Genomic DNA, 56,402 nt, shown 5'->3' with positions numbered 1-56,402 from the left:
ACCAGGGCCGAGCAGACCTGTTCCAGCCCGCCGTAACCGGGCGGCGGCAGCTCGTACCAGGGTGGAACGATCATCGCGATGCGCAGCCGGCGTTCCGGTTGCGCCCGCTCGGACGGGTTCGTGGTCACGGAGGGGTCCTCCCCTCGGGGCCGGCCGGTCGGGTGGTCGTCACCGACTCCGCCGTCCGGCGTCCCGGATCGACGTGGAACCTTGCTTCTGCCATCGATCGGGCTGGGCCGACCCCGCTCGGGTCGGGAGCCGGCCGACCCGGCTCGGGTCGCGAGGAGGCCGCCACGGGTCAGGTCGCGAGGCGGAGCCGCATCTCGACCTCGCCCACCCCGGGCGCGGCCCAGGCCACCCGTTCCGCCTCCTCCCGCTCCAGCCACGAGCGCACCTCGCCGGTGAGCACCACGGTCCCCTCGTCGACATCGATCTCGATCAGGTCGGCGCCGATGTCGATCCGGCGGGCGAGGGCGGTCCGGATGTCCCGCTTGACGTCCTGCTCGCTGAGGTCGCCGGTCGGCTGTACGGCGATCAGGTTCGTCACCCCGCGTACCCCGGTCAGCCGGCGTACGGCCCGTTCGGCGGCGCGCTTCTGGTAGCCCCGCTCGACCTCGCCGCGCAGCGTCAGCCAACCGTTGGCGGCGGTCACCTGGATCCGGCCGACCGGCACGAAGGCGTCCCACTCCAGGGCCCGGCTCGCCGCGGTCGCGATGTCGGTGTCGGTGCGTTCGGCCGTGCCCGACAGACGTACCTCGATGTCGTTGGCGACGGCCCGGTTGCCCCGGATCCGGTGCGCGATCCGCTCCGCGGCCCACTTCTTCGCGTAGCTGTCCACCCAGCCGGTCAGGGTCACGATGCCGCTGGAGACCGAGACACCCACCTCGCTGGCCCGGACCCGGGCGTCCCAGGCCAGCTCGGCCAGCACGTCACGCTGGATGTCGGTGTCGCTGCGCGCCATGGTCGCGGTGCTCATCGCCGCCCCTCCCCCGGTCGTCCGGGTCGTCGACGTCGAGACCCGAGGTGCCTGCCAGACCAACCCCGATATTCGCCCTGGTCCGGGTGAGCCGGGCTCACCCCGACCAGGTGAAGCGGGAAAGGGGCGGTGACGGGAAGGAGCTGCGGGGCGCCTGGAGAAAGGGGAGCGGCGGGCGACCTGACCAACCCCCTTGGTCACGTCGCCCGCCGCTCTGGGGAGAAGGCTTTACTCCCGTGCGAAAGGTCTATCCCGAAGCGTACGTCGCTCTCTTCCTACGACGTTTCGGCGAGCGTCACGGTTGCGGTCTTTTCGACTCCGTTTCGGGTGTACGTCACCTGCACCTGGTCACCCACCTTGCCGGCCTGTACCGCACTGACCAGATCGTCGGCGTCGCCGATCTTCCGGTCGCCGAACTGGGTCACCACGTCACCCTGCTGGAGGCCGGCCTTGGCCGCCGGGCTGTTCGGCACGACACCGCTGACCAGCGCCCCGCCGTTCTCCGCCGGCGTGACCTGGACGCCGAGGGACGGGTGGCTGACCTTCTCGCCGCGCTGGAGCGCCTCGGCGACCGCCTTGGCCTTGTTGCTCGGGATGGCGAAGCCGACGCCGATGTTGCCGCTGCCCTGGCCGGCGGTGAGGATCGCGGTGTTGATGCCGATCACCTCCGCCTTGGTGTTGACCAGCGCGCCGCCGGAGTTGCCCGGGTTGATCGGGGCGTCGGTCTGGAGCAGGCCGGAGATCGAACTGACCGCGCCCTGCTGCGGCTGCTCGAACGGGTTCTGCTGCTCGCCCTCGCCACCGGCCCGGATGGTCCGGTCCCGGGCGCTGATGATGCCGGCGGTCACCGAGCCCTGTAGGCCGAGCGGGCTGCCCAGCGCCAGGACCTGGTCGCCGACCTGCATCGCGTCGCTGTCGCCGAGCTTCGCGACGGTCAGTCCGGAGACCCCCTCGGCCTTCACCACGGCCAGGTCGGTCTTCGGGTCGGTGCCGATCACGTCCGCGTCGGCGTTCTTGCCGTCGGCGAAGAAGACCTTGACGGTGCCGCCGTTGGCGCTGGCCACCACGTGGTTGTTGGTGAGCACGAAGCCGTCGGCGCTGATCACCACGCCGGAGCCCTCGCTGCTGCCCGTGCTGATCGACACCACGCTGTCCTGCACCTGGGCGGCGATCTTCGGCAGGTCGGCCGAGTTGATCACCGGTGCCGCCGAGTAGGTCCGGTTGGTCACCGTCGGCCCGTCGTCCAGAGCCGTCGCGATGGCCCCACCGGCGAGACCGGAGCCGACCATCAGGGCCAGCGCGGCCACGCCGACCGCCACGGCCCGGCCGACCCGGCCGGGACCGGAGCGACCCGGTGCCGGAGTGCCCGGGGTGGCCCAGGGCGGCACCGGGCCGCCGTGCTGCGGCGGCTGCGGGGCACCGGGGTGCCCCGGTGCCCAGGGCGAGTGGTGCTGGCCGCCGGTCGGCGCCTGCCACGGGCTGGCACCGGCCTGCGCCGGAGCATCACCGGGGCGCCCGGTGGGCGGGAGACTGTACGGCTGGCCGGAGGCGGGCGCCGTGCCGTAGGAGCCGGCGCCGTACGGCTGGCCGGAGGCGGGCGCGGCGGCGTAGGGGTTGCCGCCGTAGGAGTGTCCGGAGGCGGGCGCGCCGCCGTAGGGCTGGCCCGGGGCCGGCGCACCCGCGTACGGCTGGCCGGAGGCGGGCACCCCGCTGTACGGCTGCTCGGCGGTCTGCCCCGTCGCCGGGTATCCCCCGGCGTTGTACCGCTCGACACTCGGCGCTGCGGCGGTCGACGGCTCGGCGCGCTCGGTCGGGGTGCCGTCGGAGGTACCGGTGGCGGCGAAGCTGGCGGTCGGGTCGCCGGAGCCGGCGGGGGTTGCGGGGGTTGCGGCCGGGGCGGCCGGGTCGGCGGTCGAGGCGCCGGCGTCGGACTGCCCGCGGTCGTCGCGCGGCAGCTCGGCGGTGGGATGCGAGTGCTCGCGGTCGGCGGTCACCGGCCGCCGCTGCGGGTCGGTCTCGAAGTCGCTCATGGCTTTACCTTGCCCCCTCGCTCTGCGACGTACCTTGAACCTGCCTGAATATTGGCTGGGAATTACTCTACGTCGATTGATTCGGAGATCTCCGGCTCCTCGGAGGTCTCCGGCGCGCGCGGCAGCCGGACCCGGAAGGTCGCACCGCCACCCGGGGTGTCAACCACCTCGACGCTGCCGTTATGCCCCGCCACCAGGGCCGCGACGATGGCCAGCCCGAGCCCGGTGCTGACCCCGCCACCCGCCGCACGGGTCCGCGCGGCGTCCGCCCGGTAGAAGCGCTCGAAGACCCGCTCGGCCTGCTCGGCCGAGAGCCCCGGCCCGGTGTCGGCGACCTCGATCACCGCGTCGTCCCGTTCGGCTCGCAGCCGCAGCGTCACCGCCGCCTCCGGCGGGGTGTGGGTGAGCGCGTTGGTCATCAGGTTCCCGAGCACCTGCCGCAGCCGGGCGTCGTCGCCGAGCACCACCAGCGAACCGGCCCCGGGCTCGATCTCCAGGCTGATCGGGCGGTCCGGTGCGACCACCTTGGCGGCCTGCACCGCGTCGCTGGCCAGCACCGGCAGCTCCACCGGGGCCAGGGTGAACGGCCGTTCCCGGTCGAGCCGGGCCAGCAGCAGCAGGTCCTCGACGAGCAGGCCCATCCGGGCCGCCTCGTCCTCGATCCGGCGGATCAGCCGGGCGGTGTCCTCGGGCGAGCCGGTGACACCCTGCCGGTACAGCTCGGCGAAGCCCCGGATGGTGGTCAGCGGGGTACGCAGTTCGTGCGAGGCGTCCGCGATGAACTGCCGCATCCGCTCCTCCGAGCGCAGCGCCCGGGACTCCGACGCCTGGGCGGCGAGGGCGGCGTTGCGGGCCGCGGTCGCCGCGCTGCGGGCGTTCACCTCGGCCGCCCGGGCCGCCGACTCCGACGCGGCCCGGGCGGTGAAGGCCATCTCGATCTGGCTGAGCATCGTGTTCAGCGCCCGGGACAGCCGGCCGAGTTCGGTTTTCGCCTCGACCTCACCGGGCTCCGGATCGGGTACCCGTCTGGAGAGGTCTCCGCCGGCGATGGCCGCCGTGGTCCGCTCGATCTCCACGAGCGGTTTCAGACTGGTACGCACGATCGCCGCCCCGGCCGCGGCGAGCGTGATCAACACCGAGCCGCCGACGAGTACGTCGATCCAGATCAGTTCCTTGACCGCCAGGTCGACGTCGGTCAGGTGCTGCCCGACCGCCAGGAAGGTGCCGTTCGGCCACTGCACGACCAGCATCCGCCAGCGGAACCGGTGGTCGGTCGAGGAGACGGTGAAGAAGTCCTTGCCGGCGTGCCGCTCGTACCAGTCGGGGTCGCTGAGCGCGCCGGGCAGGTTGGTCGGGTCGAGCGTCCGGTCGTAGAGCGGCTGGAAGAAGCCGGCCTCCCGGTCGGCCCGGACGATCAGATAGTCGGTCGGCAGGGCGCTGCGGCCGGCCGCTATCGCCTCGTAGAGCTGCTCGACCTGCGCCGCGTTCGCGTCACGGGCGAAGCTCGCCAGTTCCTTGTCGATCCGGCCGACCAGATAGCTGCGCAGGAAGAAGGCGGTCATCACGCTGATCACCACCAGCGCGGCGGCGACCAGGACGAGTACGGCGGCGACGAGCTTGACCCGCAGCGGCGTGGCGCGGAGCCGCCCCTTCAGCGGCAGGGCGACATTCACGCCGCCGGCTTGCGGAGCACGTATCCCACCCCGCGCAGCGTGTGGATCAGTCGGGGCTGGGTGGTGTCGATCTTGCGCCGTAGGTAGGAGATGTAGGACTCCACGATGTTGTCGTCGCCCCGGAAGTCGTAGTTCCAGACGTGGTCCAGGATCTGCGCCTTGGAGAGCACCCGGTTGGCGTTGAGCATCAGGTAGCGCAGCAGCTTGAACTCGGTCGGCGAGAGCTGCACCCGCCTGCCGGCCCGGTGCACCTCGTGGGTCTCCTCGTCCAGTTCCAGGTCGGCGAAGGTGAGCCGGGACGGCGCGTGTTCGCCGGTGGCCGTACGCCGCAGCACCGCGCGGATCCGGGCGGTCAGCTCCTCCAGGCTGAACGGCTTGGTGACGTAGTCGTCGCCGCCCAGGGTCAGCCCACGGATCTTGTCGTCGGTCGCGTCCCGGGCGGTGAGGAAGACAACCGGGGTACGGGTGCCGCCCTCGCGGAGCAGCCGGATCACCTCGAAGCCGTCGAGATCGGGCAGCATGACGTCGAGCACGACCAGGTCGGGTCGCCGCTCCTTCGCCGCGCTGACCGCCGCGCTCCCACTGGTGGCGGTGGCCACGTCGAAGCCGGCGAATCGCAGGCTGGCGGAGAGCAGCTCGAGAATGTTCGGGTCGTCCTCGACGACCAGTAGCCGGGCCTCGCTCTGCGTTGTCGCTGCCATCTCGCCATCATCCGCGCCTCCCCTGCGGCTCGGCTGAGCATCCCCTGAAAACTTTCTGAGAGCCGGCCCAGAGATCATCGAGCGGCCTCGGGAGATCAGCGGAGCAGCCGGCGAAGGCCGTCCAGCGCACCGTGCAGCAGCCGGGCCGCCGTACGCAACTGAGGCTCGGTGAACCGGCCGCTGCGGGCCAGCGCCCGCACCTCGGTGACGAAGAGCAGCAGCTGCCGGTCGAACTCGGCGGCCGGGTCGTCCCCCTGCGCCGCCGACCAGCCCTGCTCCACCCGCTCACCGGCACGCGGCCCGGCCGACCAGCCGGGACCGCCCGAGCCGGAACCCGCCGCCGGGCCGGAGAACCCCGCACCCGGGTACGCCGGGCCGGGCGGGGAGCCCCGGCGGGACTCCCGGGCCGCGGCCCGCAGCTCCTGTTTCAGGTCACGCACCGAGCCGCGTACCTCGGAACGGATCTCACCGGCCAGTTTCGCCAGGTCGGAGACGGAGGCGCGGATCTCCGACTCCAGGCTCGCCACCTCGTCGGCCCGCTGCCGCAGCTCGGCCCGGCCCGCCTCGGTGATCCGGTAGACCTTCCGGCCGCCGACGGCGTCGTGCGTGACCAGTCCCTCCGCCTCCAGCCGGGCCAGCCGGGGATAGATCGTGCCGGCGCTCGGCGCGTACAGGCCGAGGAAGCGCTCCTCCAGCAGCCGGATGAGTTCGTAGCCGTGTCTCGGCCCGTCGTCCAGGAGCTTGAGCAGATAGAGCCGGAGCCGGCCGTGGCCGAACACCGTCGTCATCTCGTCCTCACTCCGCCGACCGTCGGGCCAGCAGCACGATGCTTCCGGACATGGTGGTGGCGCGGAGACTACCTCCCCCGGCGCCGAGCGTTCCCCGGCGGTCGCTCGACCAGCTCGGCGCGGGGCCCGCCGCGAGCTGCGGGAAGTCCGTGGTGATCTGGCCCGAGGTGGTGTGCAGGTGCACGTCGAGGTCGCTCTCCTCGGGCACCCGTACGGTCACGCTGCCCGAGGTCGCGCCGAGCTGGATCTCGCTCCCGCCCGGGTCGCCGAGGTCACAGGTGATCGCCCCGGAGACCGTACTGGCCCGGACCCGTTCGGCGGTCCCGTCGGCCAGGATCAGCTCGCCGGAGACCGTCTCCATGGTCAGGTCACCGGCGACGCCGAGCGCCTCCACCGGCCCGGAGACCAGCCGCGCCTTGGTCCGACCGGCGAGCCCCATCAGGGTCACCTGGCCGGCGGTCACCTCCACCTCGGTCGCCTCGACCAGTCCGGACGCGACCACCGCGCCCTCGTACAGCCGCAGGTCCACCCGCACCCGGGCCGGTACCCCGATCGAGATCTCGGGTCCGCCGCCCAGCCCGAACCAGCGCAGCAGCAGTGTCCAACTCCCGAACGTCCGGTGCCGGACGGTCAACCGGCCGTCGTGGTGCTCGACGACCAGCGGACGCCGGTCGGTCCGGGTGACCTCGATCCGGGCCGGGCCGTCGGTGCCGACCACGTTGACCCGGCCGGAGTTGAGCCGGACGACGAGCTGGTCGACCGGCTCGGTGAGGGTCAGCCGGCGCGGCCCGTCCACGGTCCAGCTCGGCATGGCGACTCCCCTGGTGCTGGGGCCGGTCCGGCCGGCGGGCGCGGCACGAACGGCGGGCGGGCGTGCTGCCACGATAACGCGATACATCGCGTTTCCGGAACGTCCCTCCGACCGGTCGGCGATGCCGTCAGGCAGCCAGCTCCAGCGCCGCCCCGCCGGCCGGACCCCGCACCGGGGCGGGCGCACCGGCCGCCCGTACCGCCGCCTCGGCGGCCGTGGCGAGCCGGCGACGGTCCGCCGGACGGTCCAGGCCGGGCTGGTCGACCACGGTCAGGGTCACCACCAGACCGCGCAGCGCCAGCACCCGGCGTACCGAGGTGTAGAGGCTCTCCTCGGCCAGGAAGGCCGCGGCGGTGGTGTCGGCGGCCCGGACCGCACCGGTCGTCGGGTCGGTGAACTCGACGCGGTAGCCGAGGTGCACCGGCACCACCGGGGCCGCCGCGTCGACGGCGGCCTGGAACATCGCCGGACGGAACCGGACCGCCCAGCCACAGTCGCCGGCCGCCGGGGGCAGGCCGCACCAGGTCGTACCCTCCGGAAAGACCGCCACCACCCCGCCGGCCCGGAGCACCTCCGCCACCTCGGCCACGGTTCCGGGCAGGGTGCGCGGCCGGGTCCGGTCGATGAAGACGGTGCCGCCGAGCGCCGCCAGCGGCCCGATCAGCGGCCAGCTCCGCACCTCGTGCTTGGCCAGCAGCCGGGCCGGGGTCACCGCGAGGACGGTGACGACGTCCAGCCAGGAGACGTGGTTGGCCACCAGCAGGGCCCGGCGCAGCGGCGGCCGGCCCCGCACGACGAGCCGGATCCCGGCGGCCCGCAACACGCCGCGCGCCCAGGCCCGCCCGGCGACCTGGCGGCCGGCGCGGGAGAGCACCGGCAGCAGCGGCAGCAGCAGCCCGCCGAAGAGCAGGGCGCCGACCAGCGCCACCAGTCGACCCAGTTGGCGGGCCGCGGAGACCCCCGGCGTCCGGGCGGGGTCGGGCAGGCAGGCCGGCCCGCAGTCCGAGTGCGGCCGCCAGAGCGACCCGCCGGGTCGCGCCGAACCGGCCGGGACCGGGCGGCTCCGGGTCTTCACCGGTCCGGGCCGAGGAAGTGCCGGCGGTACCGGTCGGGCATCCGGTCCATCGAGAGCAGTACGTAGAAGTCCGCCACGTCGAACTCCGGGTCGTACGCCGGTTCTCCGCAGACCCAGGCGCCCAGCCGCAGGTAGCCGCGGAGCAGCGGCGGCATCGCCACCCGGCCACCGGCGGCGGCCGGCGCCCCGGTCGGCACCGGTGACCGCCCGGCCGCCAGCGCCGCCGCGCCGGTCGGTTCGGCCAGCCAGGGCCGGTGTGGCCGGACCCGCATCGGCGGCGGCGAGAGGTGCCGGCGCCGCACCTCCGACCAGACCCCGGCGGCCGTCGCCCCGGCGTCGTCCAGCGGGACCGAGGTGCAGCCGGCGAGCCAGCGCAGGCCGCGCAGGTGCAGATAGCGGGCGATACCCGCCCACATGAGGTTGATCACGGCGCCGTTCCGGTGCGCCGGGTCGACGCAGGACCGGCCGATCTCGACCACCTCGTCGCGGAGCGGCGCGAGCGGGGAGAGATCGAACTCACCCTCGGCGTACCGTCGGCCGGCCCGGGCGGCGCGGTCCGGCGGCAACATCCGGTAGGTGCCGACCACCGCCCCCGACTCGTCCTCGCGGACGACGAGGTGCTCGCAGTACGGGTCGAACTCGTCGACGTCGAGTCCGGCCACCGGTGAGTGGAGCGTGGCGCCGAACTCTTCGACGAAGACGGCGTGCCGCAGGCGCTGTGCGGCGGCTACCTGCGCCGCGCCCTCGGCGAGCAGCAGGGTGTATCCGCTGGTCCCGGTCTGTGCCGGGGTGGTGAGCAGAACGGCCATGCTTTCTGTGTAGGCCCCCGGGCTGCCCTGGACGTGTCGACCGACGGCCGATGGTGTGTCGATCCGGTGAACGGGATGTGGTATGACCCGGGCAGTCTCGCGCGCCGCCCCCCGGCAGCTCGTCCGAGCTGGTAAATTTCGCCCCTCCTCCCCAGATGCCGCGCGGCTCGTGCTGTAGGAGGACGGGCTCCTGCCCAGGTATGACGACCGGTTACGCAATCATCCCGATTGACCGCGCGGCCCACAATGTCGACGCTGGGTGACGGCGCGGCCGGTACGGCTGCGCTCACGGAGGGGAGAGAGATGTCCGACGGGCGACAGAGCCCAACGGCCGGAGGTGGCCAGATAGTGGTCTCCGGTCTTACGAAGGTCTATCGCAATGTCCGGGCGGTCGACAACCTGTCGTTCACCGTCGAGCCCGGCCGGGTGACCGGCTTCCTGGGGCCGAACGGTGCCGGCAAGACGACGACGCTGCGGATGCTGCTCAACCTTGTCGCGCCGACGGCGGGCACCGCGACGATCGGCGGTACCCGCTACGCCGACCTGTCGCAGCCGATCCGGCACGTCGGCGCGGTGCTGGAGGCGTCCAGCGCGCACAAGGGCCGTACCGGGATCAACCACCTGCGGGTGACCTGTGCGGCTGCCGGGCTGCCGAAGCAGCGGGCCGACGAGGCGCTGGCGCTGGTGGGGCTCACCCCGGCGGCCAAGCGGAAGTTCAAGGGTTACTCGCTCGGCATGAAGCAGCGGCTCGGCATCGCCGCCGCGATGCTCGGCGACCCCCGGGTGCTGATCCTCGACGAGCCGGCCAACGGTCTCGACCCGGAGGGCATCCGGTGGATGCGCGGCTTCCTCAAGGCGCTCGCCGCCGAGGGGCGTACGGTGCTGGTCTCCAGCCACCTGCTCTCCGAGATGCAGCTGCTCGCCGACGACGTGGTGATCATCGCGGCCGGCAAGCTGGTCCGGCAGGGCCGGGTCGACGAGGTGGTCGGCTCGATGGCGCAGACCGGCAGGGTCCGGGTCCGGACCCCGCAGGGTGACGAGCTGACCGCGGCGCTGGCCGCCGACGGTGTCCGGGTGACCCGGGACGAGGACGGCGCGCTGCTGGTCGAGGGGGCGGACGCTCCGGCGGTGGGCCGGGCCGCGCTGGCGGCAAAGGTCGAGCTGCACGAGCTGACCACCGAGCGCCCCGACCTCGAAGGGGTCTTCCTGGAGCTGACGGCCGGAAAGGCGGGGATCCGATGAACCTGGTCCGGTCCGAGCTGCTGAAGATCCGTACGACGAACACCTGGTGGGTCTTCGGGCTCATCACGCTGCCCCTCTGGGCGCTGACCCTGATGATCAACTACTTCCAGTCGCAGGCGCTGCTCGATCCGGCCGGCGTCGGGGTGCCGGAGGCCGACGCGCAGAACGCGCAGTTCCAGGCGGCCGGCGAGCACGTCAACGTCGCGGCGAACCTCTACACCAACGGCCAGTTCTTCGGCGTGCTGATCGTGATGCTGCTGGGCGTGATGGTGGTGACGAACGAGTTCTTCCACCAGACCGCCACGACCACCTTCCTGACCACGCCGCACCGTACCGCCGTGGTGGTGGCGAAGCTGGTCGCCGCCGGCATCCTCGGGTTGATCTTCTGGGTGGTCACCACCGGGCTCAACCTGATCTTCACTCCGCTGATCCTGAACAGCCTGGACGTGTCGAGCCAGCTCGGCAAGGGCGCGATCTGGCAGGCGATCGGCCTGAACGGGCTGGCGTACCTGCTCTGGGCCGTCTTCGGGATCGGGTTCGGGGTGCTGATCCGCAGCCAGATCGGTGCCACCGTCACGGCGCTGCTGGTCTACCTCGCCGGCTACATCGGGGCGATCATCGTGCTGTCGATCCTGGCCGACCGGTTCGGCGACTGGATCAACAACCTTCAGTTGATCGTCCCGTCGCTCGCCTCCCAGTTGATGGCGACCGGCACCGACCTGCCGGGCAGCCCGCCACGGTGGGCCGGGGCGGCGGTCATGATCGCGTACGCGGTGGTGACCGGCACGATCGGCACGCTGATCATGCGCAAGCGGGACGTCTCCTGACCCCTGGGACAGGAGTCATCGGGTCGTCGGAGCCCGGTCGGGGTCAGTGCCCCGGCCGGGCTTCGGCGTTACTCCGACGGCCGACAACTCGCAAAACCTGTGAAACGCGACACGGGCCCGATGCGACAATGCTGTCGGTTACCGCACGGCGTAGCCTTGGACCCGTCTTTCGACGCAGCCCCCCGGACCGGTGGGCAGGAGACCGCGTGACACACAACCCGCGTGAAAGAGGCGATTACCGGCCGTGTCGACCCAGCAGACTTCGCAGGAAAATCCACTGGCGGGGTTCGGCCCCAATGAGTGGATCGTCGAGGAAATGTACCAGCGCTACCTCGCCGACCCCGCCAGCGTCGATCCAGCCTGGCACGACTTCTTCGCCGACTACCGACCCGCCGCCGCGCAGTCCGGCCCGGACGGCGACACCGACGACGCCAAGGTGAGCGGCGGGAAGGGCGGCTCCGGCACGGCCGTCGAGAAGCCTCCCGCGACCGCGCGCACCTCCGCCAGGACCGAGGCCGCGCCGGCCACCCCGGCCAGCAGCCCGGCGCCGGCCAAGCGCGCCACCCCGGCACCGGACGGCAAGGCCGCCGCCGCGCCGAAGCCGGCCGCGAGCGCGCCGAAGGCCGCCGCGCCGAGCACCGCCGGCAAGGCCGCCGCACCGGGTACCGCCGGCAAGGCCGCCGCGGCCAAGCCCGCCGGCAGCCAGACCACCCCGCTGCGCGGTGTGGCCGCCCGGATCGTGCAGAACATGGACGCCTCGCTGTCGGTGCCGACCGCGACCAGCGTCCGCGCGGTACCGGCGAAGCTGCTGGTCGACAACCGCATCGTGATCAACAACCACCTCGCCCGGGGCCGGGGCGGCAAGGTCAGTTTCACCCACCTGATCGGGTGGGCGCTGATCAAGGCGCTCGCCGAGCACCCGGAGATGAACAACTCCTTCACCGAGGTCGACGGCAAGCCGGCGCTGGTCAAGCCGGAGCACGTCAACCTGGGCATCGCGATCGACCTGGCCAGGCCGGACGGCTCGCGCACCCTGGTGGTGCCGTCGATCAAGGCCGGCGAGCAGATGGACTTCCGGCAGTTCTGGCAGGCGTACGAGGACATCGTCCGGCGGGCCCGGCGCAACGAGCTGACCATGGAGGACCACGGCGGTACGACGATCTCGCTGACCAACCCGGGCGGGATCGGCACCGTGCACTCCCAGCCGAGGCTGATGGCCGGCCAGGGCACCATCATCGGGGTCGGCGCGATGGAGTACCCGGCGCCGTACCAGGGGATGTCCGAGGAGACCCTCGCCGAGCTGGCGGTCAGCAAGATCATCACGCTGACCAGCACCTACGACCACCGGATCATCCAGGGCGCGCAGTCCGGCGAGTTCCTCAAGACCATCCACGAGCTGGTCCTCGGCGAGCACGGCTTCTACGACGAGATCTTCACCTCGCTGCGCATCCCCTACGAGCCGGTGCGCTGGATGCGGGACGTGGCGGTCAGCTCCGAGGGGCAGATCGACAAGACCGCCCGGGTGATCGAGATCATCCACGCCTACCGGGTCCGTGGACACCTGATGGCGGACACCGATCCGCTGGAGTTCAAGATCCGTAAGCACCCGGACCTCGACGTACTCCAGCACGGCCTGACCCTGTGGGACCTGGACCGCACCTTCCCGGTCGGCGGCTTCGCCGGCAAGCAGAAGATGAAGCTGCGCGAGGTCCTCGGGGTGCTCCGGGACTCGTACTGCCGCCGCGTCGGCGTGGAGTACATGCACATCCAGGATCCGGAGGAGCGGCGCTGGATCCAGGAGCGGATAGAGCGCAAGTACACCAAGCCGGCGCCGGACGAGCAGAAGCACGTACTCAACCGGCTCAACGCGGCCGAGGCGTTCGAGACCTTCCTCCAGACCAAGTACGTCGGCCAGAAGCGCTTCTCGCTGGAGGGCGGCGAGTCGCTGATCCCGCTGCTCGGCGAGGTGCTGGAGTCGGCCGCCGAGAACGACCTGGACGAGGTCGTGATCGGGATGGCCCACCGGGGCCGGCTGAACGTGCTGGCCAACATCGTCGGCAAGCCGTACGAGAAGATCTTCTCGGAGTTCGAGGGGCACCTCGACCCGCGTTCGACGCAGGGCTCCGGCGACGTGAAATACCACCTGGGCCAGGCCGGCAAGTTCACCACGCCGGACGGCGAGCACTCGATCAAGGTGTCGGTGACCGCCAACCCGTCGCACCTGGAGGCGGTCGACCCGGTGCTGGAGGGGATCGTCCGGGCCAAGCAGGACCGGATCGACCTCAAGCTGGAGGGCTACACCGTGCTGCCGGTGGCGGTGCACGGCGATGCCGCCTTCGCCGGCCAGGGCGTGGTGGCCGAGACGCTCAACCTGTCACAGCTGCGCGGCTACCGCACCGGCGGCACCGTGCACGTGGTGGTGAACAACCAGGTCGGCTTCACCACCGCCCCGGAATACTCGCGCTCCAGCCTCTACAGCACCGACGTGGCCCGGATGATCCAGGCGCCGATCTTCCACGTGAACGGCGACGACCCGGAGGCCGTGGTCCGGGTGGCCCGGCTGGCCTTCGAATACCGGCAGGCGTTCAACAAGGACGTCGTGATCGACATGGTCTGCTACCGGCGGCGCGGGCACAACGAGGGCGACGACCCGGCGATGTCCAACCCGCTGATGTACAAGATCATTGACTCGAAGCGGTCGGTCCGGAAGCTCTACACCGAGGAGCTGATCGGGCGCGGCGACATCACCGTGGAGGACGCGGAGGAACTGCTGCGCGACTTCCAGGCCCAGTTGGAGCGGGTCTTCAAGGCCACCCGGGACGCCGCCTCGTCGGCCCGGCAGGCCGCCCGGCCGCGCCGGCAGCCGGAGCCCGAGCCGCAGGTGGAGACCGCCACCACCGTCGCCGCGCTCCGCGCGGTCGGCACCGCGCACACCTCGCTGCCCGACGGCTTCACCCCGCACAAGCGGATCCAGCAGTTGCTGGACCGGCGGGCCAAGATGACCGAGGCCGGCAACATCGACTGGGGCCTCGGCGAGATCATCGCCTTCGGCACGCTGCTTCAGGACGGCGTCACGGTCCGGCTCGCCGGCCAGGACTCCCGGCGCGGCACCTTCGTGCAGCGGCACGCCGTGATCGTCGACTCCCGGACCGGGGCCGAGCACACCCCGCTGGCCACCCTGGCCGGCGACCGGGCCCGGTTCTTCGTGCACGACTCGCTGCTCAGCGAGTACGCGGCGATGGGCTTCGAGTACGGCTACTCGGTGGAGAACACCGAGGCGCTGGTGCTCTGGGAGGCGCAGTTCGGCGACTTCGCCAACGGCGCGCAGACCGTGGTCGACGAGTTCATCTCGTCCGGCGAGGTGAAGTGGGCCCAGCAGTCGGCGGTGACCCTGCTGCTGCCGCACGGGCACGAGGGGCAGGGCCCGGACCACACCTCCGGCCGGCCGGAGCGCTTCCTCCAGCTCTGCGCCGAGGACAACATGCGGATCGCCATCCCGAGCACCCCGGCGAACTACTTCCACCTGCTCCGCCGGCAGGCGCTCTCGCCGAAGCGCAAGCCGCTGGTGGTCTTCACCCCGAAGTCCCTGCTCCGGCACAAGCTCTGCGTCTCCAGTGTCGAGGACTTCACCACCGGCACCTTCCAGCCGGTGCTGACCGACAGCTCGGGCGTGGCGCCGGAGGCGGTCAAGCGGGTGCTGCTCTGCTCCGGCAAGGTCTACTACGACCTGCTCCAGGCCCGTACCGACCGGGGCATCACCGACACCGCGATCGTCCGGATGGAGCAGCTCTATCCGCTGCCGATCGAGGAGGTCCGGGCCGCGCTGGCGCAGTACCCGAACGCCGAGGACTTCGCCTGGGTCCAGGAGGAGCCGGCCAACCAGGGCGCCTGGTCGTTCGTCGCGCTCAACCTGCTGGAGCACCTGGAGGGGGTACGCCTGCGCCGGATTTCCCGGCCGGCGGCGGCCGCCCCGGCGGTCGGCTCGGCGAAGATGCACGACGCCGAGCAGTCGGCGCTGATCGAGGCGGCTCTGCCCCGCCCCTGAGGTAGGCGAGGAGGGGCCCCTTCATACGGAAAGCGATATGAGGGGGCTCCTCCCTCCAGCACCGTCGAGAGAGGACGTCGTGTACTTCACCGACCGAGGCATCGAGGAGCTCGTCGAGCGCCGGGGCACCGAGACGGTCACCCTGGAGTGGCTGGGCGCGCGGCTGCGCGACTTCGTCGACCTGAACCCGGAGTTCGAGACGCCGGTCGAGCGGTTCGCCACCTGGCTGGCCCGACTCGACGACGAAGACGACCTCTGACGGCCCCTACGATGCTCCCACCGGGCGGTGGCAGCCCCAGCGGGCAGCTCGGCAGCGGGCGGCTCAGCCGAGCGCGAGCCAGCCGACCAGCGCGGCCACCACGACGACCGCGACCGCGATCCCGGCGATCAACGGCAGCCTGGACGGCGGTTCGGCGGTCGCCGATTCGGGAGAGTGCACGAAGGCCCGGAACGCCTCGGTGTTGCCGCTGGGGTCGGGGTGCTGATCAGCCATGCCGAGCACGATAGCGAACCGGGGCACGGTCAGGCTTGCCCTACCCTCACCGCCCGGTCGCCCCTACCCCGGACCAGGGTGCTCGCCGGATCGAGCCTGACCGTTCCGGCTCATAGCGTCGGGTCATGACCACGTCGACGCTTCTGCCGCCGCCGGACACCGGCTCCGACGCCGGCCCCGCGGCCTCCCGCAACCGCAACCTGGCCGCGAGAATCGCCGGCTGGAGCGCCCGGCACCGGGGCATCGCCGTCCTCGGTTGGCTACTCTTCGTCGTCGCGGCGACCGCGCTCAGCGCCGTCGTCGGCACGGTCGAGGCCAGGAACAGCGAGTCCGGGCACGGCGACTCCCGTCGGGCGGACGAGATCGTCGCCGCCGCCGGCTTCCCCGACCGGGCCGCCGAGATGGTACTGGTCGAGAGCGACGACCTGGTCGCGGAGGATCCCGCCTTCCGGGCGGCCGTCACCGACACGGTCGCGGCCGTCGAGCGTACCGGCCAGGTGCTGGACGTCCGGTCCGACGCGGTCTCCGGCGACCGGCACGCCGTACTCGTCACCTTCGCCCTGACCGGCCCGGCCGAGGGCGCCGCCGACCGGGTCGGACCGGTACGCGACGCTGTCGCCGCCGTGCAACGCGACCATCCCGAGCTGTACGTGGCGCAGACCGGCGGAGCCAGCATCGGCGAGGCGATCGGCAGGACCCTGGACGCGGACATGCACCGGCTGTCGATGCTCTCCATCCCAGTGACGCTGGGCATCCTGATCGTGGCGTTCGGGGCACTGCTCGCCGCCGTACTGCCGATGGGGCTGGCCCTGACCGCGTTCCTGGGCTCGCTCGGGCTGCTCGCCGCGGCCAGCCGGCTCGCCCCGGCGGTGGACACCACCATGCACCTGATGCTGCTGATGGGGCTCGCGGTCGGGGTGGACTACTGCCTGTTCTACCTGCGCCGGGAGCGGGAGGAGCGGGCCCGGGGCGCCACTGCCGAACGGGCGCTGGAGATCGCCGCCGCCACCTCCGGCCGGTCGGTGCTGATCTCGGCGCTGACCGTGATCATCGCGATGTCCGGGATGTTCCTGACCCAGGACACCACCTTCATCAGCCTGGCCACCGGCACGATCCTGGTGGTCGCCACCGCCGCCGTCGGGGCGCTCACCGTGTTGCCGGCGGTGCTGAGCAAGCTCGGCGACCGGATCGACCTGGGCCGGGTGCCGGGGCTCTACCGCCGCCGGTCGAGCGGCCGGTTCTGGCGCACCACGATGAACGTGGTGCTGCGCCGGCCCGGCATCTCCGCCGCACTGGCCGCCGTCGCCCTGCTGACCCTGGCCGTGCCGCTGCTCGGGATGCGGACCGCCGAGGAGGACATCACCGCGCTGAAGAACCCGGCCCCGGCGCTGAGCGCCTTCCTGCGGGTCAAGGCCGCCTTCCCCGGCGGGGCCGAGCCGGCGGTGGTGGCGATCCGGGCGGACGACGTGACCACGCCGGCCCTGACCGCCGCGATCGACGACCTGAAGAGCCGGGCGCTGGCCACCGGCCAACTGCACGAGCCGGTCACCGTCGAGGTCAACCCGGACCGGACCGTCGCGGTGGTCAAGGTGGGACTCTCCGGCTCCGGCGTCGACGCCGTCTCCGAGCAGGCGGTACGCACCCTGCGCGAACAGGTCGTCCCACGCACCGTGCAAGGGGTGGACGGTGCCGAGGTACTCGTGACCGGGCTGGCCGCCGACTCGGTCGACTTCAACGCGGCGCTGGGCCGCAGCGTGCCGCTGGTCTTCGGCTTCGTGCTGGGGCTGGCGTTCCTGCTGATGCTGGTGTCGTTCCGGTCGCTGGTGGTGGCGGTGACCGCGATCGTGCTCAACCTGCTCTCGGTGGCCGCCGCGTACGGGCTGCTGGTGCTGGTCTTCCAGCACGGCTGGGGCGAGGCGCTGCTCGGCTTCGAGTCGGTCGGCTCGATCACCAACTGGGTACCGCTGTTCCTCTTCGTGATCCTGTTCGGGTTGTCGATGGACTACCACGTCTTCGTGCTCAGCCGGATCCGCGAGGGGCACGACCGGGGCTGGCCGAACAAGCTGGCGATCTCCCGGGGCATCCGGGGTACCGCCGGGGTGATCACCAGCGCCGCCGTGGTGATGGTCGCGGTCTTCGCCCTCTTCACCACCGGCACGGTGGTGTCGATGAAGGAACTCGGCTTCGGGCTGGCGATCGCGGTGCTGATCGACGCGACCATCGTCCGGGCCGTACTCCTGCCCTCGGTGATGGTGCTGCTCGGGGAGCGGAACTGGTATCTGCCCCGGTGGCTGGGCTGGCTGCCCCGGCTCGCGCCCGACGAGGTGCCGTCGGGCGGGCTGCCGCAGGGCGTGCCCACCGGGGTCGGGGCGTCGGTGCGCTGAGCCGACCGGGCCGGGGGGACGGTTGCCGGGCAACGGCGGATCGGGGGCGGACGGCGGGACAAACCGTCCGGGTGGCCGCCGTACGAGGACCGGAAAGCTGGCCTCGTACGGCGTTCCGCCGTCTAGCGTCGATGCTGTGCGCGTGAACCCCAGGGTCTCGGGGCTCTTCGTCCTGTTACTGCCCATCGCGCTCACCGCCAGCGGGTGGGTGGTCGCCGCTCCGGCTCCCGCGGCCTCGCCCGGTTCAGCCCCGGATCGGACGTACGCGGTCGGCGTGCGTACGCTCGATCTCGGTCGCGGCACCGCCCGCCCGCTCCGGGTCACCATCTGGTATCCGGCCCGGGACGACCGGCCGCAGCGCTCCGCCGCCGGGCCGGGCACGCCCCGCCGGGACGCCCCGGTCGCGGCCGGCCGGTTCCCGATCGTGCTCTTCAGCCACGGCCTGCACAGCCTGCCGGAGCTGCACGCCCCGCTGACCACCCGGTGGGCCTCGGCCGGTTTCGTGGTCGCCGCGCCGGCCTATCCGCACACGAAGCGGGCGGCGCGGCGCTTCGACCGTGGCGACATCCGCCGCCAGCCCGGTGACGCCTGGCGGGTGATCCAGCACCTCAGCCGGCTGGACCAGGGCTCCGACGACCGGTTCGCCGGGCATCTGGCGGTGACCCGAATCGGCGCGGTGGGGCACTCCGCCGGTGGCTACACCACCGCCGGGCTCTTCGCGCCGGGGCATTCGGCGTGGCTGCGCGGCGGGATCGTGATCGGTGGCGCCGGGATGCCCGGAGCGACCTTCGGCGGGCCGCCGGCGCCGCTGCTATTCGTGCACGGTGACGCGGACCGGGTCGTACCGCTGGCCCGTGCTCGGGACGCCTTCCGCCGGGCGCCCTGGCCGAAGGCTTTCCTGACGGTACGCGGCCAGGGGCACGGCGAGTACCTCATCCCGGGCCGGCGCGGCTTCGCCCAGGTCCTGGCCGCGACGACCGAGTTCCTGCGCTGGACGCTCTACGGCGACGCCCGGGCCCGGCGCGACCTTCCGGCCGGTGCCGCCGATCCCGGCAGCACCGTCTTCGCCGACGGCCTCGACTGAGGGTTTCCGACCCGGTGGTCGACGGCACCGGTGGTCGACGGCACCCGGTGGTCGGCAGCCGTGCCGGCGTCGGCCGAGGCCGGGCCGGTCGCCCGGTGAGCGGGGCAGAATCGATGTCATGCCCCGACATCCCCTGCGTGCCACGCTCGCCGTCGTCGCGACCGTCACCACGGCGCTGGCGGTGACCCTGACCGGTTGCTCCCGGTCCGGCCGGCCGGTCGCCGAGCCGTCCGCCCCGACGGCCTCCCCGACTCCGGGCGTCACCGCGTCCGCCGGTCCGCCCCCGGCCGGGGTGGCACCGAGCCGCCGGTTCGCGGTCGGCGTCCGGGAGCTGGGCTACCGGCGGGGCGCCGACCGCCGGCTGCCGGTCACCGTCTGGTATCCGGCCGAGGGGGCGTCGGGCGGCTCCCCGGACCGGAACGCCCGGGTCGCCGACGGACGCTTTCCGGTGGTGCTGTTCAGCCACGGCCTGACCGGTCGGCCGTCGGACTACCGGACCCTGCTGGTGCGCTGGGCGGCGGCGGGCTTCGTGGTGGTGGCGCCGACCTACCCGTACACGAGCCGGGGCGCCGCCGAACTCCAGGTGCTCGACGTGGTCAACCAGCCGGCCGACGCGTCGTACGTGCTGACCCGGGTGCTGGCGCTGGACGGCGAGACCGGCGACCCGCTGCGCGGCCATCTCGCCGTCGACCGGGTGGCGGCGGCCGGGCACTCGGCGGGCGGGGTCACCACGATCGGGCTCTTCACGGCGGGACGGGACGACCGGCTCGACGCCGGCATCGTGCTCGCCGGTACCGCCCTCGGGGTCGGCACCGCGTTCAGCGGGGCGGCCGCGCCGCAGCTCTTCGTGCACGGCGAGCGCGACGACGTGGTGTCGTACCGGGCCGGCCGGGCGGCGTACGACCGGGTCCCCTGGCCCAGGGCGATGCTGACGCTGCCGGACGGCGACCACGTCGGCGCGCTGCTCGGCAGCGACGAGCCGGCCCTCGACGTGGTCGCCGGCACGACCGTGGAGTTCCTCCGCTGGACCCTCTACGGCGACGCCCGGGCGCTGCGCCGGCTGCCGGCCGAGGCGACCCGGGGCGGGCTGGCCACCCTCGACAACCGGCTCTGAGGTCGCTCGCCCGGCATGCCCCTGCCGTTCGGGCGGAGACGGCCGGGCGCGGCCGGTCCTGGCCCGACCGGCCGCGCCCGCGAGGGGTGGACTAACCCACCACCGGCTTCCGGTTGTCCGCGTAGAGGTTGGTCGCCCGGTCCCAACTGATCCCGCGCTGGTCAGGTCGGGCTATCACGCCATATCTGTGGTTTCGCCCGAAGACATTGCCGGTGAGCCGGATGTTGGCCGCATTCAGATCGGTGCGCACCCCGATCGAATAGTTGCCGCCGTTGCAGTAATTGCCCTCGAAGACCAGATTCGAGACGATCGGCCCGGTGGTCGATCCGATCATGAGACAGGCGTTGAACGGATCTCTGGTCACCGGGTTGTACGCATCCAGCGTGTTGCCCCGGACCACGATATTCGAGGCGCCGGTGGTCTGGAGCGTGTCGTTGTGCGAGCCCGGTCCCCGGGTCAGATGGTGGATCCAGGAATCCTCGACCACCACGTCACTGCCGAGTCGGGGCCCGTCGATGACGTTGCTGATGTCGACCCGGCGCAGCGTGTATTCGCCGCAGCAGACCGCCGCCGAGTTCTTTCCCTTCCCGTTGATCTCGACATCCTCCACCAGCAGGTTCACCGCGTCGATGGTACGAATCGAATAGATGCCGTCGCAGGTGATCCGGGACTTGCGGATCACGACGTTCTTGGCGGTGACGGTGACGCAGCCGGTGATGTTCAGCCCGCTGAGCACCTGGCCGTCCTGGGTCACCTTGATCGATCCGGAGGCCCGCAGTGTCGTACCGGCCGGCACGCCGGTGTTGTCGGGGCCGGGGAAGGAGGAGGGTGCCCGGCTGGCCGGCGCCCTGGTCACGGTCGCCGAGGCGGCTCCGTCCGACCCGTCCGGAGAGTCCTCGGGAGCCGGCGTGCTGGGCTCGGCGGTCGGCTCCGGCGTGGCGGCGGAGGGGAGGTCACCGGCGGCCACCGGCTTACCGTTCCAGGTCGACATGATGATCGTCGCGGGGGCCTCCGGCGAGTGCATGAAACCGTTCCTGCATCCGGAGACGCGCACCTTGCGGGCCGTGTAGTTGCCGAAGACGAGACCATTCGTGTCGGGGTCGGTGCACTGGATCCTGGTGTTCTCGATCAGCGCTCCGGAGAAGCCTTCGAAAATCCGTACGGCGTGCGCTCCGCCGTACTTGATCGTGCTGTTCCTGATCGTGACGTCGTCCGCCTTGATGTGCACGTACCCATCGATCTTGCGGCCGTCGAGCACCGTCCCGTTCCGGGTAATGGTCATCGAACCGTCGCCACTGCTGGCGACGGCCACGCCGATCCCGGCGAGAATGATCCCGAGCGTCGCCGAACCCACCACCAGGGATCGGGGCGTACGCCAGCCGCGCACCAGGGCACGACGAGATGGGGGTCGTTGCCGATTATGCTGACCCGCCACAGAGAAACTCATCAAGATCCGACTCCTTCGCCGTACAGATTCGTCCGCGATCAGAGGGGCGGAACGGGACGACTGTACCCGCCGACCCCAAGCCGACGGAGACGCGAAGGAAATGGCGAAAACCCAACCTTTATTTTTCCTAAAGTCAGCCTTTACTCCGACTTTCCGGGGCATTGCGACCGACTTATCCTGCCCGGCTGTCCGTTTTGGTGCCAGGCAAAACGTCCGGATTTTCAAATACTGTCACCGCGCGTGTTCGGGGCGTGAGCACCCCTGCACCCGCTCCTGACCGGGCCGGAGAACGGCTCCGGCTACCCGCCGTGCTCCACTACCACCTTGCCGAAGGCGTCCCCGGAGAGCAGTCGGGCGAAGGCCGTACGCACCTCCGAGAACGGGTACGTCCCGTCGACCACCGGCCGGATCCCCCGCTGCACCAGCAGGCCGAGCAGTTCGGCCAACTCGGCCGGGGTACCCATGGTCGAGCCGAGGATCTCCAACTGCATCGCGAAGACCCGGCGAAGGTTCACCGGCGGCTCGTGGCCGGCGGTGGCACCGGAGACGACGATCCGGGCGCCCGGGGCGGCCGACTTCAGCGAGTGGTCGAAGGTGGCGGCGCCGACCGTCTCGATCACCACGTCGACCCGCTCCGGCAACCGGGCCCCCGGCTCCACCGCCGTCGCGCCCAGCGCGGCGATCCGCTCCCGCTTGCCCGGGTCGCGGCTGGTCGCGTACACCCGCTTGCCGAGCGCCACCGCGAGCATCACGGCGGCGGTCGCGACGCCGCCGCCGGCCCCCTGCACCAGCACCGACTCCCCGGCGTCCACCCGGCCCCGGGTGGTGAGCATCCGGTACGCGGTCAGCCAGGCCGTCGGCAGGCAGGCCGCCTCGGCGAAGGAGAGCCCGGACGGCTTGGGTACCAGGTTGGCGCGGGGCACCGCGACCCGGTCGGCGAGCGTGCCGGGATGCCGCTCGGAGAGCAGCGAGAGCCCACGGGGATCGCCCGGATCGGGGATCACCGGATACAGCACCACCTCGTTGCCGTCCGGGTCGACACCCGAGGCGTCACAGCCGAGGACCATCGGCAGCCGGTCGGCGGCCAGCCCGACCCCGCGCAGCGACCAGATGTCGTGATGGTTCAGCGAGCTGGCCCGGACCTGCACCGTCACCCAGTCCGGCTCCGGATGGGCCGGCTCGGGCCGATCCCCGACGACCAACGCGGCGAGCGGATCGTCGGCGTCGAACTTCGAGGCGTAGGCGGCACGCATGATCGACACGTTACACCCGCCCGGAAACGCCCGCCCTCCGCCGACCGCCGGCCACCGCCCGGCCGCCGGTCGCACCGCCCACCGCCCCGGCCGCCGGTCGCACCGCGCCTGACCACCGGTCCACCGCCCCGGCCGCCGACCCTCCGTCCAGGCCGCCGACCCTCGCCAACTGCCCAGGCCGGCCCGGCCGCCGGTCACGACGGCAGGCGGCTGCCGGACCCGCACCGCGAACGGCGGCTCGCGGATCGGACCGTCAGGCGCGGGCCACGCCGTCGCGGCGGGCCGCCTCGGCCACCGCGTCGGCCACCGCCGGGGCGACCCGGGGGTCGAGCGGCGACGGCATGATGGCGTCGACCCGGAGCTGCCCGGCCTCGGTACCGCTCTGCTGGGCGCCGTCCGACCAGGCCGCCTCGACCGCCACCGCCGCGATCGCGTCCGCCGCCGCCACCTTCATGCTCTCGGTGATCCGGGTCGCCCGGGCGGCCAGCGCGCCCCGGAAGATGCCCGGGAAGGCGAGCACGTTGTTGATCTGGTTGGGGTAGTCGCTGCGGCCGGTCGCCACCACGGCGGCGTACCGGGCGGCCACCTCGGGATGCACCTCGGGCGTCGGGTTGGCCAGGGCGAAGACCGCGCCCCCGGGCGCCATCCGGGCCACCGCCTCCTCGGGGATCTGTCCACCCGAGACCCCGATCAGCACGTCGGCGTCGCGCAGCGCCTCGGTGATCCCGCCGACCCGGCCGGCGGCGTTGGTCAGCTCGGCCAGCTCGGTCTTCGAGGCGGTCAGGTCCGGCCGGTCGCCGTGCAGGATGCCCCGGGAGTCGCAGACCACCACCTCGGCCGGGTTCACCCCGCCGGCCGCCAGCATCTTGGTCACCGCGACACCGGCCGCACCGGCGCCGCTGACCACCACCCGCAGGTCGCCGAGCTTGCGGTTGAGCAGCGTCGCGGCGTTGCGCAGCGCGGCGAGCACCACGATGGCGGTGCCGTGCTGGTCGTCGTGGAAGATCGGGATCGGCAGCGCCTCGTCGAGCCGGCGCTCGATCTCGAAGCAGCGGGGCGCGCTGATGTCCTCCAGGTTGATGCCGCCGAACGACGGCGCCAGCGCGGTCACCACCGAGACGATCTCGTCGACGTCCTGGGTGTCCAGACAGACCGGCACGGCGTCCACCCCGCCGAACTGCTTGAAGAGCACCGCCTTGCCCTCCATCACCGGCATCGCCGCGCGCGGGCCGATGTTGCCCAGCCCCAGCACGGCCGAGCCGTCGGTGACCACCGCGACGGTGCGCGAGACCCAGGTGTAGTCGTCGACGAGGGCCGGATCGGCCGCGATCGCCTCACAGACCCGGGCCACCCCCGGGGTGTACGCGAGGGAGAGGTCCTCCCGCGTGGCCAGCGGCACGGTCGAGGCGACCGCCAGCTTGCCACCCCGATGCAGCTCGAAGGCGGGATCGGACGGGTCCACGGCGGCGGATGACATGGTGACTCCAAAGGATCGCGACGATGCATTCCATTCGAGAGGCGGCCGGCTGGACGCGAGATCGGCGATCACCGGCAGCGGTGCGGGGGTCACCCGGGTATGGACTACAGAGCATAGTGGCGTAAGGGGACGCGGTTGCCCCGCAGGGTCATACCGACCGGTAACGGAACCACCTCGGGTGGGGCCAGTAGCGGGCCACCACCCGGCCGAGGACGTCGGCCACGCCGTAGACCCGGGAGTCGTCGGTCACCAGCGGGTTGTCGCCGCGCAGCTCCCAGCCGCCGTCGTCGCAGGGGCGTACCGCGCGCTTGACCACCAGCAGGTCCGGCCGGGCACGGAAGACACCGACCACCACGTCACCGGCGCGGACGGCCCGACCGCCGCGCCGGACCAGCAGCGCGTCGCCGTGCCGCAGCGTCGGCACCATCGACGGCCCGACCACGAGTACGGCGAAGACCCGCGCACCGGGTCGGCCACCCGCCGCGGACGGGCCGGTGGAGGGGCCCGTGGACACGCAGTTTCACCTCCGCCCCATCGGGGACATATCGCAGGAGTACTGTCATCCTGGATCATCACAGACGTGCCTTGGAGGGTCCCATGCGACTTCCACGCATCCTTACACCACGAACTGTCGCGTACGCCCACTGCGACCTGCCCTGCGGCGTATACGACCCGGCGCAGGCCCGGATCGAGGCCGAGTCGATCAAGGCGATCGACGAGAAGTACGCGGCGAACACCGACCCCGAGTTCCGCACCCGGGCGCTGATCATCAAGGAGCAGCGCTCCGAGCTGGTCAAGCACCACCTCTGGGTGCTCTGGACCGACTACTTCAAGCCCCCGCACTTCGAGAAGTACCCGCAGCTGCACCAGCTGTTCAACGAGGCCACCAAGCTCGCCGGTGGCGGCGGGGGCACCAAGGCCACGACCGACGCGTCAAAGGCCGACGAGCTGCTCCAGAAGATCGACGAGATCGCGAAGATCTTCTGGGAGACCAAGCAGGCGTAATCCGCCACCCCGCCGGTCACCGACCGGCGGGGACGCCGTCGACGACGTGCCGGCCGGGTCGTGCATCCGGTCGGCACGTCGGTGCGACGGGCCGGTAGAGTCCGAGACGGGGGGACAGGCCTGGTGACTTCGCTGAGCACACCGCCGACGACCGGCGACGACGTCGTCCTACTCACCGTGCCCGCCGACGGTGGCTTCCTCGGCGTGCTGCGGACCGCGACCGCCGGCCTCGCCGCACGCCTGCACTTCGCCCTCGACGAGATCGAGGACCTGCGCATCGCCGTCGACGAGGCGTGCGCCATGCTGCTGGCCGTCGCGACCCGGGACGCGGAGTTGGACTGCCGCTTCGCGGTCACCGACGACGCGCTCACCGTCGAGGTCTCGGTGCCGACCGCCCGGGGTGCGCGGCTGCCGGCGGAGTCGTCGTTCGCCTGGAAGGTGCTGACGGCGCTGACCACCTCCGCCACGGCGACCGCGACCGGTGACCGGGCCACCATCACGCTGCTGACCCGACGGGCCGCCGAGGTCTGAGCCCCGGGATGTCCTGATCAGGCCCGTTCGGTGTCGAAGCCGAGCGCCCGGTTGGTGCCGGTGCTGATCAGCAGGCCCACGACCAGCAGACCGAGTGCGATCAGCGGCCCACCCAGCCAGGCCAACCCGGCCATGATCATGAAGTAGCCGACCGGCAGCAGCATGAGCTGCAACACGATCGCCGGAGCCCGGGCGGCCGGCCGACGCCGGTCGAGTGCGGTGCCGATCACCCAGAGCAGCACCGCACCGCCGGCCGCGAAGAGCGTGACCAGGAGTGCGGAGAGCAGGTCGGCCGCGGTGGCGGTGAACAGCTCGTAGACCAGGAAGAGCGTCAGCAGGGCCAGCCCGATCCCCTCGGCGCGCAGCAGCCACACCGCCCAGCGCAGCGGGCCGGGTACCGGTTCGGGGTCGCTCGTCACGGCCGCCACGATACCCCGGCCGATCGCGGTACAGTGCCGCCCATGCGGGCCATCCTGGTGGTCAATCCCAAGGCCACCACCACGACGGGCCGGGGCCGCGACGTTCTCGTCCGCGCGCTCCGCAGCGAGGTGGACCTCACCGTCGAGTACACGAGGCGGCGCGGCCACGCGGTCACGCTGGCCAGGGAGGCCGCCCGGCAGGGTGTCGACCTGGTGGTGACGCTCGGCGGTGACGGCACCGTCAACGAGGTGGTCAACGGCCTGATGACCGCCGGACCCTCGGGTACCGCCGACGACCGGCCACCGGCCGGGCGACTGCCCGCGCTCGCGGCCGTACCGGGTGGTTCGACCAACGTCTTCGCCCGGGCGCTGGGACTGCCCCGGGAGTGGCCGGAGGCGACCAGCATGATCCTGGAGGCGCTGCGGGTGGGGCGGGTCCGCACCATCGGGCTCGGCCTCGCGGACGACCGGTACTTCACCTTCTGCGCCGGCCTGGGCATGGACGCGGCGGTGATCCACCGGGTGGAGCGGGCCCGTCGGCGGGGTCGGGTCTCCACCCCGAGCCTGTACCTGCGCTCGATCGTCAGCCAGTATCTGGTCGGTGCGGAGCGGCGGCACCCGACGATCCGGCTGGAGCGGCCCGGCGAGATCACCGAGGGTGACCTCGCGACGGTGGTCATCCAGAACACCGCTCCGTGGACGTACATCGGGGACCGCGAGGTCAATCCGAACCCGGACGCCTCGTTCGACCTGGGCCTGGACATCCTGGCGCTGCGTCGACTGCGGGTACCGAGCACCACACGGATGGTGACGCAGAGCCTGTCACGACGGCCGGATCCGCGTGGCCGGCAGATTCTGCGGCTGCACGACCTGGAGGAGTTCACCCTGGTCGCGGAGCAGTCCCAGGCGTTCCAGCTGGACGGCGACTACCTCGGCGAGCGAAACAAAGTCCGATTCACGTCCGTCCCGGCCGCACTGCGAGTAATCTGCTGACCCTGGGGTACAGCGACCGGTAGCGAACCTCTGAAGCCTGCAACGAGGGCGGTGCCGGAAATGCCAGCAATGTCGGGCGGACTGTACTATATTGATTCTCGGCTGTGGCGCACCGGGTGCCGACGAGGGTGGGAATCCGGACAAATGGGCCGTGACCTGTCTCACCTGCCTAGAGTTTTTCCGGGCGCTACCCTTGACATCGCGAGCGTTCGTGAAAGTATTCACAAGCGAACTTGAGTTACCGGGACATTGCGCGGGCGCGTTCGACCCGACGACCGCCGCCCCGCACGTCCCGCAACACAAAGCCTGCTCTCGCGCTGCCGAACCGACGGGCTCCACAACGTCGTGATCGGCATTGCGGACGCATATAGAAAAGATCCACGAAGCACTGCCGCCCACCCAGATTGAGGAGTGTTGCCGCCATGGACTGGCGCCACCATGCTGCCTGCCGCGACGAAGACCCGGAGCTGTTCTTTCCGATCGGAACGTCCGGCCCGGCCGTCCTGCAGGTCGAGCAGGCCAAGGCCGTCTGCCGGCGTTGCTCCGTGACCGACGAGTGCCTGAAGTGGGCGCTCGAATCCGGTCAGGACGCCGGAGTCTGGGGCGGAATGAGCGAGGAAGAACGGCGCGCCGTCAAGCGCCGTGGCGGCCTTCGGGTCCTGCGCGCTCACTCCGCCTGACCGACCGCACAACGCACCGGACGCCCTGGGGCTCGTTCCCCGGGGCGTTCTGCTGTTCCCGGCTAACACGTTCCGTTGTTTCGAGAACGCGTTCTGCTGTTGTCGTGACGATGGATAGTGGATCGACGACATTCCGCTGATCAATTCGCCGACGCCGAACCCGAAGAGGATTCCACCCGCCGGCCGAGGATTCCGACCGCGATTAGCCGGGCCGGGGAGCGCCGGCAGCGGCACCGCCGAACCCTCCCGACACGAGCATCGGAGGCCGCGGCGAGCCGGCACTACGGTATGTAGCGACCGGCGACCACGCTGCGTCACCGTTCTACGGTGCGTCACCATCCGCCGCGTCCCCCGCCGCGCACCGGAATGCCTACCGTCCGTCACCGGTCGGCGCCGCGTCCACCCGCCCGAGCACGAGCTGGACCAGCTCCGGAGCGTCGCCCAGCGGGGCGGAGAGGGCCACCGCGCCGGCCTCCCGGGCCGACTCCAGGGCCGTGTCGCAGAGCCGCCCCGGAGCCAGGAAGTACGTCGCCACCGCCACCCGCCGGGCACCCGCCTCCCGCAGCGCGCTGACCGCCGTACCGGCCGTCGGCGGGGCCGCCGAGGCGTATCCGACCCGGGTCGGCAGGCCCGTTTCGAGGCCGAGCGCCTCGGCCACCTGCGCGACGGTCTCCCGGGCGGCGGCGTCCCGGGTACCGGCGGCGGCCAACACCACGCCGTCGACCCCGCCGAGCCGGCGCGCGAGCGAGTCGTCGAGGTCGCCGGACCGGCCCGGCAGGGCATCGCCTCCACCGGGTTGGCGACCGGCCGCGCCAGCGGCGCCATCCTCGGGCACCGGGTCGAGCGCCTCGGTCAGCCGGCGCAGCAGCCCGGACAGGAGCCGTGGGTCGACCCCCTGCGCCGTCGGGCCGAGCACCTCGGTGGTACGTACCGGAATCCGCAGCCCCGCCTCCCGGGCCGCCTCGACGGTACGGGGAATGTCGACCCGCCCGTGGTACGCGGCCGTGAGCAGCAGCGGCACGAGTACGGCCCGCCGGTGACCGGCCGCCTCCAACTCGGCGAGTACCGCACCGGGCCGGGGCGGGCCGTGGTCGAGATAGCTGGCCCGGACCGACAGCCCGGGCCGGGCCGCCGCCACCGCCCGGGCCAGCGCCTCGGTCACCCGGGCCGCCCGGGGATCACCACTGCCGTGCGCCACCAGCACGACCGGGGCCGGCTCCGGGCCGGCCACCGCCGCTCCGGCAGCACCGGCAGCGCCCGCCGCTCCGGCAGCACCAGCGGCTCCGGCGGCTCCGGCGGCTCCGGCGGCTCCGGCGACGGTCACACGTGCAGGCCGCACTCGGTCTTCTCGAACATGGCCCAGCGGCCGGCCCGGGGGTCCTCACCGGCCTTGGTGCGCCGGGTGCAGGGCCAGCAGCCGATCGAGGTGTAGCCCTGCCGGAACAGCTCGTTCACCGGCACGTTCCACCGGGAGATGTAGGCGTCGACGTCGGCCTGCGACCAGGCGGCGATCGGGTTCACCTTGACCTTGCCGCGTCGCGGGTCGAAGCCGACCACCGGGGTGTTGGCCCGGGTCGGCGACTCGTCCCGGCGCAGCCCCGCCGCCCAGGCGTCGTAGTCGGCCAGGGCCCGCTCCAGCGGCTCCACCTTGCGCAGCGCGCAGCACTCGTCGGGCGCCCGGGAGAAGAGCCGGGGACCGTACTCGCCGTCCTGCTGGCCCACCGTCTGCCGGGGCCGGATGGAGCGTACGTTCACCGGCATGGTGCGGGCCACGGTGTCGCGTACCCGCAGCGTCTCCGGGAAGTGCAGGCCGGTGTCCAGGAAGACCACGTCCACCCCGGGCACCACCCGGGAGACCACGTGCGCGAGTACGGCGTCGGCCATCGAGCTGGTGACGCAGAACCTGTCCCCGAACTCGCCGGCCGCCCAGCGGACGATCTCCTGGGCCGGTGCCCCGTCCAGTTCGCGGTTCGCCTCCTCGGCCAGCGCCCGCAACTGCGCCGGATCCCGCCGGGACGGGCTGGCCGGCACCTGCGGACCGAGCCTGACCAACCCGAGGTTGGCCGCGACAACCGGGCTCATGAGGGCTCTCCTTCGTTCGCGACCGAGGTGGCCAGCAGGCCGGTGAACCTCACGGTGAAAACCCGGGCGCAGGCCCGGCACTCCCAGGCACCGTGCGACGCCTCGTTGGGTCGCAGGTCCTCCTCGCCGCAGTACGGGCAGTACAGAGGTGCGGCTCGGGTCTCCCCACTCATCGCAGTTCCTCCTCGTCGACTCGCACGACCCAGTTCGCGAAGCTCTCGCCCTCGGTACGGCCGTCCAGGTAGCGGCGGGTGAGCCGCTCGACGTACTCGGGAAGCTCCGCCGCGGTGGTCTTGAGGCCGCGCAGCTTGCGGCCGAAGCCGGCGGACTGGCCCTGTGCCATCCCGAGGGCGCCGCCGAGGTGCACCTGGAAGCCCTCGACCTGGCGCCCGTCCGGACCGACCACGAGCTGGCCCTTCAGGCCGATGTCGGCGGTCTGGGTCCGGGCGCAGGCGTTCGGGCAGCCGTTGAGGTGGATGCTCAGCCCCTCGCCGAGGTCGGCCCCGGCGAGCCGCTCCTCCAGCCGGGCCACGAGTTCCTGGCCCCGGGCCTTGGTCTCGACGATGGCGAGCTTGCAGTATTCGAGGCCGGTGCAGGCCATCGTGTCGCGCCGCCAGACCGACGGGAACGCCTCCAGGCCGATCCGGCGCAGCGCCGCGACCAGCGAGTCGGTCCGCTCGGCCGGCACGTCGAGGACCAGCAGTTTCTGGTACGGGGTGAGGCTGACCCGGCCGCTGCCGTGCTCGGCGGCGACGTCGGCCAGCTCGGCGAGCTGGGTACCGGAGGTGCGCCCGACCACCGGGGCGGCGCCGACGTAGTAGCGCCCGTCCCGCTGCCGGTGCACTCCGATGTGGTCGATCGGCTTCTCCGGCAGCTCCGGCGCCGGCCCGTCGAGCATGCTGCGGCCCAGGTATTCCTTCTCCAGCACCTCACGGAACTTGGCCACGCCCCAGTCGGCGACCAGGAACTTGAGCCGGGCCCGGTGCCGCAGCCGGCGGTAGCCGTAGTCGCGGAAGATCCCGACCACCCCGGCCCAGACCTCCGGCACCTCGTCGAGCGGCACCCAGACGCCGAGCCGCTGCGCCAGCATCGGGTTGGTGCTCAGGCCGCCGCCGACCCAGAGGTCGAAGCCGGGGCCGTGCTCGGGGTGCTCGACGCCGAGGAAGGCGACGTCGTTGACCTCGTACGGGGTGTCGGCCAGCCAGGAGATCGACGTCTTGAACTTGCGCGGCAGGTTGGAGTACGCCGGGTCGCCGACGTAGCGGCGGACGATCTCGTCCAGCGCCGGGGTCGGGTCGAGCACCTCGGCCTCGGCGATCCCGGCGACCGGGCTGCCGAGCACCACCCGGGGGCAGTCGCCGCACGCCTCGGTGGTCTGCAACCCGACCGCCTCCAGCCGGCGCCAGATCTCCGGCATGTCCTCGATCCGGACCCAGTGCAGCTGGATGTTCTGCCGGTCGGTGATGTCGGCGGTGTCCCGGGCGTACGTCTGGGAGACGTCGGCGATCGTCCGGAGCTGCTCCAGGTTGAGCTGGCCGCCGTCGATCCGGACCCGGAGCATGAAGTACTCGTCTTCGAGCTCGTGCGGCTCCAGCACGGCCGTCCGCCCGCCGTCGATCCCGGCCTTGCGCTGGGTGTAGAGCCCCCACCAGCGGAACCGCCCGCGCAGGTCCTGTGGGTCGATCGAGGCGAAGCCCCCGCGCGCGTAGATGTTCTCGATCCGGGCCCGTACGTTCAGCGGGTTGTCGTCCTTCTTGGTCCGCTCGTTGGGGTTGAGCGGCTCACGGTGCCCGAGCGCCCACTGCCCCTCGCCTCGCGGACGGCGGGCCGGTCGGGCCGCACGTGCGCTGCTGCCCGCCGGTGCGCTGGTGGCGTCGGGCCGAGCCGGGGTGTCGCTGACCGCCATCGCGGCGTCCTCCGTTGTTCGGTGTGACTCGGTGGACGCGCAGAGCGACGGCCTCGGCCCGGAGCGGGCCGGAGACGACCGGTGTCAGGAACGACGGAGTCGGAGAGCCGGCGCACTGCACGCCCGGGACGGAACAGGTCCGGGCGGCGTCAGTGGGCCGGACAGATCGCGCTGCGAACGCGGCCGTAGTCCACGTGGCGGCGGGAGGTGAATCCCGGCCTCGCGAAGCGGCGCACGGCGGCGGTCATACCCGCCATGCTGCCATATCCGTTTCGGCCGGACCACCGCCGCGAGCGCCGATCCCGCCTGGCGGACCCGCTGTGGTGAGCTTCACGCTACGATTTTGAATATTGGAACGAATGCGACAGACCGCACCTCATCGTCCATAGATCGCCGTTCCGGTCGACCCCGGCGCCGGATCGTCCTGCCGGGCTGGTTCCGCCGGGCGAGCTGGCTCTGGCCGGGCCTGGCCACCCTGCTCGTCACCGCCGTCCAGCTCGACCGCGCGCCGCTCTGGCGCGACGAGCTGGCCACCTGGAGCGCCGCCTCCCGCCCGCTGCCCGACCTGCTCCGGCTGGTCGGCACGATCGACGCGGTCAACGGCCCGTACTACCTGCTGATGCATGGCTGGCTGGCGGTCGCCGGTGACTCCGTCCTCGCCCTGCGGCTCCCCTCCGCGCTCGCCATGGCCGGGGCCGCCGCGCTGGCCAGCGTGCTCGGCGCGCGCCTCTTCGGCCGCCGGGCCGGGCTGCTCGGCGGGCTGCTCTTCGCGATCCTGCCGAGCACCTCCCGGTACGGCCAGGAGGCCCGCCCGTACGCCCTGGTCACCCTGCTCGCGGTGCTGGCCACCCTGCTGCTGTGCCGGGCCCTTTCCCGGCCGGGGCCGCCGCGCTGGGCCGGCTACGCGGCGGCGGTCGCCGGGCTGGGCCTGGCCAACCTCTTCGCGGTCAGCCTGGTCGTCGGGCACGCGTTCGCCGTCCTGCCCGTGCGCCGCGATCGGGTACGGCTGCCGTGGCTGGTCGCCGTGGTCGTGGCCGGACTGCTGCTGGTGCCGCTCGCCCTGCTCGGCCACGGCCAGCAGGATCGGCAACTCGACTGGGTCGGCCGACCCGGTGTCGGGGACCTGCTGGGGCTGCCCGGCAGCGTGGTCCAGGCCGGTGTCGTCGGCGGGCTGCTGTTCGGGCTGGCCGCCCTCGGCGTCGCCACCCGGGGCCGCTCGGGTGTGGTACTCGGCCTGACCGTACTCCTGCCGGCGCTGCTGCTCTTCGGCGCCGGGCAGTTCACCCCGCTCTTCGTACCCCGTTATCTGGTCTTCGTGCTGCCGTTCGGCTGCCTGCTGGCCGCCGCGACGCTCGCCCCGCTCCGGCTGCCCGCCGCGCTCGCGATCGTGCTCGCCGCCGGCCTGCTCGGCGCACCGGAGCAGGCCGCCCTGCGCCGCACCCACGAGTCTCCGCGCAGCGCCCCGGTCGACTACCCGGCGGCGTTGCGCGTCATCGCCGCACACCAGCGACCGGGCGACGGCATCGTCTACGCGCCCCGGGACGGCTGGGCGTTCCTCGACCTGGCGACCGCGTACCACCTGGGTGCCGACCGTCCCCGGGACGTGCTGCTGGTGGCGGACCAGACCCGCCGGGCCGACTTCTGGGCCACCGAGTGCCCCGAACCGGAGCGCTGCCTCGGCACCGTCGATCGCCTCTGGCTGCTGACCTGGGGCACCCACCCCGACCCGCTGGCCCAGCTCCCCGAGAGCCGCGCGGGCCCGCTGCGCGCCCGCTTCCACCCCACCCGGACCTGGACCGTCCCCGGCCTCACCGTGACCCTGCTGCGGGCGCCCGCCGCTCGTTGAGGGGGCTCCTTCCCGGAATCAGCTACCGGGACAGCGGTACCACGAGCAGCGCCTCGGTGCCGGTGTCGGGGCGGTTGCGGAGTTCGATGGTGCCGCGTAGCTCGCCGGTGGCGAGGGCGCGGACGATCTGGAGGCCGAGCCGGCTGCCCTGGTCGGCGTCGAAGTCCTCCGGCAGGCCCTGGCCGTTGTCGGCGACCGTGACGTGCAGTTGCTTGCGGAACCGGTGCGCCGAGACGACCACCTCGGCCGGTTCGGCCACCTCGACCGCCGCAGCCGGTTCGGCGGCCGTTTCCGTCGGTTCGGCCGGCGGCGGCACCGCCGCGCTCTCGCCCGGCTCGGGGAAGGCGTGCTCGACCGCGTTGAGCAGCAGCTCGTTCAGCACGATCACCAGCGAGGTGGCGATCTCCGCCGGCAGTACCCCGAAGCTGCCCTGCCGGCGCATCCGCACCGGTACCTCGGTCGCGGCCACCTCGGCGGCCGCCGCCGCCACCCGGTCCACGATGCCGTCGAACTCGACCGCCTCGTCGCTGGACATCGAGAGGGTCTCGTGCACCAGGGCGATCGAGGCGACCCGGCGTACCGACTCCTCCAGCGCGGCCCGGGCGGCCGGGATGCCGACCCGGCGGGCCTGGAGCCGGAGCAGCGCGGCGACGGTCTGGAGGTTGTTCTTCACCCGGTGGTGGATCTCCCGGATGGTGGCGTCCTTGGTGATCAGGGCGCGGTCCCGGCGGCGTACCTCGGTCATGTCCCGGACCAGCACCAGCGCGCCGATCGGCACCCCGGCGGGCATCAGCGGCAGCGCCCGGGTCAGCACGGTCGCGCCACGCGCCTCGATCTCCCGGCGCGGCGGCGCCTCGCCGCGCAGCGCGGCCAGCACCCGGTTCGCCGCCTCGGTCCCCTCCAGCGGGTCGGCGGCGAGCCGGCCGTTCAGCGCCGCCAGATCCTCCCCGACCAGGTGCGAGGCGAAGCCGAGCCGCCGGTACGCGGACTGCGCGTTCGGGCTCGCATAGGTGACCTTGCCGTTGGCGTCCAGCCGGACCAGCCCGTCGCCGACCCGGGGTGCCGTGGTGGTCTCGCCGGGGTGGCGTACCGGCGGGAACGTCCCGTCGGAGAGCATCTGGGCCAGGTCGTCGGCGGTGGTCAGGTAGTTCAGTTCGAGCTGGCTCGGGGTGCGCGCGGTGGAGAGGTTGGTGTCCCGGCCCACCACGGCGATCACCTCGCCCGCCTCGCCGTCGCCGGAGCGCAGCCGGACCGGGATCGCCTCGTGCCGGGCCGGGGTGTCGCCGTACCAGACGGGGTCGCCCTCGCGCCAGATCCGGCCCTGGCTGTACGCGATCGCCAGGTGCGCCACCTCGGGACCGCCGACGATCCGGCCGACCTGGTCGTCCTGGTACGCGGTCGGCGCGGTCGTCGGGCGCACCTGGGCGACGCAGACGAAGCCGTCGGTGTCGCTGACCGGTACCCAGAGCAGCAGGTCCGCGAAGGACAGGTCGGAGAGGAGTTGCCAGTCACCGGCCACCCGGTGCAGGTGATCGATGTCGACCGGACGCAGGCCGGTGTGCTCCTCGGCGAGATCGCGCAGCGTGGACACGGGGCAAGCCTGCCACGACCAGGCCCGTTGTGAGGTGTAAGGCGGGGGCCCTTCTCGGTCGCATCCGGTCGTGGAAGGGCCCTCGCTACCTCCGGGGTCAGAGTGTCGAGGTGACCTTGTGCAGGCCGCGCGGGGCGTCCGGGTCCTCTCCCCTGGCCAGCGCGAGGGCGAGGGCGAGCCGCTGCACCGGCAGGATGTCCAGCAGCGGGGCGTACCGCTCGTCGACCTCGGGCACGGGCAGCCGGGCGGCGGCCCCGTCGACCTCGGCCGGCCCGACGACCACCAGGTCCGCGCCGCGCTCGCCGACCTTGGCGAGTACCTCGCGCATGGCGGTGCCGCCCGCGCCGGCACCGACGACGGCCAGCACGGGTACGTCCGGGTCGGTCATCGCCAGCGGGCCGTGCAGCAGGTCGGCGCCGGAGAAGGCGAGCGCCGGCAGGTAGGAGGTCTCCATCAGCTTCAGCGCCGCCTCCCGGGCGGTCGGGTAGGCGTACCCCCGGCCGGTGGTGACCATCCGGTCCGCGAAGCGGTAGCGGGCGGCCAGTTGCCCCGGCGTCGGGTCGGCGAGGGTACGCGCGGCCAGCTCCGGCAGCGCCTCCAGCCCGGCCCGCTCCTCGGCGGGGATCGCGCCGTCCCCGGCCCGGATCCCCTCGACCAGCAGCAGCAGGGCGAGCAGTTCGGCGGTGTACGTCTTGGTCGCGGCGACCGCCCGCTCGTGTCCGGCCGCCACGTCGATCGCGAGTTCGGCGGCGCCGGTCAGCGGCGAGTCGGGCGCGTTGGTCACCGCCAGGGTCAGCGCGCCGGCCTCCCGGGCCACCCGGAGCACCTCGGTCAGGTCGGGTGAGCCGCCGCTCTGGCTCACCCCGACGACCAGCGCCTCGGAGAGGTCGGGCCGGGCCCCGAAGAGGGTGATGGTGCTCGGCGAGGCGAGCCCGGCGGGGAGGCCGAGCCGGATCTCGGTCAGGTACGCCGCGTAGAGGGCGGCGTGGTCCGAGGTGCCGCGTGCGGTGAAGACCACGTGCTTCGGCCGGCGCTCCGCGATCACCGCCGCCACCTGCGCGATCGCGGCCGTCGAGGCCGGTTCCAGCAGACGTGCGAAGCCCTCCGGCTGCTCGGCGATGTCCGCCGCCATGCCGGCTCCCGGTTGCGCCACGATGACCTCCTCATGCGCGATTCCCGCGCGTTCCATGCTCAACTCTGCACGATTTGACGCGTCAGAGCAATTCAGCGAGCAGCTTTGCGCAGTAGATCACCAACCGCCGTCGCCATGCCCTAGGCTCCCCAACCCAGGGAAAATTCCACGTACGAAGGGTCGACTCGGTGCCCGAGGGAACAGACGATCCCCGGCTCTCGGCCGAGGGAGAACTCGCGCTGGCCCGGCTGGCGCTGGACGAGGGCGATCTCCGGCACGCCGCCGGTCACCTGGCCGGAGCGATCGCGTACGCGCCGACCATGCCCGAGGTGCACGAGGTGCTCGCCCAGCTCGCCGCCCGGTCCGGCGGCGGGGTCGACCTCTTCCCGCTCGACCAGCACCCGTTCATCGGTACCGTGGTGGCCCGCGCGCACCTGCTCGCCGCCGCCGGCCGCCCCGGCGACGGGCTGGAACTGCTCGCCGCCGCGACCGGGCACGTCCCGTCGGCCGACTGGGCCGGCGTGCCCTGGGTGAGCGCCCCCGAACTCCCCGGCCTGCTCGACCCGGACCGGATCGCCCGGGTGCTGATGCAGGTCTGCGCCGGCATCTCCGACCCGGTGCCGGAGACCGCCCGCGAGCCGCTCTGGCCCTACCTGCGGCTGGCCCGGCACGCCGTGGCCGCGCATCCCCGGCACGGGCTGCTGCTCGGCGCGGCGTCCGCGCTGGCCCGCCGGGTCGGTGCGGTCGGCCAGGCCGTCGAGTGGGCCGGCCAGGGCGCCCGGGAACTGCCGTCGAAGCTCTCCGAGGTGTGGCTCGGCTACGCCTACCGCAGCGCCGGGCGGACCGCCGAGGCGCTCGCCGCGCTGCGCCGGGCCGTCGACCACGACCCCGACGACCTCTCGGTGTACGCCGACATCGCCGGCACCCTCGCCGACCACGGCCGGCTCGACGAGGCGCTGGACTGGATCGACCGGGCGCTGGCCCGGGACCCGTCCTTCGACTGCGCGGTGCACACCGGTCACCGGCTGCGCTTCCGCCGCGACGGCGCCCTCGCCCACCTGGTGGCGCTGGCCGACTTCCAGCGGGACCATCCGGACGACTCGCACGAGCACAGCGACCTCGCCGAGTGCTGCCAGAACCAGCCGTGGCTGGGCCGGGTCCCGCCGGGCACCGAGGCGGTGGCGGTGGCGCTGCGGCAGCGGCTGGCCACCGGCGATCCGGCCGACGGCGCCCGGCTGCCGCTGGGTGGACTGGAGCCGCCGAGCGCGATGCGGGCCCTGCACGGGGCGGCCCCGGCCCTGGTCGTCACGGTCGCCACCACCCCGGAGCCGGACCTGCGCGAGCCACGCCGGCCGGTCGAACACCAGCTCTGGCGGTACGCCGGCATCACCGCCGTACCGGCCGTGCCGGAGCCGCCCGACGCGGCGGTACGCCGGATCCAGCAGTTGGCCCACCCCGCCTGGCCGCATCCGCCGGCCGCCTACGACGCGGCGGTCGGGCTCGCCACGCTCGAACTCGACGACCTGCTCGGCCTGCTGGCCCATCCGCCGGCCCCGCCGGAGACCGAACTGGGCCGCACGCTGAGCCGGCACGACCCGACGCTCTGGGTGCGCTGTGTCCAGGTCTGGGTCTGCCTCGGGCTGCTGCACCACCGTACGGACGAGCCGTGGCCGGACTCGACCCGACGGCGGGTACTGCTCGACCTGGTCTGGGGTGTCGAGGACTGGGTCACCGAGGCGGCCCTCTTCGCCCTGGTCACCGCCGCCTGGGTGGACCCGTCGGTGCGTACCGAGGTGGCCCGGGTGACCGCCGAACGGCTCGGCGACGCGGTCGAGGTGGCCCAGCGGCGGCCGGTCACCGTACTGCGTTCCCTGGCCCACCTGGTACTGGCCACCCCGGCCGCCGAGCCGGCCGCGGTCGACACCGCCCGCCTGCTGCTCGCCCGGGACGGTTCTCCGGTCGCGCCCCGGCAGCGCCGGTTCGGCCGGCTGCTGGACCGGTTGTGGCGGCGCCTCACCCGGCACGGCTGAGCCACACCGAACGGAGACCCGGCCGACCCGCACGGGCGGAACCCGCACGGGCGGAACGCGGAGAGGTCCGGCGGTGACCTGTACGCCAGAGGCGCTATCGCCCCGGTATTACGCCTCTGGCGTACAGGTCGGCGTGTTGGGCCCGACGCCGGTGGTCAGCGCACGGGTGGGCTGGCCAGGGCGATCTCCGCCTGCTCCTCGGGAGTGTCGGTCTCGGCGGTGGGGCCGCCGCGCAGCGGGATCTCCTTGACGAACCAGGCCAGCACCGCTACGACCAGCGCGAACGGTACCGCCCAGACGAAGACCGCGCCGATCGCGTCGGCGAGCCCGCCGAGTACGGCGTGCTGCTGCTCCGGCGGCAGCGACCGCAGCGCGGCCGGGTCGACCCCGGCGCCCTCGCCGCCGCCGGCCATCATCGGCCCGGCGGCCGAGTCGGCGAGCCGGTTGGCGAAGACCGCGCCGAAGAGCGAGATCCCGAAGGAACCGCCGATCGACCGGAAGAAGGTGGCCGCGCCGCTCGCCGCGCCGAGGTCCTTCTGCTCGACGCTGTTCTGCGCGATCAGCATCGAGGTCTGCATCAGGAAGCCCATCCCGACGCCGAGCACGATCATGTAGAGCGAGGACTCCAGCTTGCCGGTGTCGACGTCGAGCATGGCCAGCAGCGCCATGCCGGCGGTCATCACGATCCCGCCGACGATCGGGAAGGCCCGGTAGCGGCCGGTCCTGGTGATCGCCCGACCGACCACGATCGACACCACCAGCATGCCGAACATCAACGGCAGCAGCAGCAGTCCGCTGTTGGTGGCCGAGGCGCCCTGCACGGTCTGCTGGAACAGCGGCAGGAAGTTCATCGAGCCGAACATCGCGAAGCCGAGCAGGAAGCCGATCACCGAGATCACCGCGAAGTTGCGGTTGGCGAAGAGGCTCAGCGGCAGGATCGGCTCCGGTACCCGCCGCTCGACCAGGGCGAAGGCGACCAGCGAGGCCACGGCGAGGGCGGCCAGGCCGAGGATCGGGCCGGAGACCCAGTCGTACTCGTTGCCGCCCCAGGTGGTGACCAGCACGATCGCGGTGATGCCGACCGAGAGCAGCGCGGCGCCGACCCAGTCGATCCGGTGCTCGGTGCGGTACTTCGGCAGGTGCATCCGGGTGGCCAGCAGGATCAGTGCGACCCCGCCGAGCGGCAGGTTGACGTAGAACGCCCACCGCCAGGAGAGGTGGTCGGTGATGAAGCCGCCGACCAGCGGACCGGCCACCATGGCGATGGCCATGATGCCGGCGATCATGCCCTGGTAGCGGCCCCGCTCCCGGGGCGGTACCAGGTCACCGATGATCGCCATCACGCCGACCATCAGGCCGCCCGCGCCGAGGCCCTGCACCGCGCGGAAGGCGATCAGCTCCATCATCCCGTCGCCGGGGCCGCCGAGCAGCTCCGATCCGGCCATGCCGCAGAGGGCCGAGCCGAGCAGGAACAGCACGATCGAGCTGAGGAAGACGGTCTTACGGCCGTACAGGTCGCCGAGCTTGCCCCAGATCGGGGTCGAGACGGTGGAACCGAGCACGTACGCGGTGACCACCCAGGTGAAGTGGTTGAGTCCGCCGAACTCGCCCACGATCCGGGGCAGGGCGGTGCTGACGATCATGTTGTCGAGCATCGCGAGCATCATCGCGATCATCAGGCCGCCGAGTACGACCCTGATGTTGACTGGTCTTTCCGGCGCTTCCGCCATCGTGGTCATCGGTAGGCTCTCCCCCTGAGTGTGACCCGCTTACTTGCCGACCGGCTAGTGATTCTACTTGCCGCACGGTAAGTTGGGTGCCGGATGCCCGTCAAGTGATTAGGAGAGGTGGTCGGGGTGACCGGCAGCACAGGCGACACGCGGTCCCGAATCCAGGCCGTCGCCCTCGAACTCTTCACCGAGCAGGGCTACGAGAAGACCTCGCTACGGGAGATCGCCGAGCGGCTCGGCGTCACCAAGGCCGCCCTCTACTACCACTTCAGGAGCAAGGACGACATCGTCCACAGCTTCGTCTCCGACCGGATCGAGCGGCTGGACCGGCTGATCGAGTGGGCCTCGGAACAGCCGGCCGACGCCGCCGGCCGCCGGGCGACGCTGCGCCGCTACTGCGAGGAGTTCTTCGGCGACGACGGTCGCAACGTGATGCGGTTCTTCGAGCAGAACCAGACCGTGATCAAGCAGCTCTCCTCGGGCCTGATGATGCGCGAGCGGATGCTGCGGCTCGCGGAGCTGCTCTCCCGGGCCGATCCCTCGCCGGCCGGGCAGCTCCGGGCGACGCTGGCGCTCTTCGCCGTACACGGCAGCCTCTTCGCGCTGCGCGGCGAGATCAGCACCAGGGAACGCCGGGAACTCGCCCTGGGGCTCGCCAACGAGTTGCTCGACCGGATCGGCGAGGGTCCCGCCGCACGCGACGAGCCGGAGTCCGAGGCGGACGGCGCCCCGACCGCCAGGGCCGGCTGACCCGCCGATCTCAACCCCGGCTGGGCTCCGGCAGCACCGTCGGCGCGGCGCTCAGGTCGAGGCGCAGCGCGAGCAGGTCGACGCCGGGCGCCGGCGACCAGTCCCGCTCCGGGGTACGGACGAAACCGAACCCCGCGTAGAGCCGGTGCGCGGGCGCGGAGAAGCTCCGGGTGCAGATCACCACCCGGGAACACCCGAGCGACCGGGCCCGGTCCAGGCAGGCCCGGACCAGCGCCTTGCCGACGCCTCGGCCCTGCGCGTCCGGGTCCACCGCCAACATCCGGAACTCCGCCTCACCCGGGCGGGAGAGTTCGGCGTACGCCGAACCGGGGAGTACGAAGAGCACCGCACCGAGCAGTTCGCCGGTCGCCTCGTCGGCGGCGACCAGCAGCTCGCCGGCACCGACCCGGGCCGGTACGTCGGCGAGCAGCTGTTCGTACCCGTGCTCGCCGTCGAGCTGCCCGTCCGCCCGGTACGCCGCCACGGTGAGCCGGGCGATCGCGTCGAAGTCGGCCGGCTCGGCGGCCCGGACCAGCAGGCCGGTCATTCGATGACGGCGATCAGGTCGCCGTCCTGCACGACGTCGCCCTCGTTGACGGCGAGTTCCCGGAGCACCCCGTCCGACTCGGCCACCACCGGGATCTCCATCTTCATCGACTCCAGGATCACCAGCGTGTCACCCTCGGACACCGAGTCGCCGGCCGTGGCCACGACCTTCCAGACGTTCGCCACCATCTCGGCGCGGATCTCCTCGGCCATCGGCTTCCCCTCGTCGTCACTTCTGCCCTGCGACGGTATCCAATCATGCGACGGGCGCCGTGGCGGGCACGGCGGCGATCGTCGTCGGCTGCTCGCGGCCCCGGACTGCCGGATGGACCGCCTCGGCGGGGCCGACCGGCGACCATGGGAGGATTGCCCGGCGCGAGCAGAGACGGGCGGTCGACGACGGTGGTCGGCGCCGCCCACGGCAGACAGACGGAGGTCAGCATGGCGAAGAAGGCACGGAAGAAGAAGGCGCGGAAGAAGAGCTCCGCCAACCACGGCAAGCGCCCCAACTCCTGAGCTCGGCGCCGAGCCTGGGCGGCCGGGCGGGGCACGGGATCCGTCGGCGATCGCGGCAGAGCGCTCGCCACAACCCGGCCCGCCCGGCGATCCGCCGCCACCACCGGGGCGTCACCCCGGCGAGCGACGGTCCGGCGGGGGCTCAGTCGGCGAGGTACTCCCGGGAGTCGGTCTCGAAGACCAGCTCCGCCAGGCGGACCCGCAGCCGCTCCCGAAGCTCGACCGGCGCGGTCTCGTTGCCGCAGCAGCGGGCGACCAGCGCCTTGACCTCCTGCTCGATGCCGTACTCGCGCAGGCAGGGCGAGCACTCGTCGAGATGGTCCCGGATCAGGTTGCGCCGCTCGTCCGGGCACTCCAGGTCGAGGTAGAGGTATACCTCGGTGAGGACCTCACGGCAGTCCGTCTCGTGCGGTTCACCGCAACTCATTCGCTCACACCTCCCGGCCAGCCGCAGCGGACCTGGTCGACGGGGCGGACGAGAAGCCCCGCTCGGCAGCGTAACGCTCGAGCAGCTTTCGTAGGTTCCGCCGGCCACGGTGCAACCGGGACATCACGGTGCCGATCGGCGTTCCCATGATGTCGGCGACCTCCTTGTAGGAAAACCCCTCGACGTCGGTGAGGTAGACGGCGAGCCGGAACTCCTCCGGGAGCTGCTGCAACGCCTCTTTGACGTCGGTGTCCGGGAGTCGGTCCAGCGCCTCGGTCTCGGCCGAACGCAGCCCGCTGGAGGTGTGCGACTCCGCCTCGGCGAGCTGCCAGTCGGTGATCTCCTCGGTGGGCGCCTGCACGGGCTGCCGCTGCCGGCGACGGTAGGAGTTGATGTAGGTGTTGGTCAGGATCCGGTAGAGCCACGCCTTGAGGTTCGTACCCTCTTCGAACTGGTGGAACGCGGCGAACGCCTTCAGGAAGGTCTCCTGGACCAGGTCCTCCGCGTCGGCGGGGTTGCGGGTCATCCGCAGGCCGGCGGCGTACAACTGGTCGACGAAGGGCAGCGCGTCACGTTCGAACCGGGCCCTGCGCTCGTCCGTCTTCTCCGCTGTCAACCGGCCGTCTCCCTCACCTCGGTACCGAACCGGCGCGGTGACCTTCTTCCCCACCACCGCAGCGTTATTCGGCTGTCCCGCCGAGGATACGCGGAAAGCGCGGCCCGGCGACTCCGTTCGGGTCGGGCCGGTACCCGCCGCCGGCCGGTCGCCGGACGACCGGGACGGCGGAGCGTTCCGCCTCCGGTCGGGCCACCGCGCCTCGCGGTCGTGCTCCAGGCTCCGTGTCTCGGTCGACACCGGGCAAACCCCCTCGTGGCTCCTTTGGCTTCCGGGAGTTGTAACCGCCGTACCGGGCGAGGCATTCCGTTCACCGCCCATCCCTGGCCCCGGCCGTGACCAATCCGATCGGATCCGCCACGGCTGGGACCAGGAAGGGCCTGGGAGGATGAGACCGGGCGCCACGTCCGATTCGCGGAATCGCAGGCGGCGTCCGGCATCAGTTGGAGCAACGATCACCCCGGCAGGACAGAAACGGCCGGCCCGGACCTCAGCCCGCCCAGCCCCGCTCGCGCAGCCAGCCGAGCACCAGCCCGGCGGTTCCCGCCGGGTCGAGCCGCAGGTCGTGCCGTTCGCCCGGCCGTACCTCGACCCGGATGCCCGGCTCCTCGGCCGGTACGCCGAACGGGTCCCGATCGCCGCCCACCACCAGGGTCGGCAGTCCGGTACGCAGTTCCGCCGCCCGGGACCGCTCCGGCCGGCCGGGCGGATGGAGCGGAAAGGCGAGCGCGACGACCCCGGAGGCGCCCAGGACACCGGCGGTACGGCAGGCGACCCGGGCGCCACTGGACCGGCCGCCGACCACCAGGGTGGGGGTCGGGGCGTACCGGCCCAGCAGTGCGGTGACGACCGCCACCCACGCCTCGTCCAGGTGACCGGCGGGGGCCGGTGCCCGCCGGCCGGCCACCCGGTACGGCTGGGTCACCCTGGCCACCGCGATCCCGGCCCCGACCGCCGCGTCCCGGAGCGCCACCAGGTCCGGCGAGTCCACGCTGCCGCCCGCACCGTGCCCGAGCACCAGCAGGGTCGCCGGCCGGGGACGCGGCAGGTCGACGTCCACCCGGGCGGGGCCCCGTGGAGTGTCGATCTCGTCACCGTGCCGCACGGCGCCACTGTATGGCACCGTCCACCGGGTGACCTGGCGGTCGGCGGTGGTCGGGTGGGCCGGCGGCTGGAACGTGGCCGGGTCAGCGGCGGCTGGAACTGAGCGGGACGAGGGTCAGCAGGCGGTCCCGGACCGGTGGTCCGGCGTCGCCGGCCGCGTCCGGATCACGCTCCACCTGATCCCGCCAGGCGACCAGCATCGCCCGGCGTTCACGCGGCGTGGTCGCTCCCCATACGCCGTGGCAGTCACCCACCTCAAGCGCCCAGGCGAGGCAGGGTCCCTGTACGTCACAGGTCCGGCACAGCGCGACGGCCGAGTCGGCCGGCTCGCTGGGTGCCGGGAAAAATGTCTCCGGGTCCACGCTCTGGCACACCCCCCGGGTACGCCAGGCATCGTCCAGGCGCCGCTCACTGAGTGCCCGAAGCAGCCTCGGGTCTCGTCGTGCCGCGGCAACCTCGTGCGGGCGTGGCATCCGCGCCCGTGTCATTCACCCACCTCCCCCGTGGGACCGACGAAGATCGGTGAGTGCCGCTCGCCCGGTGCGAGCCGACACCCACTGCCGGCGCTGTGTTCTATCGCACCACCACGATGCGTGACAAGTGCTCTCGGCAAAGGTGTGGAAAACTGCGGGCGACGATCCACCTCGAAGGGTGGCAAATCGGTGCAGGCAAATACGCGGTTGCGCGCTCAGAACAGCGTCGACGCGATCGGTTCTTCTGGTAACGCGCGCAGCGGCGGGGCGGTGACCCGGGCCAGGAGTTCCGGACCGTCGTTCCGGACGTCTCCGACGCCCCTGCCGACCGGCCGGATCTCGATCTCGGCCAGCGACTTCTCGTCCGGCGGCGCGAGCAGCAGGGCCGGGTCGTCGTCGCCGTCGAGCCAGTCGGACCAGCGCTCCCGGGGCAGCAGCAGCGGCATCCGGTCGTGCACCAGGGCCAGTTCGCCGAGCGCCGCCGTGGTGACCACGCTGGTGGTGAGCAGCGGGTCGCCGGCACCGTGCCAGACCGACCAGAGTCCGGCGAAGGCGAGCACCCCGCCGTCGCGCGGAGTCATGAAGTACGGCTGCTTGCCGCCGTCCCGGCGGACCCACTCGTACCAGCCGTCGGCCGGGACGAGACAGCGGCGCCGGGCGAACGACTGCGCGTACGCCCGGGTGGTGGCGACCGTCTCGGCGCGGGCGTTGATCATGCGGGCGGCACCCCGGGTGTCCTTGGCCCAGTGCGGCAGCAGCCCCCAACGGGCCACCGAGAGCACCGAACCGCCCGAGTCGGGGCAGACCCGTACGACCGGCACCGGATCGGTCGGCGCGACGTTGTAGTCGGCGGCGAGCCGCCCACCGGTCTCGTCGTACGCCTCGAAGAGCGCGCTCAGATCGGCCGCGCTACGGGTGGTCGCGTACCTGCCGCACATGCCCGCCACGCTAGCGCCTCCGGCGCCGGCCGGCCGTCCCGTCAGGCGGGAGGGGCCGATGCTCCGATCCGGCTCCCCGGCCGCCGGGGCAGAATGTACCGGTGCCGAACCTCACGGCGGTCCGTCCGCTCGAGCCCTGGACCGCGCCGACCGCGACCGACCCGGTCGCCTCGACGCTGCGGCTGCCCGGCTCCAAGTCGTTGACGGCCCGGGCGCTGGTGCTCAGCGCGGTGGCCGACGGCCCCTCCACGCTGCGTCACCCGCTCCGCGCCCGGGACACCGAGCTGATGGCCGCCGGGCTGCGCGGGATGGGCGCCCACGTTTCCATTGTGGACGACGAGCGGTGGCTGGTCCGGCCCCGTCCGCTCCAGGGCCCGGCGCACGTCGACGTCGGGCTCTCCGGCACCGTCATGCGGTTCCTGCCGCCGGTCGCCGGGCTCGCCGAGGGGCCGGTCACCTTCGACGGCGACCCGCACGCCCGGCTCCGCCCGCTCGGCCCGCTGGTCGGCGCGCTCCGCGCCATCGGGGTTCGCATCGACACCACCGAGGGCGCCAGCCTGCCGCTGACCGTGCAGGGCGCCGGCCGGGTGCTCGGCGGCGAGGTCGTGATCGACGCCTCCGCCTCCAGCCAGTTCGTCTCCGGGCTGCTGCTCGGCGGGGCCCGGTTCGAACGCGGGATCGTGGTCCGGCACGTCGGCCCGCCGGTCCCGTCCGCCCCACACCTGCGGATGACCGTGCAGATGCTCCGGGCCGCCGGTGCCGCGGTCGACGACGCCAGCCCGGACGTCTGGGTGGTGGAGCCGGGTCGGCTCTCCGGACGGGGCTGGGACATCGAGCCGGACCTCTCCGGCGCGGTGCCGTTCTTCGCCGCCGCGCTGGTCACCGGCGGCACGGTGACCCTGCTCGGCTGGCCGCGCAGCAGCCTGCAACCGGTCGACACGCTGCGGGAGCTGCTCTCCCGGATGGGCGGCGAGGTGACCCTCGGCACCGACGGTCTCACCGTGAGCGGCACCGGCGGGATCCGCGGGGTCGACGCCGACCTCTCCGACGTCAGCGAGTTCACCCCGGTGCTGGCCGCCCTCGCCGTACTGGCCGACTCGCCGTCCCGGCTGCGCGGGGTGGGCCACATCCGGGGCCACGAGACCGACCGGCTCGCCGCGCTGGCCCGGGAGCTGACCGGCCTCGGCGCCGACGTCGCCGACACCGCCGACGGGCTGGAGATCCGGCCCCGGCAGCTGCGCGGCGGGACGTTCCGGACCTACGCCGACCACCGGATGGCGCACGCGGCGGCGGTGATCGGGCTCGCCGTGCCCGGCATCGAATTGGACGACGTGGCGTGTACCTCCAAGACCATGCCCGAGTTCCCGGCACTATGGTCGACGATGGTGACCGGCGGCGACGGGCGCCGATAGCCGGGACCGTTCGGTCCCCTCGCTGGTCGCCGTCGCCGGAAGACGAGACGGGGAGCGGAGCTGGCGGGCAAGCGGGAGTACGACGAGGACGACGTACGGGTACGACCCGGGCGGTCGTCGCGTCCGCGTACCCGGACCAGGCCACAGCACTCCGACGCCGTCGACGGCTTCGTGATCGCCGTCGACCGGGGCCGCTACACCTGCGTGGTCGGCGACGACCCGGCGGCCGGACGGGGTGACCGGGCCGACGGCGGGACGGTCACCGCGATGCGCGCCCGCGAGCTGGGCCGCAAGTCGGTGGTGGTCGGTGACCGGGTCGCCCTGGTCGGCGACACCTCCGGGACGGCCGGGGCGCTGGCCCGGATCGTCCGGATCGCCGAGCGCCGCTCGGTGCTGCGGCGTACCGCCGACGACGACGAGACCACCGCCGAGGGGCGGCTCGAACGGGTGGTGGTGGCCAACGCCGACCAGCTCGTGATCGTCAGCTCGCTGGCCGACCCGCCGCCCCGGACCGGGTTCATCGACCGGTGCCTGGTGGCGGCGTACGACGCCGACATCGAGCCGCTGCTCTGCCTGACCAAGGCGGATCTCGCCCAACCCGACGGGGTGCTCGGCTACTACGCGGAACTCGACCTGCCGCACGTACTCGTCGGCCCCGGCTCCGACCTCGACGAGCTGCGCGGACTCCTCGCCGAGCAGGTCTCGGTCATGGTCGGGCACTCCGGGGTGGGCAAGTCGACGCTGGTGAACCGGCTGGTCCCGGAGGCGGACCGGGCGGTCGGCACGGTCAGCGCGATCGGCCGGGGCCGGCACACCTCGACCAGCGCGGTCGCGCTGCGCCTGCCGTCGCTGCCCGGCAACCGGCGCACCCATCCCGGCTGGATCATCGACACGCCCGGGATCCGCAGCTTCGGCCTGGCGCACGTCTCCGCCGAAAGCCTGCTGCACGGCTTCCCCGACCTGGTCGAGGGGACCGTCGAGTGCCCGCCGAACTGCGAACACACCCCGGACGAGGCCGACTGCGCGCTCGACGCCTGGGTGGCGGCCGGCAACGCCGACCCGCGCCGGCTGGCGTCGTACCGCCGGCTGCTCGCCTCCCGGGCCGGCGAGGTCGAGTAGCCCCGGGTCGCTACCCGGGCAGGCCGTCGGGGTCGCTCGCGGCCGGGCCGGGGTCCAGGTCGACCGGGCCGCCGCTGCGCCAGTAGACGCCGTCCCGGCGAGTCAGCAGCACCTCGTCGACGAGGTAGCGGCGCAGCGCGGCGTAGTCGTCGTACCAGGCCCGGAGCAGGGCGTTCACCTCCCGCTCGGAGTAGCGCACCCCCGGCTCGAAGGTGGTGACGACGTGTTCGAGCAGCAGCCGTCGCCTGCCCTGCGCGGCCGGCATCTGCACGATCCGACCGTCCCGGACGAAGGCCCGGAGCACCGCCGCGACGGCCCGGTCCGGGTCCAGCTCCGCGTCCGGCTCGGCGGGGGCGGGCGGACGGGCGCGTACCGCCTCCTTGAACGCCCCGACCAGGGCGACCGCCCGGCCGTCGACCGTCTCGACCAGACCGCCGGACTCCAGCCGGCGCAGCGCGGCGGACACCGTCCGGGCGGGCAGCCCGGTCCGCTCCGCCACCTCGGCCACCTCGCCCGCGCCGAGCACCACGGCGGCGAAGGCGGCCAGCCGGTCCGACTCGGCCAGCAGGCCGATCAGCATTTCGGGGGACGCGTCGGAAATCGGTTCGGTGGCCACGGCGCGGGATGCTAACGCACCGGGGCGGACCGGATCGAGTAGGTTTCCGCCATGGCCCGGTACGCGGACGACCTGTCCCTGGCGCACATGCTCGCCGACACCGCCGACTCGATCTCGATGGCCCGGTTCCGGGCCCTGGACCTGCACGTGGAGGCGAAGCCGGACCTGACGCCGGTCACCGACGCGGACACCGCCGTCGAACGTGCCGTCCGGGCCACCCTGGCCCGCACCCGGCCCCGGGACGGCGTGCTCGGCGAGGAGTACGGCGCCTCCGCCGCACCCGCCGGAGCCGGCTCCCGGCAGTGGGTGGTCGACCCGATCGACGGCACCAAGAACTTCGTCCGGGGGGTGCCGATCTGGGCCACCCTGATCTCGCTGATGGACGGCGACACCCCGGTCGTCGGGCTGGTCTCCGCGCCGGCCCTGGGCCGCCGCTGGTGGGCGGCGACCGGACTCGGGGCGTACGCGGGCCGGCACCAGGCCGCCGCCACCCCGATCCGGGTCTCCGGGGTCGGCCGGCTCGCCGACGCCAGCTTCTGCTACTCCTCGCTGCACGGCTGGGAGGAGACCGGCCGGCTCGACCCGGTACTCGACATCCTCCGCTCGGTGTGGCGGAGCCGGGCGTACGGCGACTTCTACGGCTACATGCTGCTCGCCGAGGGGGCGGTCGACGCGATGGTGGAGCCGGAGCTGTCGCTCTGGGACGTGGCCGCGCTGATCCCGATCGTGACCGAGGCCGGCGGCACCTTCACCGACCTTCACGGACGCCCCGGCCCCGGCGGCGGCAGCGCGATCGCCAGCAACGGCAAACTGCACCAGGATCTGCTCGACCGGCTCGGCTAGCCGGCCGAGCGAAGCGGCACAGCAGCCTCTATCCTCGCCAGGTGTCCACCGGTTGGTGCTTCCTCGCGGCCATGATCGCCGCCTACGGCGTGGCCAACCTGCTCCAGTCGATGGCCGCGACCCGGACCACCCTGCACCACACCTTCGACCCGGGGCTGCTGCTGCGGCTGGTCGGGCACCGCAGCTATCTGGTCGGGCTCACCTGCCAGGTGCTCGGCTTCGTCCTCGCCTTCCTGGCCCGGCGCGACCTGCCGCTCTTCCTGGTCCAGGCGAGCGTGGCGGCCGGGCTCGGCGTCACCGCCCTGCTCGGGGTGCTGGTGCTCAAGTGGCGGCTGCCGGCCGCCGAGGTGCTGCTGCTGGTACTCCTGCTGGTCGGGATCACCGCCCTGGTGCTGGCCGCGAAACCGGCGCCGTCCCGGCAGCTCGGGACCGCCGGGGTGGTCGCCCTGGTCGTCGCGCTCGGCGTGATCGGCGCGCTCGGTTTTCCCGCCGTACGCCTGCACGGCGTGCCGGGTTCGGTGGCGCTCGGCGCGCTGGCCGGGCTGGCCTTCTCGGCCGCCGCGGTGGCCGCCCGGCCGCTCGCCTCGGTGCACTCGTTCGACGCCTTCCTCCGGGACCCCCTGCTCTACCTGCTGATCGTCCACTCGATCGTCGGGCAGTTGCTGCTCGGCCTGGCGATGCAGCGCGGCTCGACGACGGCGGCGGTGGCCGCGATGGACGCCGCCGGTGCGGTACCGGCGGCGGTGGTCGGGCTGCTGCTGCTCGGTGACCGGATCTGGCCGGGCCGGGAGTGGTTGGCCGGGGTCGGCTTCCTGGTCACCCTGGTCGCGGTGCTCGGCCTGACCCGGTACGCCGAGCCGCAGCACCAGCACGGTCCGCTGCCCGACCAGCGCGGCCGGAAACTGCCGGTACGCTCCCCGGCGGCGCCACCGGCCCGGACCGGTCCCCGACTGCCCGGGTCGACGGCGGTACCTGACCGGCGCCGCTCCGCCCCGATCGCACCGGTCCCCCGCCGCTGACCGCCGGTCGACAGGGGCGCCCCGGCGGGGCAGAGGCGTCCCGGCGGTTCGTCAGCTCGGGGCGGGCAGGCGGCGGAGTACCACCCGCTCGTAGAGGCGCTCCAGCGCGCCGGCCGTACGGTCCCAGGTGTAGCTGCACCGCACCCGGTCCACCGCCGCGTGCCCGTACGCGAACCGCTCCGCGTCGGCGGCGAGCAGCCGGCGCAGCGTCACGCCCAGCCCGCGTACGTCGCCGGGCGGGACGAGCCGGCCGGTGACCTCGTCGACCACGGTGTCCACGATGCCGCCCATCGAGTAGCCGACCACCGGTACGCCGCAGGCCATCGCCTCCAGCGGCACCCGGCCGGCGGAGGCGTACCGGGGGGTGCAGGCCACCACGTCGGCGGAGCGGTACCAGGCGGACATCTGGTCGTGCGGCACCGAGCCGACCAGCTTGATCTGGTCGGCGACCCCGCTGGACTCGGCGACCTCGCGCAGCCGGCGGGCCTCGGCGTGGTTGTTCAGGTGTTCGGCGGGCGGCCCGCCGGCGATGACCAGCTCGACGTCCCCGACCAGCCGCAACGCCCGGATCAGGTCCTCCTGTCCGTGTCCCGGCTCCAGGCCGCCGGCGGCCAGGATGCGCGGTCGCCGGTCCCGGGTCGCCGCCTCGCCCTCCGGGGCGAAGAGTTCGGTGTCCACGCCCGCCGGCACCACCACCACGGAGGCGCGCTGCAACCCCATCCGGGTCAGCTCGTCGACCTCGTCGGTGCACTGCGCCACCGCCATGTCCACGGCCCGGGTCAGCGCCCGCTCCAGCGGAATCCGCTGCCCCGGACCCCGGTACGCCTCGCCGAGGTGGCGCAGTTGCTCGACGCCGAGGGAGTGGAAGGTCTGCACGACCGGGATGACGGTGTCCCGGACGGCGCTCGCCGCCGCCAGGCCGCCGATCCAGAAGTGTCCGTGCACCACCTCGGGGGTCCACTCCCCGGCCCAGCGTTCGGTCAGCCAGCGGCCGAGTTCCGGCACGTACGGCACCAGTTCGCCGGTGCCGGTGGCGCGGGGCGGACCCACCGGTACCCGCTCCACCCGGTAGCCGCCGATCTCGCTGACCGGCGGCGCGGCGGGATCGTCGAGCCGCTCGTAGACCCGTACGTCGTGGCCCCGCCCGGTCAGCTCGGCGGCCACCCGGGCCACGTGCTGGTGCGTGCCGGCGAAGTGGCCGCGACGCTCGTGCGGCGGGCCGGCGTGTGCGCAGACGAGGCCAACGCGCATGGGTCACCTCCAGCGACGGCAAGGGCGGGCTAGGGCCGCTCGATCAGAGGCTCCCATTAACCACGGCGGGCCGAGCGGAAACCTGGCAAACCGGTCCGCCCACCCCGCCGGCCCGGCCATTCGTCGCCGACGGCCGGCGTCGCGGGAGCCGGTCACCGACCGCGCCGTCGCCGTCCTTCCCGTTTCGGCCCTGGCTAACCGCACCGGGGCGGCGGGGTCCGCCGGGTGGCGGCGGTCGGCGTGGCGCCCGGTCGCCTTCGCCCGGTTACGGGTACCCGGCGAGCGGGTAGTGATCTGTCATGCGCGATGACGAGTTTCCGACGCCCGTGTCCGACCCGGAGGCGGAGGGCCTGCCCGGCACCGCCGACGACGACTCGACGGCCGGTGACGACGTCGCGACCGGTCGGGAGGCGGACGGCTGGGATCCCGCCGCACTTCCCACCGACCGGCCGCTGGCGGTGGACCGGTACGGCACCACCGCGGAGGAGCAGGCCGATGGCGAGTCGCTGGACTACCGGCTCTCCCAGGAGCGACCCGACGTGCCGGTCGAGGACCCGTACGCCGGCACCGTCGACCAGGCGCTCTCGGACGAGGCGGACAGTGACGAGGCCGCCGCCGAGGCACAGCTCGACGCCGACGTGATGGATCCGGGTCCCACCTCCGACCCGAACTCCCCGGTCTCGATCTACGACCATGGCAACCTCGGCGACGCGCCGGGCGGCGGCCCGGTCGGCCGGCTGGTGGAGCCGGACGAGGGCGCCCGGTACGACGACGAGACCGACTCCGTCGCCATCGACCGTGGTGCGGCGGGCGGCGGCGCGAGTGCCGAGGAGCTGGCGGTCAACGAGACCCAGCCCCCGCCGTGACCCGGCCGGCCCGACCGACCCGGCCGGCCCGGTGGGTCAGTCGGGTCAGTCGCCGTCGAGGCCCTGTTCGATGGCGTAGCGGGTGAGTTCGACCCGGTTGTGCAGTTGCAGCTTGCCGAGGGTGTTCTGCACGTGGTTCTGCACCGTACGGTGCGACAGCCCGAGCCGGGTGGCGATCTGCTTGTAGGACATCCCCTTGGCGACCAGCCGGAGCACCTCGGTCTCCCGTTCGGTCAGCCGGGGCAGGTCGTCTCCGGGGGGTGCCGGCGCGGCGGCGATCCGCCGGTACTCCCCGAGCACCAGACCGGCCAGCCCGGGCGTGAAGACCGCGTCCCCGGCGGCGGTACGCCGGACCGCGTCCAGGAACTCCGCCGGCCCGGCGGACTTGAGCAGGTAGCCGGTGGCGCCCGCCTTCACCGCGTCGAGTACGTCCTGCTCCTCGCCGCTGGCCGAGAGCATCAGCACCCGGACCCCGGGCAGCTCGGCCAGCAGTGCCCGGAGCACCTCGACGCCGGAGATGTCCGGCAGTTGCAGGTCGAGTACGACCACGTCGGGGCGGGTGGCCGGGGCGACCCGGACCGCCTGCCGCCCCTCGCCGGTGGTGGCGACGACGTGGTAGCCGGCCTCGGTGAGGTCGCGGGCCACCCCTTCCCTCCACATCGGATGGTCGTCGACCACCATCACCCGGACAGCCGGCACGCCCTCGTCGGTCACACCGGCGAGCCTAGACGAGCCGGTACCGTCCACACGATCACGTGCGCTGCCCGGGGATCGTGCGGTCCCGGGGGATCCGCAGCTCGACCTCGGTGCCCTCGCCGGGAGCCGAGCTGATCCGGACCGTGCCACCGAGGTCGGCGATCCGTCCCTCGATCGACTGGACCACGCCGAGCCGCCCCTGACCGGCCGCCTCGGCGAGCCGTCCCGCCGGGATTCCCGGCCCGTCGTCCCGGACCGAGACGGTGACCGCCGCCGCGTCGTCCTCGACGAGTACCCAGCCCCGGCCGCCGCCGTGCCGGGCCACGTTGTCCAGCGCCGCGCCGACCGCCGCCGCGACCTCACCGGCGGTACCGGCGGGCAGCGGCACCGGCGTGGCCGGGGCGGCGATCGAGACGGTGGCCGAGGCGTACCGGCCGAGCAGCGAACGCAGGTCGACCTCCTGGCGGTCCAGCCCGGTCGGTGCCCGGCTGGCGATCAGCGCCCGCAGCGCGGCCTCCTGTTCACCGGCGAGTCTGGCCAGTTCGGCGGCCTCGCCGTCGAGGTGTGCGCCCCGGCGCTGGACCAGGGCCAGTACCTGGAGGACGGAGTCGTGGATCCCCCGGGCCAGCCGCTCCCGCTCCCGGGTCGCCGCCTCCAACTCGACGGCTCGCTGCAACCGCTCCTCGGCGATCACCGCCAGCCGGACGACGTGCCCGACGGCGATCCCGGCGAGCAGCATCAGCGCGGCGCCGGTCAGCGACGCCTGGGCGAACCGTTCCCGGGCCACCAGGTCGGTGCCGCCGATCACCAGGGCCGCCACCACGCCGCGCCGCCGCCCGCCGGAGACCGCCCAGGCGAGTACCGGCCCGGCGAGCCAGGCGACGCTCGGTGGGGGTACCCCGTCGTTGAGCACCTCCCGGCCGACCACCCGGGGGGCGGCGACCACCACCGCCAGCACCACGGCCAGGTCGGCCAGGAGCAGCGGCCAGCGCCGCCAGGCCGGATCGGCGTACGCGTAGCCGGCGAAGACCGTCCAGCCGGTCATGGCCAGCAGGAGTACCGCACCGGACACCGGATGCGTGTAGTCGCCCAGGTTGCGTACCGCGAGTACCGCGACGTAGGCCAGGGCGGCGAACCGGTAGACGGCGATGGACCGCCACAGCGGCGCCTGGAGGCTGCCCGGCGGGTCGCGGCGGCGACCGCCCGGCGCGTCGCTCGTCGGATCGGGCACGCAGAGACCATCGCACAGCTTCGCCGAGCGGGCGGACCCGCACGCCCGGCCAGGTCGACCGGCCGGCTCGGATGCGCAGCTACATACCCTGACGTAGGGTGGGAAAGCCACGAAAGGACTCGACGACCAGCGGTGGGACGGCCATGAGCGACATTGATCCCCTCGCGCGCACTGCTGTCGCGCCCGACGGGACACCTCCACTGCTCGCCGAGACCTTCGACGCCGACCGGGTGACCGAGATCCGGCACGCGGTCGCGGCGCGCTCCGAGGCGACCGGTCTGCAGGGTGCGCGCCTGGACGACTTCGTGCTGGCCGTCAACGAGCTGATGACCAACGCGGTACGGCACGGCGGCGGGCAGGGCTGGCTGCGGCTCTGGAGTACCGGAGGGACCCTCTACTGCCTCGTCTCCGACACCGGTGCCGGGATCGGAGCCGAGCGGCTCGACGACCGCCGGCGCCCCCTGCCGGAGATCGCCGGTGGTTGGGGACTCTGGCTGGCCCGGCAGCTCAGCGACGAGATGCTGGTCGACAGCGGTCCGGCGGGCACGACCGTGCGGATCAGCGCCCACCTGGATGCCGCCGGGTCCGAGCGGCCGACGGGGTGACTTCCGGCTCCCGGGCCGGATGACGACGGCGCGGGCGCCGGGTACGGTGCTGCGCATGACCGGTCAGTTCGTCGCCGCGATCGATCAGGGCACCACCTCGTCCCGCTGCATCGTCTTCGACGCCGAGGGCCGCATCGTCTCGATGGCCCAGCGGGAGCACCGGCAGATCTTCCCCCGACCAGGCTGGGTCGAACACGACGCCGAGGAGATCTGGACCGCCGTCTGCCAGGTGGTGCCGGAGGCGCTGGCCGAGGCGGGGATCGGCGCCGACCGGCTCGCCGCGATCGGCATCACCAACCAGCGGGAGACCACGGTGGTCTGGGACCGGGCCACCGGCCGGCCGGTGCACCACGCCATCGTCTGGCAGGACACCCGTACCGCGCCGCTGCTGCGCCGGCTCGACAGCGAGTACGGCGAGCAGCGCTTCCGGGAACGCACCGGGCTGCCGCTGGCCACCTACTTCTCCGGGCCGAAGCTGCGCTGGCTGCTCGACAACGTCGACGGCCTGCGGGACCGGGCCGACCGGGGCGAGGTGCTCTTCGGCACCATGGACAGTTGGCTGATCTGGAAGCTGACCGGGCGGCACGTCACCGACGTGACCAACGCCAGCCGGACGCTGCTGATGGACCTGCGGACCCTCGACTGGGACCCGGAACTCCTCGACGTGCTCGGCGTCCCGGCCCGGATGCTGCCGGAGATCCGCTCGTCGGCGGAGGTCTACGGCACCGCGGACGGCCTCCCCGGAAGCGGGAACGGGAGCGTCGGGCCGCTGGCCGGGGTACCGGTGGCGAGCGCGCTCGGCGACCAGCAGGCGGCACTCTTCGGGCAGACCTGCTTCCACCCCGGCGAGGCGAAGTGCACCTACGGCACCGGCAGTTTCCTGCTGCTCAACACCGGCCAGAGCCCGGTGGCCTCCCGGCACGGGCTGCTCAGTACGGTCGGCTACCGGATCGGTGACCAGCCGGCGACGTACGCCCTGGAGGGGGCGATCGCGGTCACCGGGTCGCTGGTGCAGTGGCTGCGGGACAACCTCGGGCTGATCTCCAGCGCGCCGGAGGTCGAGGAGCTGGCCCGGACCGTCGAGGACAACGGCGGCTGCTACGTCGTACCGGCCTTCTCCGGGCTGTTCGCCCCGCACTGGCGCAGCGACGCCCGGGGCGTCATCGCCGGCCTGACCGGCTACGTCACCAAGGGACACCT

55 protein-coding genes (2 of these 55 only partly in view) are annotated in these 56,402 nt (G+C 72.9%); 22 read left to right on the top strand and 33 right to left on the bottom strand.

Annotated features, from left to right (window positions below):
- From C6W10_RS10870 to C6W10_RS10830, 9 genes are all read right to left on the bottom strand, one after another.
- On the bottom strand, positions 1–128 hold the beginning of the coding sequence (locus tag C6W10_RS10870) for a glycosyltransferase family 4 protein (protein ID WP_369931390.1). The gene continues 985 nt to the left of window position 1, outside the view; the window shows 128 of its 1,113 coding nt (coding positions 1–128); the start codon lies at positions 126–128; its stop codon lies off the left edge, out of view.
- Positions 129–298: 170 nt separating this feature from the next.
- Positions 299–976, bottom strand: coding sequence for a BON domain-containing protein (locus tag C6W10_RS10865; protein WP_107257961.1), 678 nt, complete (start codon positions 974–976; stop codon positions 299–301).
- 275 nt (positions 977–1,251) lie between these two features.
- Positions 1,252–3,006: a S1C family serine protease gene (locus C6W10_RS10860; protein WP_107257960.1), complete on the bottom strand. Its 1,755-nt coding sequence runs from the start codon at positions 3,004–3,006 to the stop codon at positions 1,252–1,254.
- A gap of 62 nt (positions 3,007–3,068) precedes the next feature.
- Complete coding sequence (locus C6W10_RS10855) at positions 3,069–4,679, bottom strand: HAMP domain-containing sensor histidine kinase (protein ID WP_234361694.1); 1,611 nt, start codon at positions 4,677–4,679, stop codon at positions 3,069–3,071.
- Positions 4,676–5,380: a response regulator transcription factor gene (locus C6W10_RS10850; protein WP_107257959.1), complete on the bottom strand. Its 705-nt coding sequence runs from the start codon at positions 5,378–5,380 to the stop codon at positions 4,676–4,678. Before C6W10_RS10850 ends, C6W10_RS10855 begins: the two co-directional genes overlap by 4 nt.
- 95 nt (positions 5,381–5,475) lie before the next feature.
- Positions 5,476–6,168: a PadR family transcriptional regulator gene (locus C6W10_RS10845; RefSeq protein WP_107257958.1), complete on the bottom strand. Its 693-nt coding sequence runs from the start codon at positions 6,166–6,168 to the stop codon at positions 5,476–5,478.
- 7 nt (positions 6,169–6,175) lie between these two features.
- The gene (locus tag C6W10_RS10840) at positions 6,176–6,979 is read right to left on the bottom strand and encodes a DUF4097 family beta strand repeat-containing protein (protein WP_107257957.1); all 804 of its coding nucleotides are present in this window, start codon (positions 6,977–6,979) and stop codon (positions 6,176–6,178) included.
- Positions 6,980–7,106: 127 nt separating this feature from the next.
- On the bottom strand, positions 7,107–8,054 hold the full coding sequence (locus C6W10_RS10835) for a 1-acyl-sn-glycerol-3-phosphate acyltransferase (protein WP_107257956.1): 948 nt from the start codon (positions 8,052–8,054) through the stop codon (positions 7,107–7,109).
- Positions 8,051–8,863 carry a GNAT family N-acetyltransferase gene (locus C6W10_RS10830; protein ID WP_107257955.1) on the bottom strand — a complete coding sequence of 271 codons (813 nt, stop codon included), beginning with the start codon at positions 8,861–8,863 and terminating at the stop codon, positions 8,051–8,053. Before C6W10_RS10830 ends, C6W10_RS10835 begins: the two co-directional genes overlap by 4 nt.
- 303 nt (positions 8,864–9,166) lie before the next feature.
- On the opposite strand from C6W10_RS10830, the gene C6W10_RS10825 reads away from it, so the two are divergent.
- The 4 genes from C6W10_RS10825 (at position 9,167) to C6W10_RS10810 (ending at position 15,236) form a co-directional block, all read left to right on the top strand.
- Positions 9,167–10,105, top strand: coding sequence for an ATP-binding cassette domain-containing protein (locus C6W10_RS10825; RefSeq protein ID WP_107257954.1), 939 nt, complete (start codon positions 9,167–9,169; stop codon positions 10,103–10,105).
- Positions 10,102–10,932, top strand: coding sequence for an ABC transporter permease subunit (locus tag C6W10_RS10820; RefSeq protein WP_107257953.1), 831 nt, complete (start codon positions 10,102–10,104; stop codon positions 10,930–10,932). Before C6W10_RS10825 ends, C6W10_RS10820 begins: the two co-directional genes overlap by 4 nt.
- 244 nt (positions 10,933–11,176) lie before the next feature.
- The gene (locus C6W10_RS10815; protein WP_107257952.1) at positions 11,177–14,977 is read left to right on the top strand and encodes a multifunctional oxoglutarate decarboxylase/oxoglutarate dehydrogenase thiamine pyrophosphate-binding subunit/dihydrolipoyllysine-residue succinyltransferase subunit; all 3,801 of its coding nucleotides are present in this window, start codon (positions 11,177–11,179) and stop codon (positions 14,975–14,977) included.
- Positions 14,978–15,056: 79 nt separating this feature from the next.
- Positions 15,057–15,236 carry a DUF6104 family protein gene (locus C6W10_RS10810; RefSeq protein ID WP_107257951.1) on the top strand — a complete coding sequence of 60 codons (180 nt, stop codon included), beginning with the start codon at positions 15,057–15,059 and terminating at the stop codon, positions 15,234–15,236.
- Between the two features lie 63 nt (positions 15,237–15,299).
- Here the strand turns inward: C6W10_RS10810 and C6W10_RS37940 are convergent, their stop codons facing one another.
- Positions 15,300–15,470, bottom strand: coding sequence for a hypothetical protein (locus tag C6W10_RS37940; RefSeq protein WP_199853349.1), 171 nt, complete (start codon positions 15,468–15,470; stop codon positions 15,300–15,302).
- A 125-nt stretch (positions 15,471–15,595) separates the two neighbouring features.
- Here C6W10_RS37940 and C6W10_RS10805 point away from each other — a divergent pair, with 125 nt between their 5' ends.
- The 3 genes from C6W10_RS10805 (at position 15,596) to C6W10_RS10795 (ending at position 20,052) form a co-directional block, all read left to right on the top strand.
- A complete protein-coding gene (locus C6W10_RS10805) occupies positions 15,596–17,854 on the top strand; it encodes an MMPL family transporter (protein ID WP_107257950.1) in 2,259 nt (752 codons plus the stop codon).
- Positions 17,855–18,128: 274 nt separating this feature from the next.
- Positions 18,129–18,938: an alpha/beta hydrolase gene (locus tag C6W10_RS10800; protein WP_234361693.1), complete on the top strand. Its 810-nt coding sequence runs from the start codon at positions 18,129–18,131 to the stop codon at positions 18,936–18,938.
- Positions 18,939–19,056: 118 nt separating this feature from the next.
- Positions 19,057–20,052 (top strand): chlorophyllase, encoded by a 996-nt coding sequence (locus tag C6W10_RS10795; RefSeq protein ID WP_107257948.1) that lies wholly within the window; start codon positions 19,057–19,059, stop codon positions 20,050–20,052.
- Between the two features lie 91 nt (positions 20,053–20,143).
- On the opposite strand, the gene C6W10_RS10790 is transcribed toward C6W10_RS10795, so the two are convergent.
- From C6W10_RS10790 to C6W10_RS10775, 4 genes are all read right to left on the bottom strand, one after another.
- The gene (locus C6W10_RS10790; RefSeq protein ID WP_159104538.1) at positions 20,144–21,499 is read right to left on the bottom strand and encodes a hypothetical protein; all 1,356 of its coding nucleotides are present in this window, start codon (positions 21,497–21,499) and stop codon (positions 20,144–20,146) included.
- Between the two features lie 299 nt (positions 21,500–21,798).
- The gene (locus C6W10_RS10785) at positions 21,799–22,761 is read right to left on the bottom strand and encodes a zinc-binding dehydrogenase (RefSeq protein ID WP_199853908.1); all 963 of its coding nucleotides are present in this window, start codon (positions 22,759–22,761) and stop codon (positions 21,799–21,801) included.
- Positions 22,762–23,005: 244 nt separating this feature from the next.
- The gene (locus C6W10_RS10780) at positions 23,006–24,229 is read right to left on the bottom strand and encodes an NADP-dependent malic enzyme (RefSeq protein WP_107257945.1); all 1,224 of its coding nucleotides are present in this window, start codon (positions 24,227–24,229) and stop codon (positions 23,006–23,008) included.
- 148 nt (positions 24,230–24,377) lie between these two features.
- On the bottom strand, positions 24,378–24,743 hold the full coding sequence (locus tag C6W10_RS10775; RefSeq protein ID WP_369938209.1) for a S24/S26 family peptidase: 366 nt from the start codon (positions 24,741–24,743) through the stop codon (positions 24,378–24,380).
- Positions 24,744–24,826: 83 nt separating this feature from the next.
- On the opposite strand from C6W10_RS10775, the gene sodN reads away from it, so the two are divergent.
- Both sodN and C6W10_RS10765 read left to right on the top strand, forming a co-directional pair.
- Positions 24,827–25,234, top strand: coding sequence for a superoxide dismutase, Ni (gene sodN / locus C6W10_RS10770; protein WP_107257944.1), 408 nt, complete (start codon positions 24,827–24,829; stop codon positions 25,232–25,234).
- A 123-nt stretch (positions 25,235–25,357) separates the two neighbouring features.
- The gene (locus C6W10_RS10765; protein ID WP_107257943.1) at positions 25,358–25,765 is read left to right on the top strand and encodes an anti-sigma regulatory factor; all 408 of its coding nucleotides are present in this window, start codon (positions 25,358–25,360) and stop codon (positions 25,763–25,765) included.
- 17 nt (positions 25,766–25,782) lie between these two features.
- On the opposite strand, the gene C6W10_RS10760 is transcribed toward C6W10_RS10765, so the two are convergent.
- Positions 25,783–26,184 carry a hypothetical protein gene (locus C6W10_RS10760; protein WP_107263837.1) on the bottom strand — a complete coding sequence of 134 codons (402 nt, stop codon included), beginning with the start codon at positions 26,182–26,184 and terminating at the stop codon, positions 25,783–25,785.
- 42 nt (positions 26,185–26,226) lie between these two features.
- On the opposite strand from C6W10_RS10760, the gene C6W10_RS10755 reads away from it, so the two are divergent.
- Entirely contained in the window at positions 26,227–27,177 is a 951-nt protein-coding gene (locus C6W10_RS10755) for a diacylglycerol kinase family protein (RefSeq protein ID WP_107257942.1), read from the top strand.
- Between the two features lie 422 nt (positions 27,178–27,599).
- Positions 27,600–27,857, top strand: a complete 258-nt coding sequence (locus tag C6W10_RS10750) for a WhiB family transcriptional regulator (RefSeq protein WP_101371857.1) — start codon at positions 27,600–27,602, stop codon at positions 27,855–27,857.
- Positions 27,858–28,227: 370 nt separating this feature from the next.
- On the opposite strand, the gene C6W10_RS10745 is transcribed toward C6W10_RS10750, so the two are convergent.
- The 4 genes from C6W10_RS10745 to C6W10_RS10735 all read right to left on the bottom strand — a co-directional run bounded on the left by C6W10_RS10745 (position 28,228) and on the right by C6W10_RS10735 (position 31,845).
- Entirely contained in the window at positions 28,228–29,088 is an 861-nt protein-coding gene (locus C6W10_RS10745; protein WP_234361893.1) for a sirohydrochlorin chelatase, read from the bottom strand.
- An 89-nt stretch (positions 29,089–29,177) separates the two neighbouring features.
- On the bottom strand, positions 29,178–29,939 hold the full coding sequence (locus tag C6W10_RS10740; RefSeq protein WP_107257940.1) for a phosphoadenylyl-sulfate reductase: 762 nt from the start codon (positions 29,937–29,939) through the stop codon (positions 29,178–29,180).
- A complete protein-coding gene (locus C6W10_RS37935; protein WP_199853351.1) occupies positions 29,936–30,112 on the bottom strand; it encodes a hypothetical protein in 177 nt (58 codons plus the stop codon). Before C6W10_RS37935 ends, C6W10_RS10740 begins: the two co-directional genes overlap by 4 nt.
- Positions 30,109–31,845 carry a nitrite/sulfite reductase gene (locus tag C6W10_RS10735; protein WP_107257939.1) on the bottom strand — a complete coding sequence of 579 codons (1,737 nt, stop codon included), beginning with the start codon at positions 31,843–31,845 and terminating at the stop codon, positions 30,109–30,111. Before C6W10_RS10735 ends, C6W10_RS37935 begins: the two co-directional genes overlap by 4 nt.
- 418 nt (positions 31,846–32,263) lie before the next feature.
- Here C6W10_RS10735 and C6W10_RS10730 point away from each other — a divergent pair, with 418 nt between their 5' ends.
- Positions 32,264–33,691 carry a glycosyltransferase family 39 protein gene (locus C6W10_RS10730; protein WP_107263836.1) on the top strand — a complete coding sequence of 476 codons (1,428 nt, stop codon included), beginning with the start codon at positions 32,264–32,266 and terminating at the stop codon, positions 33,689–33,691.
- Positions 33,692–33,713: 22 nt separating this feature from the next.
- On the opposite strand, the gene C6W10_RS10725 is transcribed toward C6W10_RS10730, so the two are convergent.
- Both C6W10_RS10725 and C6W10_RS10720 read right to left on the bottom strand, forming a co-directional pair.
- A complete protein-coding gene (locus tag C6W10_RS10725; RefSeq protein ID WP_107257938.1) occupies positions 33,714–35,282 on the bottom strand; it encodes a PAS domain-containing sensor histidine kinase in 1,569 nt (522 codons plus the stop codon).
- A gap of 97 nt (positions 35,283–35,379) precedes the next feature.
- Positions 35,380–36,414, bottom strand: a complete 1,035-nt coding sequence (locus tag C6W10_RS10720) for an SIS domain-containing protein (protein ID WP_107257937.1) — start codon at positions 36,412–36,414, stop codon at positions 35,380–35,382.
- 188 nt (positions 36,415–36,602) lie between these two features.
- Between C6W10_RS10720 and C6W10_RS10715 the strand changes: the two genes are divergently transcribed.
- Positions 36,603–38,444 (top strand): tetratricopeptide repeat protein, encoded by a 1,842-nt coding sequence (locus C6W10_RS10715; protein ID WP_234359493.1) that lies wholly within the window; start codon positions 36,603–36,605, stop codon positions 38,442–38,444.
- A 155-nt stretch (positions 38,445–38,599) separates the two neighbouring features.
- On the opposite strand, the gene C6W10_RS10710 is transcribed toward C6W10_RS10715, so the two are convergent.
- Positions 38,600–40,183 (bottom strand): MDR family MFS transporter, encoded by a 1,584-nt coding sequence (locus tag C6W10_RS10710; RefSeq protein WP_369938205.1) that lies wholly within the window; start codon positions 40,181–40,183, stop codon positions 38,600–38,602.
- Positions 40,184–40,300: 117 nt separating this feature from the next.
- On the opposite strand from C6W10_RS10710, the gene C6W10_RS10705 reads away from it, so the two are divergent.
- A complete protein-coding gene (locus C6W10_RS10705) occupies positions 40,301–40,924 on the top strand; it encodes a TetR/AcrR family transcriptional regulator (RefSeq protein WP_107263834.1) in 624 nt (207 codons plus the stop codon).
- 10 nt (positions 40,925–40,934) lie between these two features.
- On the opposite strand, the gene C6W10_RS10700 is transcribed toward C6W10_RS10705, so the two are convergent.
- Both C6W10_RS10700 and C6W10_RS10695 read right to left on the bottom strand, forming a co-directional pair.
- Positions 40,935–41,471, bottom strand: coding sequence for a GNAT family N-acetyltransferase (locus C6W10_RS10700; protein ID WP_107257935.1), 537 nt, complete (start codon positions 41,469–41,471; stop codon positions 40,935–40,937).
- A complete protein-coding gene (locus C6W10_RS10695) occupies positions 41,468–41,683 on the bottom strand; it encodes a biotin/lipoyl-binding carrier protein (RefSeq protein ID WP_101369757.1) in 216 nt (71 codons plus the stop codon). Before C6W10_RS10695 ends, C6W10_RS10700 begins: the two co-directional genes overlap by 4 nt.
- A gap of 228 nt (positions 41,684–41,911) precedes the next feature.
- Here C6W10_RS10695 and C6W10_RS39680 point away from each other — a divergent pair, with 228 nt between their 5' ends.
- Positions 41,912–41,986, top strand: a complete 75-nt coding sequence (locus C6W10_RS39680; protein ID WP_369752275.1) for a 50S ribosomal protein bL37 — start codon at positions 41,912–41,914, stop codon at positions 41,984–41,986.
- A 142-nt stretch (positions 41,987–42,128) separates the two neighbouring features.
- Here C6W10_RS39680 and rsrA read toward each other — a convergent pair whose 3' ends face one another.
- From rsrA to C6W10_RS10670, 5 genes are all read right to left on the bottom strand, one after another.
- A complete protein-coding gene (gene rsrA / locus C6W10_RS10690) occupies positions 42,129–42,413 on the bottom strand; it encodes a mycothiol system anti-sigma-R factor (protein WP_107257934.1) in 285 nt (94 codons plus the stop codon).
- A gap of 4 nt (positions 42,414–42,417) precedes the next feature.
- On the bottom strand, positions 42,418–43,269 hold the full coding sequence (locus tag C6W10_RS10685) for a sigma-70 family RNA polymerase sigma factor (protein ID WP_304598414.1): 852 nt from the start codon (positions 43,267–43,269) through the stop codon (positions 42,418–42,420).
- A 250-nt stretch (positions 43,270–43,519) separates the two neighbouring features.
- Complete coding sequence (locus C6W10_RS10680; RefSeq protein ID WP_107257933.1) at positions 43,520–44,134, bottom strand: alpha/beta family hydrolase; 615 nt, start codon at positions 44,132–44,134, stop codon at positions 43,520–43,522.
- An 82-nt stretch (positions 44,135–44,216) separates the two neighbouring features.
- The gene (locus C6W10_RS10675; protein ID WP_107257932.1) at positions 44,217–44,621 is read right to left on the bottom strand and encodes a WhiB family transcriptional regulator; all 405 of its coding nucleotides are present in this window, start codon (positions 44,619–44,621) and stop codon (positions 44,217–44,219) included.
- A 200-nt stretch (positions 44,622–44,821) separates the two neighbouring features.
- Complete coding sequence (locus C6W10_RS10670; protein WP_107257931.1) at positions 44,822–45,544, bottom strand: SOS response-associated peptidase; 723 nt, start codon at positions 45,542–45,544, stop codon at positions 44,822–44,824.
- A 101-nt stretch (positions 45,545–45,645) separates the two neighbouring features.
- On the opposite strand from C6W10_RS10670, the gene aroA reads away from it, so the two are divergent.
- Positions 45,646–46,956 (top strand): 3-phosphoshikimate 1-carboxyvinyltransferase, encoded by a 1,311-nt coding sequence (gene aroA / locus C6W10_RS10665; RefSeq protein ID WP_107257930.1) that lies wholly within the window; start codon positions 45,646–45,648, stop codon positions 46,954–46,956.
- A gap of 171 nt (positions 46,957–47,127) precedes the next feature.
- Positions 47,128–48,075, top strand: a complete 948-nt coding sequence (gene rsgA, locus C6W10_RS10660; protein ID WP_234359494.1) for a ribosome small subunit-dependent GTPase A — start codon at positions 47,128–47,130, stop codon at positions 48,073–48,075.
- 10 nt (positions 48,076–48,085) lie between these two features.
- On the opposite strand, the gene C6W10_RS10655 is transcribed toward rsgA, so the two are convergent.
- A complete protein-coding gene (locus tag C6W10_RS10655) occupies positions 48,086–48,691 on the bottom strand; it encodes a DUF2087 domain-containing protein (RefSeq protein ID WP_234361692.1) in 606 nt (201 codons plus the stop codon).
- A 51-nt stretch (positions 48,692–48,742) separates the two neighbouring features.
- On the opposite strand from C6W10_RS10655, the gene hisN reads away from it, so the two are divergent.
- Entirely contained in the window at positions 48,743–49,534 is a 792-nt protein-coding gene (gene hisN, locus C6W10_RS10650; protein WP_107257927.1) for a histidinol-phosphatase, read from the top strand.
- Positions 49,535–49,605: 71 nt separating this feature from the next.
- Positions 49,606–50,553, top strand: coding sequence for a hypothetical protein (locus C6W10_RS10645; RefSeq protein WP_234361891.1), 948 nt, complete (start codon positions 49,606–49,608; stop codon positions 50,551–50,553).
- 51 nt (positions 50,554–50,604) lie between these two features.
- On the opposite strand, the gene C6W10_RS10640 is transcribed toward C6W10_RS10645, so the two are convergent.
- The gene (locus C6W10_RS10640) at positions 50,605–51,804 is read right to left on the bottom strand and encodes a glycosyltransferase (RefSeq protein ID WP_107257926.1); all 1,200 of its coding nucleotides are present in this window, start codon (positions 51,802–51,804) and stop codon (positions 50,605–50,607) included.
- A 299-nt stretch (positions 51,805–52,103) separates the two neighbouring features.
- Between C6W10_RS10640 and C6W10_RS10635 the strand changes: the two genes are divergently transcribed.
- Positions 52,104–52,670, top strand: coding sequence for a DUF5709 domain-containing protein (locus C6W10_RS10635; RefSeq protein WP_107257925.1), 567 nt, complete (start codon positions 52,104–52,106; stop codon positions 52,668–52,670).
- A gap of 45 nt (positions 52,671–52,715) precedes the next feature.
- Here C6W10_RS10635 and C6W10_RS10630 read toward each other — a convergent pair whose 3' ends face one another.
- Together C6W10_RS10630 and macS are read right to left on the bottom strand one after the other, a co-directional pair.
- Positions 52,716–53,351: a response regulator transcription factor gene (locus C6W10_RS10630; protein WP_107263832.1), complete on the bottom strand. Its 636-nt coding sequence runs from the start codon at positions 53,349–53,351 to the stop codon at positions 52,716–52,718.
- Positions 53,352–53,421: 70 nt separating this feature from the next.
- Positions 53,422–54,597, bottom strand: a complete 1,176-nt coding sequence (gene macS / locus C6W10_RS10625; RefSeq protein ID WP_107257924.1) for a MacS family sensor histidine kinase — start codon at positions 54,595–54,597, stop codon at positions 53,422–53,424.
- Positions 54,598–54,740: 143 nt separating this feature from the next.
- Between macS and C6W10_RS10620 the strand changes: the two genes are divergently transcribed.
- Positions 54,741–55,202, top strand: coding sequence for an ATP-binding protein (locus C6W10_RS10620; protein WP_107257923.1), 462 nt, complete (start codon positions 54,741–54,743; stop codon positions 55,200–55,202).
- A gap of 55 nt (positions 55,203–55,257) precedes the next feature.
- Positions 55,258–56,402 carry the 5' portion of a glycerol kinase GlpK gene (glpK, locus tag C6W10_RS10615; RefSeq protein ID WP_107263831.1) on the top strand. 376 nt of this gene lie beyond the right edge of the window, so the window shows 1,145 of its 1,521 coding nt (coding positions 1–1,145); the start codon lies at positions 55,258–55,260; its stop codon lies beyond the right edge, outside the window.

The organism is Plantactinospora sp. BB1 (assembly GCF_003030385.1).
Lineage (GTDB): Bacteria > Actinomycetota > Actinomycetes > Mycobacteriales > Micromonosporaceae > Plantactinospora.
This window is presented reverse-complemented; position numbering and strand designations above follow the sequence as displayed.

Coding starts and splice junctions, on each gene's coding strand:
- C6W10_RS10865 (WP_107257961.1), bottom strand. CDS start 976: ATGAGCACCGCGACCATGGCGCGCAGCGACACCGACATCCAGCGTGAC.
- C6W10_RS10860 (WP_107257960.1), bottom strand. CDS start 3,006: ATGAGCGACTTCGAGACCGACCCGCAGCGGCGGCCGGTGACCGCCGAC.
- C6W10_RS10850 (WP_107257959.1), bottom strand. CDS start 5,380: ATGGCAGCGACAACGCAGAGCGAGGCCCGGCTACTGGTCGTCGAGGAC.
- C6W10_RS10845 (WP_107257958.1), bottom strand. CDS start 6,168: ATGACGACGGTGTTCGGCCACGGCCGGCTCCGGCTCTATCTGCTCAAG.
- C6W10_RS10840 (WP_107257957.1), bottom strand. CDS start 6,979: ATGCCGAGCTGGACCGTGGACGGGCCGCGCCGGCTGACCCTCACCGAG.
- C6W10_RS10830 (WP_107257955.1), bottom strand. CDS start 8,863: ATGGCCGTTCTGCTCACCACCCCGGCACAGACCGGGACCAGCGGATAC.
- C6W10_RS10825 (WP_107257954.1), top strand. CDS start 9,167: ATGTCCGACGGGCGACAGAGCCCAACGGCCGGAGGTGGCCAGATAGTG.
- C6W10_RS10820 (WP_107257953.1), top strand. CDS start 10,102: ATGAACCTGGTCCGGTCCGAGCTGCTGAAGATCCGTACGACGAACACC.
- C6W10_RS37940 (WP_199853349.1), bottom strand. CDS start 15,470: ATGGCTGATCAGCACCCCGACCCCAGCGGCAACACCGAGGCGTTCCGG.
- C6W10_RS10805 (WP_107257950.1), top strand. CDS start 15,596: ATGACCACGTCGACGCTTCTGCCGCCGCCGGACACCGGCTCCGACGCC.
- C6W10_RS10795 (WP_107257948.1), top strand. CDS start 19,057: ATGCCCCGACATCCCCTGCGTGCCACGCTCGCCGTCGTCGCGACCGTC.
- C6W10_RS10790 (WP_159104538.1), bottom strand. CDS start 21,499: ATGAGTTTCTCTGTGGCGGGTCAGCATAATCGGCAACGACCCCCATCT.
- C6W10_RS10780 (WP_107257945.1), bottom strand. CDS start 24,229: ATGTCATCCGCCGCCGTGGACCCGTCCGATCCCGCCTTCGAGCTGCAT.
- sodN (WP_107257944.1), top strand. CDS start 24,827: ATGCGACTTCCACGCATCCTTACACCACGAACTGTCGCGTACGCCCAC.
- C6W10_RS10755 (WP_107257942.1), top strand. CDS start 26,227: ATGCGGGCCATCCTGGTGGTCAATCCCAAGGCCACCACCACGACGGGC.
- C6W10_RS10750 (WP_101371857.1), top strand. CDS start 27,600: ATGGACTGGCGCCACCATGCTGCCTGCCGCGACGAAGACCCGGAGCTG.
- C6W10_RS10740 (WP_107257940.1), bottom strand. CDS start 29,939: ATGAGCCCGGTTGTCGCGGCCAACCTCGGGTTGGTCAGGCTCGGTCCG.
- C6W10_RS37935 (WP_199853351.1), bottom strand. CDS start 30,112: ATGAGTGGGGAGACCCGAGCCGCACCTCTGTACTGCCCGTACTGCGGC.
- C6W10_RS10735 (WP_107257939.1), bottom strand. CDS start 31,845: ATGGCGGTCAGCGACACCCCGGCTCGGCCCGACGCCACCAGCGCACCG.
- C6W10_RS10720 (WP_107257937.1), bottom strand. CDS start 36,414: ATGGCGGCGGACATCGCCGAGCAGCCGGAGGGCTTCGCACGTCTGCTG.
- C6W10_RS10710 (WP_369938205.1), bottom strand. CDS start 40,183: ATGACCACGATGGCGGAAGCGCCGGAAAGACCAGTCAACATCAGGGTC.
- C6W10_RS10700 (WP_107257935.1), bottom strand. CDS start 41,471: ATGACCGGCCTGCTGGTCCGGGCCGCCGAGCCGGCCGACTTCGACGCG.
- C6W10_RS10695 (WP_101369757.1), bottom strand. CDS start 41,683: ATGGCCGAGGAGATCCGCGCCGAGATGGTGGCGAACGTCTGGAAGGTC.
- rsrA (WP_107257934.1), bottom strand. CDS start 42,413: ATGAGTTGCGGTGAACCGCACGAGACGGACTGCCGTGAGGTCCTCACC.
- C6W10_RS10675 (WP_107257932.1), bottom strand. CDS start 44,621: ATGACACGGGCGCGGATGCCACGCCCGCACGAGGTTGCCGCGGCACGA.
- C6W10_RS10670 (WP_107257931.1), bottom strand. CDS start 45,544: ATGTGCGGCAGGTACGCGACCACCCGTAGCGCGGCCGATCTGAGCGCG.
- hisN (WP_107257927.1), top strand. CDS start 48,743: ATGGCCCGGTACGCGGACGACCTGTCCCTGGCGCACATGCTCGCCGAC.
- C6W10_RS10645 (WP_234361891.1), top strand. CDS start 49,606: ATGATCGCCGCCTACGGCGTGGCCAACCTGCTCCAGTCGATGGCCGCG.
- C6W10_RS10640 (WP_107257926.1), bottom strand. CDS start 51,804: ATGCGCGTTGGCCTCGTCTGCGCACACGCCGGCCCGCCGCACGAGCGT.
- C6W10_RS10635 (WP_107257925.1), top strand. CDS start 52,104: ATGCGCGATGACGAGTTTCCGACGCCCGTGTCCGACCCGGAGGCGGAG.
- C6W10_RS10630 (WP_107263832.1), bottom strand. CDS start 53,351: ATGGTGGTCGACGACCATCCGATGTGGAGGGAAGGGGTGGCCCGCGAC.
- C6W10_RS10620 (WP_107257923.1), top strand. CDS start 54,741: ATGAGCGACATTGATCCCCTCGCGCGCACTGCTGTCGCGCCCGACGGG.